This is a genomic window from Kistimonas ophiarachnellae, from assembly GCF_057552235.1.
Map to the genome: position 1 here is coordinate 1 of NZ_BAAJPA010000004.1, position 57671 is coordinate 57671.

Sequence of the window (57671 nt, forward strand, 5' to 3'; positions counted from 1 at the left end):
TGAGAACGTGATCGGCGGTGGTGGTGACGACATCCTGACCGGCGACAGCAGTAACAACCAGCTGACCGGCGGTGGCGGTGACGACACCCTGATGGGTGGCACCGGTGCGACCACCGGCGCAGACACGCTGGACGGCGGGGCCCATGGCGCCAACGGCGACACGGTGGACTACAGCCAGAACAGTGCATGGGTTTCGGTTGATCTTTCTGTCACGAGTGATCAGGTTCGTGAAGCGGGTGTTTTGACGGATACCCTGATTGATATTGAAAATGTCATTGGGTCAGTCGCCGACGATACGTTGACTGGCAATACCTCGGCTAATGTCCTGTCGGGTGGCGGTGGCGATGATGTTTTAAGTGGTAATCATGGAGCCGACACTCTCAACGGTGGCAATGACAACGATGTCCTCAGTGGGGGAGCCGGTTCAGACACGCTGAATGGCGGTACCGGCACCGATAGGGCGGATTACAGCGATAACACCGATGAGGTGGTGGTTGATCTGTCGGCGGACACGGTGCGGGCCATGGAAGGTGGTGTACTGACTGATACATTGACCAGTATTGAGAACGTCACCGGTGGCAGTGGAAACGACACGTTGACTGGCGATGATGCTGTTAACGTTCTTGATGGTGGTGCCGGTGATGACACCCTGAAAGGTGGCTTGGGGGCCGATGACCTGGATGGTGGCAGCAATACCGCTGTAGGTGACACTGTTGATTACACGGATGCGACAGGTGACGTCACCGTTGATCTGTCTGTCGCTTCGCCACAGGCACTTATCGTTGGTGAAGCTTCAGACACATTGTCCAACATAGAGAATATTGATGGCGCCAGCGGCCACGCTAACACGCTGACCGGTAACAATGTGGCGAACACCCTGCGTGGTGGCGGCCAGGATGACACCCTGATCGGTAATGCGGGTGAGGATACCCTGGAAGGCAGCGGCGGCGCCGATACCCTGGACGGTGGCGCGAATGCAGATACCCTCGACGGTGGGGATGGCAATGACATTCTTAAGGGTGGCACTGGTGCGGATATCCTGCGCGGTGGTGCGGATGAGGATACGGCGGATTACAGTGACGCCACCACTGTGGTAACGGCAAATCTGTCGGCGGCTTCCCCACAAGCCATCGTTGCAGGTGATGCCACCGATACATTGGACAGTATTGAGAATCTCATCGGCGGTAGTGCAGGCGACACCCTGACCGGTAGCAGCGCGGTCAATACGTTACAGGGTGGTGATGGTAATGACACGCTGTCTGGTTTAGGCAATGCAGATACCCTGGAAGGTGGTGATGGTGATGACACCCTGCGTGGTGGTGAGGGCAGCGACACATTAACGGGCGGTAACAACGGCGAATCCAATGGGGATACTGCAGATTACAGTACTCACCTGAGAAAAATTACGGTTGATCTGGACACTGGAAGCGGAAGTGGTTCAGCAACAGACAGCACTTCAGACACAGATACGTTAACAGGAATAGAAAATGTTATTGGCACCAACTGGGACGATGACATTACTGGTGATAACAACGTCAATACCCTGAGCGGTGGCGGCGATGCCGATACTCTTCGGGGTGAAGGCGGCAATGATACCCTGCTGGGGGGGGCTGGTAATGACACGCTGATTGGTGGCAGTGGTAATGACACATTTAATGGCGGTGATGATGTCGATACGGCCAGTTATGCAGACAGTCTTGTTGATATCAGTGCCAACCTGAAGACAGGATCAGGCAGTGATGGGCTGGGTGGAGTTGATACGTATATAGCTGTCGAAAATGTGATTGGCGGTGCGGGTGACGATACCCTGATCGGGTCAGACAGTGGCACTGTAGGCAATCAACTGACCGGTGGAGATGGGGACGATACGCTCACCGGCGGTGGTGGTGACGACATACTGGATGGTGGTGAAACCGATGAAACCCTGGGTGATACGGTTGACTTCAGTGATACCGGCAGCGTAGGGGTAACCGCGAATCTTGCCGATGGCACCGCCACTGACAGCCTGGGTGGCAGTGATACCCTGCTTAACATTGAGAACCTCACCGGAACCAATGACGCTGACAGCCTGACGGGCGATGCAAGCGCCAACACCCTGAAAGGCATGGAGGGTGATGACACCCTGATCGGCGGAGATGGTAACGACACCCTGAATGGTGGTGAAGGCGCTGAAACCAATGGTGATACCGCGGATTACAGTGCAGCCACCGTCGGTCAGGATCTGACAATCAACCTGAGTAGCAGCACTGCTACCGACCAGTTTGGGGCTACGGATACGCTTGAGGATATCGAGAACGTCACCGCAGGTGCTGGTGATGACACCCTGACCGGTGACAACGGGAATAATGTGCTGACCGGTAACGCCGGTGATGATGTGCTGATCGGTGGTGTTGGCTCATCTACCGGCGCAGATACCCTCAATGGTGGCAGCCACGGTGCGGGTGGCGATACGGCGGATTACAGCCTTAATACCAGTGGTATCGAAGTGAATCTTTCCGCTGGCAGTAATCAGGTGAAAGAGGGCGGTCTTGCGACAGATACCCTGATTGATATTGAAAATGTAAACGGCACCGGAAGTGATGACCTGCTGACAGGTGATGATGAGGTTAATGTCCTTACCGGTAACGGTGGTGTAGATACCCTACGGGGAAATGATGGCGATGACACTCTCAATGGTGGTGCCGAAAACGATATTCTGGACGGCGGTGCTGGCAGCGATACCCTCAATGGCGGTGCCGGCAATGATACTGCGGATTACAGCAATAACACTGAGGTTGTGACGGTCAACCTTTCTCTCACTAATAACAAGGTGACGGAAAATGGTGTTGTAACTGATGTCCTCGACAGTATTGAAAATGTCACCGGTGGTACTGCCGGCGATACCCTGACGGGTGATGGCAATGCCAATGTCCTGAGAGGCGGGGACGGTGATGACATTCTGGCCGGCGGTCTTGGCGGTGACACACTGGAAGGGGGCGATAATAATGCCGGCGGTGATACCGCTGACTATACCTCTGCTGGCGGGGCCGTCACCATAGATCTGTCGGTTGGATCACCGACCGCCATTGTCACGGGGGATGCACCGGATTCACTGACCGGTATAGAAAATATCTGGGGCGGTGACCTGGGTAACAGCCTGACTGGTGACAATCAGAATAATCTCCTGCGCGGTGGAACACTGACCGATACCCTGATCGGTAATGGCGGTGCAGATACCCTGGAAGGACAGGCCGGCGCTGATAGCCTTGACGGTGGTGCCGGTGATGACACGCTGGATGGCGGGGATGGCGATGACACCCTCAAAGGGGGATTGGGTGCCGATACACTGCGTGGTGGTTTGGATAACGATACCGCTGATTACAGTGATGCGATTGGCGATGTGGATGCTGATCTGTCTGCTGTCAGCCCCCAGGCAATCGTGTCCGGTGATGCAACGGATACCCTGGAAAGCATCGAAAACCTGATTGGTGGTACCGGCGATGATTCTCTGATCGGCAACAGTATTGCCAATACCCTGCAAGGCGGCAGTGGTACTGACACATTATCTGGTAATGATGGTGATGATGTTCTCGAAGGTGGCGATGGGGACGATACGCTCAGGGGAGGAGAAGGCAGTGATACCCTGCGTGGAGGTGAGAACCTTGAAACCAATGGGGACACTGTCGATTACAGTGCCCACCTGCGTGCCATAACGGTTGACCTTGATGCTGGCAATGCAACCGATGCCACAACCGATGTTGATACGCTGGAAGATATCGAAAATGTCATCGGATCAACCCGTGGCGACACACTAATTGGTGATGCAGATAACAATACACTTAACGGCGGTGATGGCGGTGATACTTTCACCGGAGGTGCCGGTAATGATGTGATTATCGGTGGTGATGACGCCAGCACGGATGTGGTGGATTATTCCGCCCAAACCACTAATGTCACCATCGATCTGGAAAATCAGGGTATCAACAACGACGGCCAGGGCGGCATAGATACTTTAACCGGTATAGAAGAATTCATTGGCGGCTCTGGTAGTGACACCATCAGTGGTGACAGTAATGCTCAGACCATCAGAGGTGGGAGCGGAAACGATATCCTTACTGGGCGCGATGGCGATGACACCCTCATCGGTGGTAGCAATGATGACAGGCTCTCTGGCGGAGCCGGGCAGGATACATTAACTGGTGGTGGTGGTAATGACACGGTTGATTACAGCTATCAAACGATAGAAGTCGTCACTGTTGATCTTTCCGCCGACCAGGCAACGGAAGGAAGCATTACTGAAACCCTGAGCAGTATTGAAAATGCTATCGGTGGTGCGCTGAACGATACCCTGACCGGCAGTGATTCAGCCAACAACCTGAGTGGTGGCGGTGGTGATGATATTCTTCGGGGCGGTGATGGCGCTGATACCCTCGATGGCGGTACGACTGGCGAGACTAATGGTGATACCGCAGATTACAGTCTGGATAATGGTGCGGTCACGATTGACCTTGATGGCATTTCGACGGATGGCAATGGTGACCAGGACACACTGCTTAATATCGAAAATGTCATAGGCAGTGATCACGATGATTCCCTGACCGGTAACAACAGCGTCAACAATCTGCAGGGCGGATTAGGCGACGATTTCCTCTCCGGTGAAGATGGTGCGGACACGCTTGATGGTGGTGGTGAAAACGATACGCTGAGAGGCGGTGATGGTGCCGATACCCTGCAGGGTGGATCAGGCATTGATACCGCTGATTACAGCCAGGATGGCCTGGCGGGTGTCACCGTCGATCTTTCCGTTGAAGCGGGTATGACGCCCGCCACGGCCATTGATGGTTCCGGTACGACTGACTCACTGTTCAGTATTGAAAATGTTATCGGCAGTCAGGGTGCTGATACGATAACGGGTAATGATCAGGCGAACCTGCTTCAGGGCGGTGACGGTGCAGATACCCTGAGCGGTGGTGCCGAAGACGATACGCTGGAAGGCCAGGTTGGTGATGACATCCTTAAAGGCGGCGCAGGCGATGATACGCTGGATGGCGGCGCAGGTCTGGAAGATACCGCGGATTACAGTGATGAGACCGGTAATGTCACCGTCGACCTTTCGGCTTCCGCACCTCAGGCAACAGATGGCACCGGTGGTTCTGACACATTAATTGGTATTGAAAACGTCAACGGTGGTTCCGGGGCGGATCAGCTGACCGGGGATGCCAATGAAAACCGGCTGGATGGCGGCGCAGGAGATGACATCCTGGTGGGTGGCCAGGGCGCGGATGAGCTGATCGGCGGTGATGACATCGATACTGCGGATTACAGCTCCAGCAATCTCTTTGTGAACGTTAATCTGCAGACCGGTACAGCGTCAGCAGATGGTTTCGGTTTCTCGGATACGCTCAGTGGCATTGAGAATGTCATCGGCAGTAATGGCGACGATACGCTTACGGGTAACGCAGAAAATAATGAACTGTCCGGTGGGCTGGGAAGCGACACATTCTCCGGGGGACAGGGGGATGACACGTTCCGTGGTGGCAGTGATGGCAGTGATGAAAACACCGTAGATTATACCAATGCAGCAGGCGCGGTTACCGCGAACCTGACCGATGGCATGGCAACGGATGATGGCGACAGTGGTCAGGATACCTTCGTCGATATTGATAACCTTCGTGGCAGTGGCAACGATGACTTCCTGACCGGGGATGGAAATGCCAATGATCTCTATGGCGGTGCCGGTGATGACAACCTGAAGGGCCGTGCAGGGAATGACCGTCTGGAAGGTGGTGCGAATACCGCCGTGGGAGATACCGCTGATTACTCCCTGGCCGCCAATGCAGTCAACGCCAACCTTACCATTAATAAAGCTACGGATGACGGTGATTCCGGGCAGGATGATCTGATAGAGATTGAGAATATTACCGGCAGTAGCTCCCACGATGCGCTGACCGGTGATAATAACGCCAACACTCTGAAAGGCATGAATGGGAACGATACCCTTAACGGTGGTGGCGGAGCCGATACGCTCGAAGGGGGTGACGGTTCTGACACGATTGTGGGAGGAGAAGGGGCGGACACCATTGATGGTGGCAGCGGAACGGGAATCGACACCGTTGATTACTCCACTGATCAGGATGCCAACAGTGATGGAGTGGGCGTTATTCTGGATCTTTCCGCCGCGTCCGATCATGCGACTGACGGCAGTGGTGCCATTGACCAGGTTAACAACATTGAAAACGTCATCGGTAGTAACTTCAAGGATACCCTGACCGGTGATGCCGGTGTTAACAGCCTGTCCGGTGGTCTGGAGGATGACATCCTGGCCGGTGGGGCTGGCGCTGATACGCTGGATGGCGGCACCGAAGGCAGTGGTGGTGACACGGTAGACTATACCGAGGCGTCCGGTTTTGTAACGGCGGATCTTTCCGGCTCTACTGATACCGCGATTGTTGATGGCGATGCCACAGATACGCTGATTGACATTGAAAATATCACGGGTAGCGCGTTTGCCGATACCCTCACCGGTGATGGTGGTGCCAATACGTTATTGGGAAATGACGATGATGACATCCTCAGTGGCGGAGGTGGTGATGACACGCTGGAGGGCGGCTTGGGCGCCGATATCCTCAATGGTGGTCAGGCTGCGGATACGCTTCGGGGGGATGCTGGCGATGATATCCTGACCGGCGGCAGTGGCGATGACATCCTGGAAGGCGGGGATGATGCGGATAGCATTGACGGTGGCTCCGGTGCTGACCAGATCAAAGGTGGCGATGGAACGGATACCGCTGATTACAGCAATGATGCCAACAGCATAACCGTTGACCTCGCAGCAGTGACTCCCAATGCGACCGATGGCTCAGGTTCTACCGATACGCTGGAAAGCATCGAAAACATTATCGGCAGTGCCGGTGGCGATACGATTACCGGTGATGATGAGATTAACCTGCTGCAAGGAGGGGATGGCGACGACAGATTACGGGGTGGCGGCGCCGGCGATACCCTGGAAGGTGGCAATAACGCCGATACCCTCTATGGCGATGCCGGTGACGACACCCTGAACGGTGGTAATGGTAGCGATACCCTTGATGGTGGTATCGGCAGCGACACCCTGAATGGCGGTGATGGGAACGATACGGCGGACTACAGCCTGGCATCGGGCAGTGTGAATGCCGATATTTCCGGTGTAACCGATACTGTCATTGTGGGCAGTGACACCGATACCCTGACCAGTATTGAAAACATTACAGGCAGTACGCACGCTGATGTCATCACCGGTGATGACGATGTGAACGTGCTACGCGGTAATGCGAACAACGATACCCTGTATGGCAATGCCGAAGACGATGAACTGTATGGCGAAGATGGCGATGATACGCTGATTGGTGGCAGTGGCAGTGATGTGCTCAATGGTGGTGAGGGCAGTGAAACGAACGGTGATACGGTGGATTACACCAGCCATGGCCGTGCCGTCAACGTTGATCTCGGTGCCGGTACTGCCACGGATGGCACGGCGGATACTGATACCCTGACCGATATCGAAAACATCAAGGGCAGTGGATTGGGTGATACGCTGACCGGTGATCTTAATGCCAATGTCATCGAAGGCCAGAATGGCAATGACACCATCAACGGTAATGCCGGTGCTGACAATCTGCTGGGCGGCAGTGGTGATGACATCCTGATTGGCGGTCTTGGCGGTGATACGCTTAATGGTGGCACCACCGGTGAAACGGACGGTGATACCGCCGATTACAGCAGTGCATCCGATTCTGTCAATGCAGACCTTTCCCTTGGCACACCTCAGGCTTCCGTCAGTGGCGATGCCACCGATACGCTGATCAGCATTGAGAACCTCCGTGGCAGTGACCATGTCGATACATTAACCGGTGATAACAATGCCAATGACCTTTATGGTGGATCGTCCGGTGATACGCTGACCGGCAATGGCGGTGTCGATCTGCTTTATGGTGAAAGCGGCGATGATGTGCTGGTTGGCGGTGACGGGGCAGATACCCTCAATGGTGGTACGGGTGGCGAATCAGCAGGGGATACTGCCGATTACAGCGCCAGAACCACTGCTGTGACGATCAATCTGCAAAACCAGGCACTGAATAATGATGGTAACGGTGGTCAGGATACCCTGGTGAACGTGGAAAACATCACAGGGGGTACTGGTGCCGATACCCTGACCGGTGATGGTGGCCGTAATGTCCTCACAGGTAATGATGGGGATGACATACTGGCCGGTGGTGGCGGTAACGACCGTTTGGTAGGTGGCGGTGGCGCCGATGTCGACACGGCTGATTACAGTAATGCTGCCGGTGTGGTGGTGGCAAACCTGGGTGATTCTGAAGCAACTGTTGATGGCGATGGCGGTACGGATGAACTCATTGATATTGAGAACCTGATTGGTGGCGGCAGCGGCGACACTCTGACCGGAGATACTGAAGATAACCTGCTGCAGGGCGGTGGTGGCAATGACACCCTGAATGGCATGGCCGGTGGCGATACCCTGGAAGGCGGGGACAATGACGATACCCTGACCGGTGGTGCCGGCATTGATATCCTGCGTGGCGGAAATGGCACAGATACAGCCGACTATACCGATGCATTGAATGGTGTCACCGTAGATTTAACGGCTGTGGGAAACGAAGCGTCAGACGACGGTTATTTCTCCAGCGACACACTGGATAGCATTGAGAATGTCATCGGTAGCCAGAACGGTGACAGTCTGACTGGTGATGCGTTGAATAACACACTGACCGGTTTGGGCGGTGCAGATAACCTTTCCGGTGGTGGCGGTGTAGATACCCTGGAGGGTGGCACCGGCGATGACACACTCAATGGTGGCACCGGTGGTGACACTTTACTGGGAGGTGCCGGCAATGATGACCTCACCGGTGAAGCTGGCGCCGACACCCTTGAAGGGGGAGACAATGATGACACGTTACGTGGCGGCAGCGGAAATGACACGCTGAGAGGCGATGCGGGCAACGATACGGTCGATTACAGCGGTGTAACAGGTATTGTGACAGCCAGCCTGCTGGATAATGAAGCGACCAGTGATGGCGACAGCGGTCAGGATACCCTTGAGAATATTGAGAACCTGATTGGTGGTACCCAGGGTGATTCACTGACCGGTAATAATCTGGGCAACCGGCTGGAGGGACGTGAAGGCAATGATGTCCTCAAGGGCGGCCTGGGTAACGATGTACTCATCGGTGGTGATGACGGCGGCACAACCGATCGTGCGGATTATGATGATGCCACGGACAGTGTCACGGTCAACCTGACGACAGGAACCGCCTCCGGCGCCAATGGTAATGACACGTTGACCGGTATTGAGGACCTCAAGGGCAGTAACCATGATGACACCCTGACCGGAAGCAGTGTTGCCAATGTCATAGAAGGATTGGATGGTGCTGACACCATCCGGGGCGAAGGTGCAGCGGATACGCTCCACGGTGGTGATCAGAACGACACCCTGTTTGGTGGCACGGGTGATGACACCGTCAATGGTGATGCCAATGATGACACCATCAGCGGTGGTGCAGGAAACGATACCCTGAATGGCGGCGCTGATTTCGATACGCTGGATTACAGTGATTACAGCAATGGCCTGACCGTTAACCTCAATCTCACCCAGGTCAATGCGGGTGCTGATGATGTGGATACCATCAGCAACTTTGAAGCTGCCAGTACCGGCAGTGGTAATGACACACTGGTGGGTACAACGGTAGCCAATACGCTCACAGGGAATGCCGGTACCGATAACATCACGGGCGGTGATGGCGATGACACACTCAATGGCGGTGAGGGTGATGACACCTTCGTAGAAGGTTCCGGCAGCGACACCATTGATGGTGGCGATGATACGGATACCGTTGATTACAGTAACCTTGGCGCCGGGCAGTCTGTTCAGGCAACCCTGGTACTGGGGGGGGATGGTACCGCGATCTCCGGAGCAGATACTGATGTATTACGCAATATTGAAAATATCATTGGTACCAATTCCAACGATACCCTGACCGGTAATGCCGTGGTTAACGTACTGACCGGAGGCCTGGGTGACGACACCCTGACCGGTGGCGCGGGCAGCGACACACTGAATGGCGGCGACAACACTGACCGTGACACTGCCGACTACTCTTCGAACACCAGCACACAACACATAGTTATCAATCTCGGCAACCAGGCGCTGAATAACGATGGCCAGAGTGGTGTGGATACCCTGAACGGTATTGAAATTATTCGCGGTGGCGCCGGGGATGACCAGATAACGGGTGATGCCGAAGACAATGATTTTTATGGCAACAGTGGTACCGATACCCTGATCGGTGGCAATGGTAATGACAAACTCTACGGTGGTGATCAGAACGACAGCCTGCAGGGTGGTGAAGGCACGGATACGCTCGATGGCGGTTCAGGTACAGACACGGTGGATTACACCGATGCCACCGGCGATGTTGAAGTGAATCTCACGACTAACCGGGCCCGGGAAGGCGGAGTCCTGACCGATTCCCTGAATGAAGTTGAGAATATCCTGTCCGGCGATCATAACGATACGCTGATCGGCAGTGGTGGCTTGAACCGCATTGAAGGCGGCCAGGGAGATGACAACATCACCGGTGGCGCGAGTGATGACCAGCTGTTCGGTAACGAGGGTGCGGATACCTTCTTTGAAGGTTCCGGTAGTGACACCATTGACGGTGGCACAGACGTCGATACCGTTGATTACAGTTCCGTAGTGGGTAATGAACTCACGGTTGATCTGGATGATGGTTCGGGTGGCGATACCGGTTCAGTCACTTTCAGCGGTAATTCCGATATCGATACCCTGATTGATATTGAGAATGTCACAGGTACCGATGAAAACGACGACATTACCGGTAACAGCGAAGATAACGTGCTGGCCGGTGGTGCGGGTGATGACCGGCTGGTTGGCGATGCGGGTGACGATACCCTGGATGGTGGCGCCGAAGGTGCTGGCGGTGATACGGCGGACTATGGCTACCAGACGAACGATGTCCTGATCAATCTGGCGGATAACACCAATAACAATGATGGACATGGTGGTCAGGATACTCATATCGATATTGAGAATATTACAGCAGGTTCGGGTAATGACACCCTGACCGGTGATACGCAGGACAATATCCTCGACGGTGGTGCGGGCAATGATAAGCTTGCCGGCGGTGCCGGTGACGATACCCTCAATGGTAATGGCGATGTTGATACGGTTGACTACAGTAGTGCAGTTTCCGGGCTGACGGTTGATCTATCGAGTCCTGCACTGGTGAATGACACGCTGGGTGGACAGGATACCCTGCAATCTATTGAAAACATCATTGGCGGTGACCATGCCGATACCCTCACCGGCAGCAGTGACGCGAACCTTATCCAGGGTGGGCTGCAGAACGATACACTGAATGGTCTGGGTGGTACCGATACCCTGGAAGGGGGTGATGGCGACGACACCCTTAACGGTGGTAACGACATCGACACACTCCGTGGTGGCAACAATAACGACACCCTGACCGGTGGCGCTGGCAACGATAACCTGTTCGGTGATGCTGGCAGTGATACGGCAGATTACAGTGCAGAGTCGCAGGCCGTTACCATCAACCTGTCCAACCAGTCTGTGAATAATGATGGCCAGGGCGGCAGAGATACCCTGAACAGTGTCGAGAACCTTTCCGGTGGTTCCAATAATGATTCACTGACGGGGGATAACCTCGGCAACATTCTCCATGGTAATGCGGGTAATGACGTACTGAGTGGTGGTGGCGGTGTCGATCAGCTCTTTGGTGATGCCGATGATGACACCCTGATGGGCGGTGCCGGTAGTGATACGCTGGATGGTGGTGGTGGAACCGGCGATACGGCAGATTACACCGGGCATGGCAGTGCCGTAACCGTAACGCTTACTGATGGCGGCGCCGGCAGTGGTACGGCGACGGATGCGGGTACCAGCGATACCGATACGCTTGCAGGCATAGAAAACCTGACCGGTAGCAGTGGTGATGACACGTTAACCGGTAATGACCTGGCCAACGTGCTCCATGGCGGTGATGGTGCGGATACGCTTAAGGGCGGTGATGGCGCTGATATTCTGCGTGGTGGTAACGAAAGTACTGATACCAGTAATGCGGATGTGGCTGACTATAGCGGCGCCACAGGTGCTTTGACCATTGACCTGGCCAGTGAAGAAGCCACCAATGACGGCTTCGGGAACCGTGATGATGTCATTGGCATTGAGCGGGTCATAGGGACATCACATGATGATTCCATTCGTGGTGATGCGGTAAGCAATCATCTGACCGGCGGTAATGGTAACGATACCCTCTATGGTGCCGGTGGTGTTGATACGCTAACCGGCGGTGATGATGCGGGAACCGTTGATACGGCTGATTACAGCAGTGCCAATAGTGCCGTCAATGTGAATCTGCTGGGAGGTGTCGCTTCAAATGATGGTGACGGCTCCAATGACATTCTGGTCGGTATTGAGAATGTGATTGGTACCAGCAATGGTGACACCATCGCTGGTGATGACAATGCCAACAGGATTGAAGGTGGCAACAGCAGTGACACACTGACAGGGAATGGCGGTGATGATGAATTGTTTGGCGGTGAGGGCAATGACATTCTCGACGGTGGTCTGGGGGTCGATACGCTGAATGGCGGGCTTGGCAATGACCGGGTCGACTACAGTGCGTTCACCGGTTCACTGGTGATTGACCGGTCTGCCGGCGGCGATACCTTCCAGGTGGATCTGGGCGGCGGTAATGTCGATACCCTGATCAGCATTGAAGATCTGGTGCTGGGTGAAGGAAATGATCACATCATCGGCGACAACACCGATAACCGCTATGACGGCGGTATCGGGAATGACACCCTCGAAGGTCGAGGCGGCGATGATATCCTCAATGGTGATGAAGGCAATGACACCCTCCAGGGGGGCGATGGCAGCGATACCATGGATGGTGGTGAAAGCACCAACGACAACGATACCCTCGATTACTCTGATACCACTGCAGGTCTGACCATTGATCTGGGCGCCTCCAGCGTTGTGGATGTGGGTCGTGGCACGGATATTATTGCCAACTTTGAATCAGCCAACGGTGGCTCCGGCAACGATACCCTGATCGGTACCGCGGAAGTCAATATCCTCGATGGCCAGGGTGGTGATGACACACTTTATGGTGAAGCTGGTTCTGACACCCTGAAGGGCGGGACCCATGGCAGTGTCGGCGATACCGTGGATTACAGTACCCATGGCAGCAGTGTCACTGTCACACTGGGCGCCGGTGGTAATGGCACAGCGTTTGATGGCACCGATACGGATACACTGGAAGGCATTGAAAACATCAATGGTACGTCTGGCAGCGATACGCTGACCGGTAATGATGAGGTCAACACCATCAATGGTAATGGTGGTGTGGATACCATCAATGCCGGTGGTGAGGCAGATACCGTGAATGGTGGTGCCGGTGCCGACATTCTTAACGGTGATGCAGGTGCTGACACCATTCATGGCGACGGCGATGGCGATACCATCAATGGTGGTAATGATGACGATACGCTTTATGGTGATGCCGGCAATGACACACTGAACGGTGATGCCGGTGATGACACGCTTACGGTGGTACCGGTAACGATACGCTGGATGGTGGTACTGAATCGATCAACGGCGATACGGTTGATTACAGTGGCAAGGGCGCTATCACCGTTGATATGACGCTGGGTAGTAACCATGTCAGCAACGATGGTGAGGGCGGACAGGACACCCTTAATGAAATAGAAAACATTATTGGCACCAGCGGTAATGACAGTATTACCGGAAATACCGACAACAACCGGTTTGAGGGGGGCGACGGTGCTGACACCCTGAACGGTAATGCCGGTGATGACACCCTGATTGGCGGTGGTGGTGTGGATACCATCGACGGCGGTGCCGACAACGACACCATTGAGGGCAATGAAGCTGATGACTCCCTCTCAGGTGGCCAGGGAGAGGACTTCCTCAGAGGCGGCGATGGGAATGACACCCTCCTTGGGGGAGCCGACGATGATACGCTCTGGGGCGAGAACAATGACGACACCATTGATGGTGGCGCGGGTAATGATTCGATTAATGGCGGTGGCGGAACCGATACCCTGCTGCTGACCGGCGCAACGCAGGCAGTAGATATCGATCTCAGCAGCAATATGGCGGCCAACGATGGCTATGGCACCAGCGACAGCAGTATCACCTTTATCGAAAATGTCACCCTGGGCGGCAATGGTGGTGTTGTAACCGGCACAACCGGCGTGAATGTGCTGACTGGTAGCACGGGCGTGGATGAATTCCATGGTAACGGCGGCAACGACACCCTCCTCGGTAATGAAAACAATGACCGGCTGTATGGCGATGCCGGGCAGGATACCCTGGAGGGGGGAGCCGGAGATGACATCCTCGAAGGGGGATCGGAAAACGATATCCTGCGCGGTGAAGAAAACAACGATACGCTGCGTGGTGATGGAGGGCAGGATCAGTTATTCGGTGATGAAGGTGTTGATACCCTTGAAGGGGGTGATGAGGCGGATACGCTTGAGGGTGGTGATGATGGTGACTTCCTCCATGGAGGAAATGGCAACGACACCCTGAGAGGCGACGCCGGTGGGGATGAACTCAACGGCGATGCCGGTGATGACGATCTCGACGGTGGTGCGGGGGCGGACACACTGAATGGTGGTGATAATAATGACACCCTGACCGGTGGTACCGAAGACGATACCCTCAATGGGGATGCCGGTGATGACACGCTGATTGGCGGTGCCGGGGATGACATCCTGAACGGCGGCGCGGGTACAGAAGACTGGGCGGATTACAGCAGTGTCGCCGGTAATGTTGTAGCCGACCTCAGTGATACCGTTGGCACCAATGCCCAGGATGGTGAAGGCTCCAGTGATACCCTCAGCAATATCGAAAATATTCGTGGTGGTGCCCAGATTGATGATCTCACCGGTGATGCCAATGCCAACCACCTTATAGGTAATGGTGGTGATGATATCCTTTCCGGTGGTGGCGGTGCTGATCATCTGGAAGGGGGTAATGGTAATGATTATCTTACCGGTGGTGCGGGTGCGGATACCCTCGACGGGGGTGAGCAGGCCGGGGATAACGATACCGTTGACTATGCCAGTGAGACTGCCGCGGTCACCGTGGATCTCGCTTCTGCGTCACAGACTGCAACAGTCAGTGCAGTCACTGACAATCTCTCAGGTATCGAAAGTGCCGTGACCGGCAGTGGTGACGATGTACTGACCGGTAATGGTGACGCGAATACCCTGACGGGTAATGGCGGTGATGACACCATCAATGGCGGTGCCGGCAACGATACCCTGGACGGCGGCGATAATGACGACACGCTGAACGGCGGCCAGGGTGATGACAACATTGATGGCGGCAGTGGTGATAATGATCTGCTTGATCTGAGCACCGCCACCCATACCATCAACCTGGACCTGGGTGATGGCGAAGCGGTACAGGATGGCTATGGTTCATCCGACAGTACGATCATACGTATTGAACATGTCACCGGTGGTGCAAAGGCTGACAATATTACCGGTAATGCTGCGAACAATACGTTGCGTGGCGGTGGTGCTGCAGACCGTCTTTCAGGCGGGAATGGCAGTGATACCCTCTATGGTGATGGGGGGGCAGATATACTGGAAGGCAATGGTGGCGACGATACCCTCTATGGTGGTGAAGGTGATGATACAGTCACCTATGCAGATGCCAGTGCTGTTACCGTCAACCTGTCAACCAACAGTGCCACGGGGGAAGGTAATGACAGTATTTATGAAATTGAAAACGTTATCGGCAGTTTCTCGAACGATACGCTGATTGGTGACAGTGGCGCCAATAACCTGGATGGCAATAACGGTGACGATACCCTGAAAGGGGGAGCGGGTGATGATGTACTGAATGGTGGTGATCACAGCAGCCTGGGTGACACCGTGGATTACAGTGATGCCACAGGGGCTGTTACTGTCAATCTCGCAGGCCAGACGGGGAGCAGTACGGACCAGGGCAGCGATACCCTGAATAATATTGAAAATATTGTTGGCAGTAATCAAGGAGATACTCTGACGGGAAGCACGGCCAATAATACGATTGACGCGGGCACCGGCAGCGACACCCTTTATGCAACCGATGGCAGTGATACCCTGGATGGTGGCGGTGATAGCGATACGGTCGATTACAACTCGGCACATTTCAATGGCTCGGGTACTGGCATAACCGTCACGCTTAATGGTGCGTCCAACGGTTCAGCAACCCATGGCAGTGATACCGATACCCTTAAGAATATCGAGAATGTGATAGGCACCAGTAATGCCGATTCAATCACCGGTGATAGTGCCAATAACACCCTGACAGGCCTTGGTGGCAATGACACGTTGAAAGCCGGTCTTGGTACAGACACGCTGGATGGCGGCGCTGATACGGATACCGCCGATTACAGCGGGCATGCCAATTCAGGGATCACCGTAGTGCTTAATGGCAGCGGTATCGGAACGGTCAATGATGGCACCTTTACGGATACGCTCCGCAATATCGAAAACATCACAGCCACGGATGGCGTCGATACCATCACCGGTGATGATAAAGATAACGTCATTAATGCGGGTGCCCAGAACGATACCATCCACTCAAGCGCCGGAACCGATACCATTGATGGCGGCAGCGGCAGTGACACCCTCAATTACAGCACTAACTCCAGCGGCCTGACCGTCACCCTGAATGGTGCGTCTGACGGTTCGGTCTCCAAGGGGGGGAATACAGATACCGTCCGTAATATTGAAAATATCATCGGTACCAATGGTATCGATTCCATGACGGGTGATGGCAGCAATAACAGTTTTGAAGGGCATGGTAACAACGATACGTTCTTTGGTAGTGCCGGGAATGACACGCTGGATGGGGGGGCTGACACTGACACCGTCGATTACTCCACCATCAGCGGTGGTGTCACAGTGACGCTGGTGAATACCGGTGACGGCTCTGCGACCAAGACCAATGGTACGGATATCCTGAGAAACATGGAGAATGCCACAGGCACATCTGGCCAGGACACGTTAATCGGTAATGATGTCGCTAATATACTGCAGGGGGGAGCGGGTGATGATACGCTCCGCGGTGGTGCAGGCTGGGATATGCTCAATGGTGGTGCCGAAGGCTCCGCTGGTGATACGGTCGATTACAGTCAGGATAACGGTATTGTGATTGTCGATCTGTCATCCAACTTCGCCCAGGATGGCGGCGGATCCACGGATATGCTGACAGATATTGAAAACATCATCGGTTCTGATGTTGCTGCGGGTGATATTCTGCGTGGTGATGGTGAAGCCAACACCATCGATGGCGGTGGTGGAAATGACAACATCCAGGGCGGCGCAGGGGCTGACACCCTTAATGGTGGCACTGGCAATGACACCATCAACGGCAATCAGGACAACGATACGATCAACGGCGATGCCGGTGATGATTTGATCCATGGCGGGTTCGGCAGTGATACGCTCGATGGAGGGTCCAATACGGCTTTGGGTGACACGCTGGACATGGTGGGTAATGTTACAGGACCGGGCGATACACCGGACGATATCACGGTAGATCTCTCTTTAACTCCGGATGCACAGGGTTATATCACCGTTAACAAGAGTTACGGTGGTGGCACCAATACCGGTACTGACAGGGTCAAGGGTTTCGAAAATGTCAACACGGATCACGGAAATGACACCCTGATCGGCGATAATGCCAACAATGTGCTAACCAGTGGCCAGGGTGCCGATACGCTTCGTGGCCATAATGGCGATGACACGCTTAATGGCGGTACCGGCAACGATATTCTGGATGGCGGCCTCGGCGATGATACCCTCAATGGTGGTGATGATACGGATACTGCGGATTACAGTAATGATACCAACGGTGTCACCGTGAACCTGCAGACTGGCAGCGGGACGGATGGTGGTGGCAATACCGATACTCTCAACAGTATTGAGAATGTACTGGGCTCCAATTCCACCCTGATAGGCGATACCCTGACAGCCCACAGCACCATTGCCAACGTACTGGAAGGCAATGCCGGTAACGACACCCTGACGGGGTTTGCGGCCGACCAGCTAATCGGTGGTGCTGGCGACGATATTCTCAACACCAACCTGGCAGCCCTGCAGAATAGCTCCACCCGGATGGATGGTGGAGCGAATAATGACATCCTCAATCTGGATGAGGGGGAAACCTTCAATCTCAGTTCCTATACCAATCTCATCGACAACATGGAAAAAATTGATTTCACCGGTGGAAATGCCGATACCATCACTATCTCCATGAATGATGTCAGCGCCATTACGGGTAGCAACAGCCTGACCATTGATGTTGACAACGGTACCGACGGCATCACCGTGAATGATTACGACAACGTCGTGAACAACGTCAACCAGGATGTTTATACTGACAGCAGTGGCAACACAATAACCGTTAACTTCCTCTGATTTGTTCAGACAAGCCGGTTCAGAGGGCGCACAGACAATGGATTGCAGCGCCTGTTATGCTCAAATTCACACTGAAAGAGAGTTTCCTCGCTATCTGCCATTATCTCGGGGCGGATGTAGTCAATGAAGATATCGAAGCACTGATTCGGGATGGCCAGGATTTTGATCTGCGCTGTCTGGAGCGGGCGGCCAGCTATTGCGGCCTTAGCGCGATAAAAAGTCGAAGGAAACTCATTGACCTGTCAGAAGACGACTTTCCCTGTATTGTCCAGCTGAAGAAAAAGCACTTCATGATCATCACGGATTACCGTGAGGGTGAATGCTTTGTTGCCTCGGGCAAGCATAACAAGGGCATCTGGATGCCGCTGGAACGTCTGGAAGCGGTGTATTCCGGTGTGATTTACCGGTTTCAGGAAGGTGGCGCCGAGAAGCAGAAATACCGTTCCCTCATGCCGGCCTGGTTCCGGTCACAGATGGACGAACTCTGGCCACACTATGCACAGGTGTTGCTGGCAACGGTGATGGTCAACCTGCTGACACTGTCGCTGCCTCTGTTCACCAACATGGTCTTTGACAAACTGATTCCGACCTTTGCCACGGATACTCTGCTGACGCTCAGTATTGGCATGGCGGGCGTGGTGGTATTTGATTTCATCCTGCGCTGGCTGCGCAGCTATTTTGTCGATGATGCCTGCCGGATCATTGAAAAACGCAGTGAACAGTTCATCCTGGCGCGCCTGATTCAACTGAAACAAAGCGCATTGCCCGACTCGCCCGGCCGGATTACCCATGCGGTAGAAAACTTCGCCCGGGTGAAGGAGTTCCTGTCCGGAACGGTATTGCTGTCTTTGCTGGACGTTCCGTTTTTTATTCTGTTTACCCTTGTGATTGCCTTGATTGCCGGTGTAATGGCGCTGATTCCCCTGGGGATTGCACTGTGTCTGATACCCGTCACGATTTATAGCTATCGTCGGACACGCCGTTATGCCAGCCAGCTGACCCAGGCCAATAACGCCAGGACTGCCTATTTGTACGAAGTCAGCTCAGAACTGGAAGCCATCAAAACACTCGGGGCCCGCCGAAAAGCACTGGCGCGCTGGCGTTCCCTGGTGACCAACACGGCGGGTGCTTCTCTGGCGAGCAAACAATCCAATGTGCTGCTGAATACGTTGGTGATGAGCGCTACCCAGTGTGTGGTCATCGGTATGCTGGTGTTGGGTGTGTTCCAGATCTACAGCGGCAGTATTTCGCCGGGCACCCTGTTTGCCTGCATTATTCTCGGCAGCCGTGCCATTGCCCCGTTAATGAACCTGGCTATGGCGGTCAACCGGCTAAGTTTCTCCATCAAGGCGCTCAAGGAGATCAATGAACTGCTGGGGCTGACAGGTGAGGATGACAGTAATGACAAACTCAATGTGCCTACGCTGAAGGGGCATATTGAATTCGATAAGGTTTCCTATCGCTTTGAACCGTCAGAACCTGAGGTATTGAAGGATATCAGCTTCAGTATCAAACCGGGCGAGCGGGTCGCGATACTGGGCGCATCCGGTTCCGGCAAGAGCACGCTGATTCGATTGATTCAGGGACTGGTGGAACCCACAGAAGGCAATATCCTGATTGATGGCCACAATCTTAACCATCTGAATCTGGATCAGTATCGCAGTCATTGTGCAGTGGCCCCCCAGAAGCCTTCGTTGTTCAGGGGAACGCTCAAAAGTAACCTGATGCTCGGGAAAAGTTCGGCGACCACAGAGAAACTGGATGAAGCCTGTCATGCCGCCTGCTTTGATGGCTTTGTCCGACAGTGTTCCAAGGGCTACAGCCACCCGATTCAGGAGCGTGGGAGCAATCTGTCGGGTGGGCAGAAGCAAGCACTGTGTCTCTCCCGTGCGCTGCTACGGCACGGGCGCTTGTTGATGCTGGATGAACCAACCAGTGCTTATGATAATTACAGTGAAACCCTGTTCTGCCAGCGATTACCTAACATGCTGAAGGAGCACCAGACGCTGATCCTCATTACCCATCGGCATAACCTGCTACAGCTGGTGGATCGCATTATTGTGATGGCCGAGGGGCGTATTATTGCTGATGGTAGCCGTAACCGGGTGCTGGCTGAGCTGACTCAGCGACCCGTGGCTTCTACCATGTAGGAAAAGGTTTTTTCCATGATTGGTAAACCTGACCGCTGAAGCGTCAATTGTCCCTGCCAGTGACCCGGTTGACCAGCCGGGTTTTTCATGCCGATGTAATAGAACTGCTGTGCCTTGCTGCGAGTCATGGCGGGGAAGGTGTGTTTCTTGAGAAGTTGTCCATCTGGGGCAATCAGGCGCAGCGTGGCTTGATCTCCCGAGCTGAGGCCGATCAATCGTACCCAAAAGAACAGGTGTGGGCTGTCCTTTCCAGCGCCCTGGTTGAATGTGCCGGATTCTATCGCCTGATAGTCAGGTGGCCGCTGACCACTGAAGCCATGATCCAGCAAGGATCCTTGAAAGTAAGTGAGTTGTTCAAGAAGGGAGGGATGCCAGAGAGCGTTCCCGGTATTTCCACAATCCTCGTTCATAGTGGTACCGGTGAAGGGATCAATCGTCTGATCCTGATGTTTCACCTGAAAATGCACATGAGGAAATGCAGTCAGGCCTGATAGCCCTATATCCCCGAGAACCTGTCCCTGCTCAACCCAATCGCCCATCGATACTTTCAGACTGCCTTTTTTCATGTGTCCATACAGGGTTAACCAACCGTCCGGGTGCTTCAGAATTACTGCATTGCCCAGCCCGATGGCTTCAAGCTGAGCCCGTTTTTCGGGATTGAGATAGATATCCTCAACACCCTCCCGAATAGCGACGACTTCACCTTCCGCTGCAGCCAGAACGGCGACACCGGATGCCATTTGCGGGAGGTTTATCAGGCGGATATCCGTACCGGAATGACCATTGTAAGTTTGATGGTGACACTGGTAATCACGGTAAGCAGTCGAGGGATCGGTATCCACATAATTCTGGATAAAGCACTCAACGCCATAGTCACAGTCGACGGGAAAGATGAATGATGGCGTTTCCGCTACGCTGGGACCTGTTGCGAGACTGAATAACAAGAGGAATCGCCAACGTAATGGAGCCATCTTAGCGGTCTTTTAACTTGCTTTTCAGGTCGGTGACAGCTTTGGTTAATACTTTGAACATCTTTTCCAGCCGCGATTGACGAACCTGGTTTGACTGGCTTTCTGTCTCTACTTTCTCAGAAAGTGATTCTATCTGCTCTGAACAGTCTTCAACTTTCCCGGAATAGTCCTTGACCTGATCAGACACCACCTTGAGTTCTTTGGTTGAGGTAACCACTTTTTCTTTGAGCGTGTCTTTCAGACCGGTGACCTGTTCCGTAGTTTTCACCTGGCTTCTGTGCAGGGTTTTCTGCTCATTGAGCAGGGCAGTGACAATCTGTACCAACCGGTGCTTGCTCTCCTTGACTGCGCCCAGGGCTTCGACGCTGGCATTGGTCTGGGTGGTGAACAGCTGGCGCAGTTTTTCTGCTTCTTTCAGCTGCAGTTCTGCCTGATTCAGCTGGCTGGACTGAAGCTCTGTCATGGTTTCAATGTGGCTGCCGACCTGCTTCACGGTGTCTGACATCTGGGTGGTTTGTTCAGACAGCTCCTGATGGTTGTGACTGATCAGATCAGTCAGCTCCCGCCACTGACCATCACTGATAGAGCCTTTGTCAGAGATTTTCTGCAAGATGCCGGAGATGGTGTGGAGCTGCTCTGCGATCTGCCCCAGTTGGCCGTTGTCGGCAGCGGGGGCTGAACTGCCTGAACTCTCCCCGTTACCGGGAACGCCGCTGCCAATAATGTGCTCAACCGTATGCTGGGCCAGCCAGTTCTCCATGGATGAAGTGAAGTAGCTGCTCGCCTTGTTGAGGTGGAGCAGGAGGATGCCGAGCACCATGGATGTGCTCAAGCCCATCAGTGAGGAACCGAAGGCGGTGCTCATCCCGCCCAGTGGTCCTTCCAGACCTTTGATCAATTTTACCAAGGTGACCATGATATCGACATCGCCACCGAGGCCTTGGGCCAGATCGGCGAGAATACCGCCGATGGAGCCGATGGTGATGGTCAGACCCAGGAAGGTACCGAGTAGTCCGATAAAGACCAGCAGGTCGGTGAAGTAACGTACAAAGGCAATCTTTTCATCCAGGCTGTCCTGCAGGGAGTCGATCAACGCCTTGGTGGCGGGCGCCGAAAGCTTGATCCTTCCCAGGGATGCCACATTGTTCTTGAGAAGGGTCATCGTTGGCGGCATCAGGTGCATTTTCAGCTTGGGCGGAGGCGTCTCGTTTTCGTCATCGACAAAGAGGATCTCGTCCAGCTTGGAAACGACCAGCACGTCATCCCGAAGGTGAAAGACATACAGGAAACAAAGGAATGTACCCAGCAGGAAAACAAACAGAATGGTGCCGTTCAAGGCAACGTTGGACATGAACGCCGGGCCAAAGAAGTCCTTGGTGAAATAAACCAAAACGATGGTGGCTGCTACGACAAACGCCATCCGCTGAATAAACCCCACGATTTTCCTGGGGTTGGCAATATGCAGCTCAGACATGCCCCTATATACCCTTTTGCTTGCGTATTTCCCTGGCCGGAGTTGCCTCGGCGTTTTCTACTTTTGCTTTATTCATCACAGCACAATCAGCTGTCTTCCAGGTTCCTGATCGTGTTGATGACATCGTTCGTATAAAAACGGATGTCCAGAATGCTTTTATAAAAGTCGAACTGAAAAACAGCGCTTTGGACCCGGCTGTTATGGTAATCACCCTGTGCAGTAGTGATATCCAGCAGGGTTTTCTCGCCCAGCTCAAACTCCTTGTAATAGAGGTCGACAATTTCCTGGTTGGTCTTCAGGGCTTCGTCGTTCACCATTTTCTCGTCCAGCAGCTTCATCGTGGCGCTGTAGGCTTCCTGAACCTTCTTTTCGAGGGACAGCGTGGCTTCACGCATCCGATAATCGGCCTGCATGACTTTTGCATTGTTTTCGTCAACTTTCCGACGAGCCTTGTAGCCATCCCAGAGGTCATAGCTCATGGTGATGGTGCCAGCCTCGGTGGTTTTCCATTCTTCCGACGTGTCCAGGGAATTCTCCCGGTTAACTTCCAGCTTCATTTGGAAGGTGGGATACAGGTCTGCGCGGGCCTTGTCTCTCTCTTCCCTGGCCGATTCGATGGAGGAATGCAATGCCTGAACCTGGTAGCTCCGGGTGATGGCAAATTCCACCAATTCGTCCAGGGTGTGTTCAATGACCAGGTCATCCAGCAAGGGCATGATCAGGTTGTCTGGTTCAATGCCGGTGAGGCTCTTGAAGGTTTTACGGGCAAAGGTCAGGTCGGTTTTGTACTGGATCAGTTCCAGTTCGGCATTCTGCCCAAGGCTGGTCAGACGCTGGACATCGGATTTTCCTGAGGCGCCCGCAGCTTCCCGGGTTTCAAGAATGCCCAGAAAGCGCTTGTAGAAGGCAATGTTTTCTTTCACGTGCCCGATGACCTGTTCCAGTTTGAGGATTTCCAGAAACGTCTTGGTTGTCAGCAGAGCCAGCTTTTCCCTGCCATCGCTCAATGTCTGGCGTGTGGCATTGAGTTTATGTTTCCGGGCATCCACCTGGTTGGAGATACGGCCAAAATCGTAGACAACCTGGCTGAGGATCACCGATGACTTGATCTTGTCCCGCCAGTCGTTACCTGTATTACGGGTGAGCCCTCGTTCCAACTGGTAAGACAATTTGGGTTGATAATCCGCATAACTCTGGTCAAGCCGGGCCTCTCCCATATCGACCGAGGCCTCTAAGGATTTTACGGTAGGGTTAAATTCCAGTGCCTTGATGACCGCTTCTGTCAGCGTCAAGGCATTGCCCGGGGTCAGAAATAACAACGTACAGCCCCCAAGCAGACATTTCAGCTTCATACCATTCAGTTCCGCCTGAGTCTGATGTAGTTATGGGGAAGGCTTTCAAGCTGAATCGGCTTTTGGGAGAAGAACTGTAGAAAGGCAATGGATTTATCCTGCCTGCAGAAATATCAAGAAGCCACAGGGCCAGACGATAGATACTTAGACTTGTTGCTGTAATACGTCGTTGCTGAGAAATCGTGCCGGTTTCCCGGGTCGTAGCCGGTTTTCATTCTGTTGATCCGCCGGTGGAGCGCAATGGCGAAACAACCCGAAAGTAACCCTTGGCCCGGATTCGTAGACGCCCTGTCGACCACATTGCTGGTATTCGTATTCCTTGTTGTTGTCCTTATCCTGGTTGTCACCGCGCTCAGTGTGCAGGTGGGCTTTGATATCGCCAAGGCGGTCCTGGAGACACAAAAAGAGGCGGCAGGGAAACATAATGCGCTGGAATCCGGGCAACAAGCTACCGTGGATGCAGACATAGAACGGGAAATTGTCTCAGAGGCCACAGAAGTCATTCTTGAAAGCCAGGTCGAAGCAGAAGTCCAAGAGAAACTGATTCGTATCAAGTACCAGGATTTCAGTTCCCGCCTGACCGAAGATGCCAAGAAAGAACTTGAGTCATGGGTTGATGAAAAATACGATGAAATCAAGGAAAAACCAGTTTTCATCATCAGTCTCCTGACCCATAAGGGCGTAGCAAAGACGGTCGCCTATGAAGTGGCATTCAACAGGATTACCCAGATACGCAAGATACTGGTTGATAAAGGTTTCCCTACGGAGAATATCAAGGTTCGACTGGATGATTCTGGTCCAGATGATCAACGCAATGAAGTTGTCATAAAGGTTAAGAGTGAATAGTCATGAAACCTTTATTTAGCCGGATGAACCACCGTTTCCTGTCACGCTATTCCATCGTGCTCTGTATCACGGGCATTATTCTTTTTTTCCTGATCTGGGCGGCGATTGTCGAAATAGATGTGGTCGTCAAAAGTGATGGCCGCGTCACGACGTTCAGCAATAACAGCGTGGTGGAGCATCTGGAAGGTGGCATTCTGACCGGCCTGCATGTCACGGAAGGCCAGCGGGTTGTCAAGGATATGCAACTTTTTGCGGTGATGAACCCTACCCTGACTGAAAACATCAGTATCCGGAAACAACAGCTAAACGGGCTGGTGGCCAAGGCACAGCGGCTCTATGCCGAAATGAAAGGTGAAGCACTGTCTCCTTCCATTGAGCAGGTGGCAGAGCAGGATGAATATTATCTCAATGAACTTGAGCTCTATAAGAAACGAAAAAAGAAACTTCAGGAACAGATTTCCATCGTCCGCCAGCAGATCACCAAGGAAAACGCGCTGTTGTCTGAGCTGGATCAGGTTATCAAGGATATGAACAATGAGCGGGCCGTAGCGCAGAAGCAGCTGGATATCCTGTCGACCCTGCTGCGGCAGGGCGCCGGTTCCGTGCAGAACCAGCTGGAAAAGAAGATGGTACTGCTCAAGATCGAAACCCGCATCAACCAGTCACTCAAACAAATTCCGGTAATTGAAGCGAAACTGTCCGAGCTGCGATTGAAGAAAAGTAAGCTAATCACAGATTTTCGCGAAGAATCGCAGCATGATTACAACAAAACGCGGCTGGATATCGCCCAGATTCAGGAGCAGATCCGCTCTTCACGGGAAAGGGAAGTGCGGGAAAATGTGACTGCACCGGTTACCGGTACTCTCCATACCCTGCATGTGAATACGATTGGTGAGGTGGTGCCGCCGGGAACGGTTTTAGCGGAGATCGTACCGGATGGGGTGCCGTTGATGGTCGAGGCTATGGTGGCGCCCCATGACCGGGCCAAGGTCTGGCCGGGACAGGACGTTAATGTGCGCGTTTCGGCCTACGATTACACCACCTATGGCTCCCTGAAAGGCAAGGTGCTGGAAGTGAGTGCAGACACCTACAAACATGAAGTCACAGCCCAGCATTACTACAAGGCCATGATTGAAACCGAAAACTCGGGGTTCGATGAAAACAGCCAGTTGATCCCGGGGATGACCGTAGAGTTGAATATCCTGGCCGGTAAACGGACGCTGCTGGGTTACCTGCTCGGGCCTCTCTCTGAATCCATCCGCTTTACTGCAACGGATACCTGAATCTGTACCTCACAGTGGCAGTGCCGTGGTGTATTTGATCTGTTCCATGGCAAAGCTGGAGGTGACATTACTTAACCCGTCGACGGAATCGATCAGCTTCTTATAGAACACATCAAATGCCTGGATGTCGCTGACAACGACACGCAACAGGTAATCCCACTCCCCACTCATCCGATAGAGCTCTGCCACTTCCGGGAACGAGGCCGCTTTCCGGGCGAAATCACTCAGCCAGCTGCTGTTATGGCCGCTGGTCTTGATATGCACGAAGACCGAAACGCCCAGGTTCACTTTGTCCGGGTCAAGCAGGGCGACGCGACGGGTCAGGATGCCTTCGTTTTCCAGGCGCTTGATGCGCTTCCAGCAGGGGGTGGGGGAGAGGTTTACCTGCGCAGCAATCTCGGTCAGCGGCAGGGTGGCGTCTTCCTGTAGAAGGATAAGTATTTTCCGATCAATTTTGTCCATGAAAAATAATTCTAATAACTATGGATTATTTAAAATTGTTTTCCAAACAGGCTTAAATCACCAGCTGACTTTGCAATATTTTTTTACCTTTCGGGCGATAGTATGAATAGCAGAAAATGATGTTATCGCTATTCGTGGAGAGTAACTGTTTATGGTCAGTCAGAGAGAATGGGTCAACCAGGCTATCCGTGCCATCGAGGCCGACTTCCAGCGTTCGGCAGACACCCATCTGATTAAACTCAATATCCCGAGCCTGACCGGTATCGATATTTATCTTAAGGATGAGAGCACGCATCCCACGGGTAGCCTGAAGCATCGCCTGGCCCGTTCCCTGTTCCTCTATGGGCTCTGTAACGGGAGAATCCGGAAGGGTATGCCGATTATTGAAGCGTCATCCGGCAGTACGGCAATCTCCGAAGCGTACTTTGCCCGGCTGATTGGCCTGCCCTTCATTGCCGTGATTCCGAAATCCACCGCGAAAAAGAAAATTGAGCAGATCGAGTTTTATGGTGGTCAGTGTTACCTGGTGGATAAGCCTGCGGATATTTACCGTGAGTCTGAACAGCTAGCGTCTGAACTGAATGGTTATTACATGGATCAGTTCACGTTTGCTGAACGGGCCACAGATTGGCGTGGTAATAACAATATCGCCAATTCCATCTTCAGCCAGATGAAAAAAGAGCCGTACCCTGAGCCTTCCTGGGTGGTCATGAGCGCAGGCACTGGCGGAACCTCGGCAACGATCGGACGCTTTATCCGTTATCGGCAACTGGATACACGACTGTGTGTCGTAGATCCGGATTACTCGGTATTTCATGACTATTTCAAAACCGGTGATTGCACACTGACACTGGATAAATCATCCCGTATAGAAGGCATTGGTCGTCCAAGGGTGGAGCCGTCGTTTGTTCCGGAAGTTGTGGATACCATGCTCACCATTCCGGATGCAGCCGCTATTGCAACGATTTACTGGCTGGAAAAGAACATTGGCCGCAAGGCTGGTGCAAGTACAGGCACTAACCTGTTTGGCGCACTCAAAATTGCGAGCGGCATGCAGGAACGGGGTGAGCAGGGTTCCATTGTTACCCTGCTGTGCGATGCCGGTGAGCGTTACCTGGATACGTATTACAACCCTGACTGGGTTGCCGCCAATATTGGTGATATCAGCACCTGGAAGCAGGCGTTGGAAGCGCTGGATATTACGGGCAATTTGTCCGTTTGATACGACATCAGTTATGGGCGGGTGTTGCCTGAAACGCTTTTCGTTTCAGAAATGCTCGCCATTTTCGTAGTAATCCCGCTCAATCAGCTTGTGAAAAACAACGGCGATATCGGTGGTTTCACTGGTTACACGACGAATCATGTGGGTCAGGCTGGTGGCGACTTTGTCCTGTACCTCTGGCCCCCGGTCAAACCAGTGCATTTCAATGAAGGGATAACCGGCATCTTCTGCGCCATCAACAATGAACGTCGAGGTGATGTGCTCCAGCGTGAAATGATCACGGGGACAGCCGACCAGTGCTGACAGGGAATCGACCAGTTCCTTGCTGATCATCATAACCTGGTTTTTCTGGACGCCTCGGATTCGGATATGTGGCATGTTTACCTGATCTCAGTTCAAGCGGATAGGCGCGTGAAGATAGCATGTTTTCCTGCACTTGCCTGTTCGGAGGATTAACATGTTCGAAAATGCTGGGCAGATAAGCGTTCAAGGACACAGTGGTGTATTGATGAACGGTAGCATGTACCGGTAGCACAATACTGAGCGACTTATATACATTGGCTGGCGCTACTGATGTTGACTTGGAGGGCTTGGCTTCTGGCGGCTGAGGAAGACGGTCGTAGATGTATCATTTTCTTATCGATACTGAACACACGGTTGTGTGTCGGTAAATTCTGTACTTTGTGACTATTTATAGCAGCCCCCACAGGTTCAAAAGAGCCTGAGGGGCTGGTTTTTATAAATATCGAATGAACTGGGCTATGTTGTTACGTGAAGTGATTATACTGATGCCAAAGCAGCCTTCGCCATTATACTTGTATCTAGCGGGTGTGCGGCGGTAGAAGTAGATGCTCCATGCTCAGTCTCAGAAGATATAGCAGGTCCCTCTGCTTCCATTCCCAACACAGCAACTTCGGGTTCATCACGTGATCCCGGTGCGCGGGCGGCACTGGTAAGCTGCACCTGGCTACCACTTCGGCTTAATTGACCCTCTAGATCAAATGCATCGGTTGGCGCCTGCTCACGAGATTGCTGCCAGTAATGATAGCCTTTCTTCAATGCCCAGATACCGCCGGCAAGACCGACACCGGTGACTCCACTGACGATCCCTGCACCTACCATTAAGCCGAATAAGTTTGCGGGCTCGTTTTGTACTGGAGGTACAGTCGGAGCGGAGGGGGTTTTCAGGCAGTGCGAACGTATCGCGGACAGTTGGTAATCAAAAATGGGCTGGTCAGGTTTTATTTCATCGTTAAAGACATGGGCCAGTGTGCGTGGTTTCCCATCGAAGTCAAACCGATCCTTGGCATATTCAAGAATCGTGGTAAGAGGTGCACCTGTTATTTTGGACTTAACACCACCCTTTAACACGTTGGGATCAGTAAGCCATTGATGTCCAGCACTGGCCAGATCGCCATTTTTTAGCGAATTCAGTTTGGGAATGATCGAGGTGCTGGAGTTTTTACCATTGTAGATAGGTGTGTCCCAATTGACCCCAAAGGCAAGCATCTGGATGAAGTGTGCCTGGGTCAGGTCTTCGCAGGCAAGGGTTAAGGCATTGAGGGGCAGACACTCAGCTGAAAGCAGGCGTTTGAGGTAATCCGGAAGGGGTCCGGCCAGCTTTGCTTCATCCCCCAGGAAGTGTCCGAGGTCTCGCGGAATGGTGTCGTTGGTCAGTGCGCCGTTGACGGCCCGGTCGTAGGCATAATTGATAGCAGATAATATCTGTTGTCCTGTTATCACCTTCGACGTGATTTCCGGCCTGATGTTTTCTGATGACATCAGGTATTGGTAGAGGCCTCTCGTCAGTTCGGGTTCATCCCTGGCGATCTTGTCCAGTGCCGCAATGAAGTCAGTCCCGTTGCTGTTGATCAGCTCTGTTTCGCTGCCAAACAGGCTGATCAGTTTGTCGTGAAACTGGGTCCAGGTCGGGTTGCAGAGTGGCGCCATTAAATGTGACACAATGGGTGCCGCGACAACCATTGCACCTTTCATCAAAAAGCCAAGCATTATTTGCTCTGCAACTGCAACTTGAAAAGTTCGATTGAATTCAACGGCCTTTTTTACGCCTTTGGTGAGCAGTTTGGGCGTATTTGAGCCGATATGACTCAATGCTCCAGTTGCCTTTTCTTTTGCTTTTTTTACTGAATGCATTTTGAATCTGGTTGCTTTGGAAATGGCGGGTTGATAATGGTTTTTTAAACGACTTGCAGTGCAAGTGCTGCTTAATGAATTGACTTTTGGCATGGTGTCTCCCTGGCAGAAATTGTTCTGCATGTGATTGAAAGAAACTGTCTTTGTCAGGCGATAGGTTTGTAAACGCACAGACTTAGGTTTCGGCAAGCTGAAGGGGAATTGGTTTCATCAAAAGAGTGACAAAGGTTGTCAGGGAGGAATTTGTCAGGGCTGTCAATGGGTTGAAATGGACTTGTGATGATTAAAGAATCACCTGTTTTACAGGTGAGTCATGTGTGAATGCATGGATATGACAACAGCGCCAGTCATGCCATCCTTCCATGTACTGCCTGTCTTGCTTTTATGTTATGTATTCGCCGATGTTGACGTAGCCGTTTCAGGGCTGTTTGCAGGTAGGCGGTTCAATGCATTTTTCGTTCATGAAATATTCCTGACTGCTTTTGTCAAAAAAGATAATCGTGATATTGCCGGTAATACCTGTCTTTCGTCGTATGATGCTGGTGATGGTGTTGACGGTGCGTTGTTTGATGAAGCTGCCGAGATCCAGCCAGAAGACTTCGATAACCGGGGACGGGGCCGGATTCCCGGCACTGACAAAAAAGTGCGACAGCGGTTGCTCAAGGGTGATATGCGTTTCAGGATAACCCATTATTTCAGCGACACGTTCAATCAACTCCTTACTGAATCGACTGATGGTTTGCTGATCCAGACCTCGTATCTTGATATGCGGCATGTGGTTTTTCCTTATTCAACATGACGTTAAAAACTCAAAAACTATTGATCTAAAACAACTACGTGCAAAAGTCGTTCAACTATAGTTGAGTCACATTGTGTAGTTGATTATTTCAGTTTTAAGGTCAGGTACGACCAAACGTCTTCGGGAGAAGCTGTCACTGTGTTGGAAGACATTCAGACTCAACCTAGCAAGCTGCATTTGCCGGATGACGAGCCCGCGTGGCGCAGTGGTCCCTTCACGGAGGAAGACCGCCAGATTATCCGTTCCATGGAAACCGTGGTAGACGGTATTGCCGCTATTCTGGGTATGAGCTGTGAAGTCGCACTGCACTCCCTCGAAGACCTGAACCAGTCCATCGTCAAGATTGCCAACGGCATGACGACCGGTCGTAGCGTCCACAATCCCATTACCGCCGGCGCCCTGCGCCAGCTGCATGAAATCGCCAGCCAGCCGGGCAGCGATATCCGCACCACCTTCAAGCGCACGCCAGACGGCCGTCTGCTGAAATCCACAAGCAGCGTTATTCGTAACGGTCAGGATCGTCCCATTGGCATGCTCTGTATCAACATCAACATGAGCATTCCTGCCGCGGACTTCCTGCAGGCATTCGTGGGTGGTGTTGACAGTGAAATGGCGGTGACCGAGCACTTCCCCTCCAGCGTTGATGACCTGGTGGAGAGCACGGTCGACAACACCATTGCGGAAATCAACAGCGATCACCAGCTGTCCAACAAGGTGAAGAACAAGCACATCATCATGGCCCTGTACGACAAGGGTATTTTTGATATCAAGGAAAGTGTGCCGCTGGTTGCAGGTAAACTCGGCGTGTCCAAGCACACCGTCTACCTGTACATACGACAGCGTAAATCCGGAGAAGGTTAGTCCCTGACCGGGCATCAGCCTTCAAAATCGGTGTGGTCGTTGTTGCGTCAAAAACGACAATTAACGACTACAGTTGTTTCTCAGTTATCAGGTCTCTATTCAGTCAGTATGCACACGTTTTTTGTTGCACCCACGCATTATGGGGTTGGCCTCACGTCCGTCGCCCTGGGTATGGTTCGTGCCCTTGATAAGCTCGGATGCCGTGTCTGTTTCTTCAAGCCGGTAGCCCAGCCCCGTCCGGGTGAAAATGGTCCTGAGCGGTCCGTGGAAATGGCCCGTTCCGTACTCAGCCAGCAAACCGTTCAGCCAATCTCCATGAATCGTGTGGAAGACCTGCTGGGTGACAACAAGTCCGACGTCCTGATGGAAGAGATCGTCGCCAACTTCGACCGTGCCTGCGCCGGTGCGGATGTTGTTATCGTTGAAGGTCTGATCCCGACTCGCGACGCACCTTACGTGCCACGCCTGAACAGCGAAATCGCCAAGACCCTGAACAGCAAGGTGGTTCTGGTCGGCCAGCGTGACGAAGACGAAACCCTGGCAGACGTCGCTGACCAGCTGGAAATCGCGGCAGACAACTACGGTGGTCTGTGCAGCAAGAATGTCCTGGGCTATGTCCTGAACAAGATGGACGAAGCAAGCCTGGCTGAGCTGAACCCCGATGGTGAGTTCAAGCCGCTGCCGGACATCACCTGCGAACGTGCCATGCCCATGGGTTACATCCCCCTGCGTGAAGAGCTGTCCGCAGCCCGTACCCGCGATATCGCCAACAACCTGGGTGCTGAAATCCTGTTCGAAGGTGAAATCAACCAGCGTCGTGTGACTTCCCGTGTTCTGTGCGCGCGCACTGCCGCCAACATGGCACACCACCTGAAGCCCGGCACCCTGATTATTACTCCCGGCGACCGTGACGATGTCATCCTGGCAACCTCCATGGCTGCCCAGAATGGTGTTCCTCTGGCCGGTCTGCTGATCACCGGCGGCAACCAGCCGGCAGAATCCATCATCAACCTGGTCAAGCCGTCCCTGCTGAGCAGCGGCCTGCCTGTGCTGATGACTGAATCCAGCTCCTACGAAACCGCGACCCGCATGGACCGTATGCACAACAGCGTACCGGCCGATGACCTGGAGCGGATCGAGATGGTCATGGAGACCGTTGCTGATCACATCAACGTGGACTGGCTGCAAAGCGCCATTGCCACCACCGTTGAATCCCGTCTGTCTCCGCCGGCATTCCGTTACCAGCTGGTTCGCAAGGCGCAACAGGCTAACAAGCGTGTTGTTCTGCCGGAAGGTGATGAGCCGCGTACCATTCGTGCGGCAGTTATCTGTCAGGAGCGTGGCATTGCCAACTGTGTCCTGCTGGGTAAGCGTGACATCATTGAAGCCGTTGCTGAAAGCCAGGGCATCACCCTGCCGGAAGGTCTGGAAATTCTGGATCCTGAAACCACTCGTACTCAATACATTGAGCCGATGGTTGAGCTGCGTAAGAGCAAGGGTCTGACTGCACCGATGGCGGAAGCACAACTGGAAGACACCGTTGTTCTGGGTACCATGATGCTGGCCATGGACGACGTTGACGGTCTGGTTTCCGGTGCGGTCCACACCACGGCGAACACCATCCGTCCTGCGTTCCAGCTGATCAAGACCCGTCCGGATGCCGCCAACGTTTCTTCCGTCTTCTTCATGCTGATGCCGGAACAGGTGCTGGTTTACGGTGACTGTGCCGTTAACCCGGATCCGACCGCTGAACAGCTGGCTGACATCGCCATCCAGAGCGCTGATTCCGCCGCCGCCTTCGGTGTTGACCCCCGCGTCGCCATGATCAGCTACAGCACCGGCGATTCCGGCATCGGCAGCGATGTTGAGAAAGTCCGTGAAGCGACCCGCATCGCCCGTGAGCGCCGTCCTGACCTGATGATCGACGGTCCGCTGCAGTACGACGCCGCGTCTGTCGAAGACGTTGCCCGCAGCAAGGCGCCTAACAGCGATGTTGCCGGCCGCGCCACCGTATTTGTATTCCCCGACCTGAACACCGGTAACACCACTTACAAGGCGGTACAGCGTAGCGCCAACGTCGTAAGTGTCGGCCCGATGCTCCAGGGTCTCCGCAAGCCCGTTAACGACCTGTCCCGCGGCGCGCTGGTAGACGACATCGTCTACACCATCGCCCTGACTGCGATTCAGGCCGACGCCGGGCAACAGTAATAGCAGACAGGGCAACCGCCGGTTGCCCCGTCCGTGAGTTAACGAGAAGCACAGCAGGTTATAGCCATGACAACTGAAACCATGAGCGCCTGGGAAGGTTTCGTACAGGGTCAGTGGAACGAGTCCATTGACGTACGTGACTTCATCCAGAAGAACTACGCCCCCTATGAAGGCGACCACTCCTTCCTGGCCGGCCCGACTGAAGCCACCGACAAGCTGTGGGCTGACGTCATGGAAGGCATCAAGGTCGAGAACAAGACCCACGCGCCGCTGGATTTCGATACCAGCATGCCGTCTACCATCACCAGCCACGATGCCGGTTACATCATCAAGGACCTGGAAACCATCGTCGGCCTGCAGACTGAAGCGCCCCTGAAGCGTGCGATCATGCCGAACGGCGGTATCCGCATGGTTGAAGCGTCCTGCGAAGCGTACGACCGTCAGCTGGATCCTGAAACCCTGAAGATCTTCACCGAGTACCGCAAGACTCACAACCAGGGTGTTTTCGACGTTTACACCAAGTCCATCCGTGACTGCCGTAAGTCCGGTGTTCTGACCGGTCTGCCCGATGCCTACGGCCGTGGTCGTATCATTGGCGACTACCGTCGTGTTGCCCTGTACGGCATCGACGCCCTGATGAAAGACAAGGCCCGTTCACACGCTTCCCTGGAAGAGAAAATGAACGCCGGCGAAGACCTGGAAGCGACCATCCGTCTGCGCGAAGAGATCTTCGACCAGTACCGTGCCCTGCAGCAGATGAAAGAAATGGCGGCCAAGTACGGTTACGACATTTCCGGTCCTGCGACCAACGCCCGTGAAGCGGTTCAGTGGACCTACTTCGGCTACCTGGCGGCTGTTAAGTCCCAGAACGGTGCGGCCATGTCCCTGGGTCGTGTGTCCACCTTCCTGGACATCTACATCCAGCGTGACCTGGACAACGGCACCATCACTGAGCAGGAAGCACAGGAATACATCGACCACTTCGTTATGAAGCTGCGTATGGTTCGTTTCCTGCGTACCCCTGAGTACGATCAGCTGTTCTCCGGCGACCCCATCTGGGCGACTGAGTCCATCGGTGGTATGGGTCTGGACGGTCGTACCCTGGTCAGCAAGACCAGCTTCCGTTTCCTGAACACCCTGTACAACATGGGCCCGAGCCCTGAGCCGAACATCACTGTTCTGTGGTCCGAGCAGCTGCCCCAGGGCTTTAAAGAGTACTGTGCGAAGGTCTCCATCGACACCAGCTCCATCCAGTACGAAAACGATGACCTGATGCGTCCTGACATGGACAACGACGATTACGCCATCGCCTGCTGCGTATCTCCGATGATTGTCGGTAAGCAGATGCAGTTCTTCGGCGCCCGCGCCAACCTGGCCAAGACCCTGCTGTACGCAATCAACGGCGGTGTGGACGAGAAGTTGAAGGTTCAGATCGGTCCCAAGACTGACGCAATCACTGCTGAAGTACTGGAATACGACGACGTCTACAAGCGTCTGGACAACTTCATGGACTGGCTGGCAACTCAGTACGTGACTGCACTGAACTGTATCCACTACATGCACGACAAGTACAGCTACGAAGCCGCCCTGCTGGCGCTGCACGACCGTGACGTTTATCGCACCATGGCGTGTGGTATCGCGGGTCTGTCCATCGCTGCTGACTCCCTGTCTGCTATCAAGTACGCCAAGGTCAAGCCGGTACGTGACGAAAACGGTATCGCTGTCGATTTCGAAATCGAAGGTGACTATCCGAAGTTCGGCAACAACGATGACCGCGTTGACAGCATCGCCTGTGAACTGGTGGAAAGCTTCATGAAGAAGGTGGCTTCCCACAAGACTTACCGTAACGCGGTACCGACCCAGTCTATCCTGACCATCACTTCCAACGTCGTGTATGGCAAGAAGACCGGTAACACGCCGGACGGTCGTCGTGCAGGTCAGCCTTTCGGTCCCGGCGCCAACCCGATGCACGGTCGTGACACCAGCGGTGCGGTTGCATCCCTGAGCTCCGTGGCCAAGCTGCCTTTCGCTTACGCAAAAGACGGTATCTCCTACACCTTCTCCATCGTGCCTAAGGCACTGGGTAAGGACGACAGCAACCGTCAGCGTAACCTGGCCGGTCTGCTGGACGGTTACTTCCACCACGAAGAGAACCGTGAAGGTGGTCAGCACCTGAACGTGAACGTTCTGAACCGTGAAATGCTGGAAGACGCCGTGGAGAACCCTGAGAAGTACCCGAGCCTGACCATCCGTGTGTCCGGCTACGCCGTACGTTTCAACTCTCTGACCCCAGAGCAGCAGCGCGACGTTATTACCCGTACCTTTACTGCGACTATGTAAAGGCAACAGGACAAGCCCGGCAGTGTTTGTGACACTGTCGGCTACCGAACATGGAATGACTGTGAGAGGTAGTTAAGGCGGGAAACAGTGACCCCTGTTTCCAATGCCAGGGATTTTATACCGGCCCATGTGGCCGGTTTTTTTTCGGGCTCAATATCACCGACAACCTCTAGGTGGTGAAGCACTTTGCCGATGATGTGATGTGTAGCTGGAGTTAGCTGGTCGATATGGCACCGGCGGACAAGCTGTTCAGCCTCCCATTCTACCCTTATACAAGAAGACTGTTGTCAGCGAGTCCGGATCACTCCATGGAACGGAAATGGTTTGATGGGCTGGCCAGTTCACAGATCAATACTGAGTCGGGATGATGCTGTACCAAACGCTTCCGTCATGCGATCACTGGGTTTAGGTTCACTACCTTTATTTTAAGGAGACGGCTCAGGGACACTTTGACGTCTGTTACTGAATGACAGTGAGCTATTGCTCATCTCACATAAAGATCTGTAAAGGTCTCCATGGAGGTTAAGATTAGTGGGAGTTCTTTATATATTTTGAGCCGGGGTGATCAGCGATACACATCAAATTTGGAGACAATCAATAGTCTTTGCTGATCTCCGGATAGGACTGATCATCCACATCTGGCCTTCTGTGTCGCTTTAAAATCACCTGTGTTCAGTTATCTTCTCTTGGATCTCGGGATATTGCTGTGTTCGTCTTTTCTTTTTCTTACTGCCGGAGTAGAAGTACGCAGACCTCTCTCTGCCAATTGAATTGCTTCAACCTCTCTTTGATTCACCCTGCGCGCTGCTAATAAATCCCGGCTACCCTGACGAAGTATGATAAAAGCTAAGCCCATAGATGCAATGCACAGAATACCCGTGCCAAGCCAGGTTTTGATGTCTTCCTTTTTAATATCCCCCGTTACAACCGCTGTTACAGTCCAGCACAAAAAAACGCCTGTAGTTGCAGCCAGCCCGAGGGGAACTCCCAATCGTAGCACATGGGGTGCGCAAGTTTTCAGATTGTCGATCATAGAGAAAACGCCTGTTGTTCACCGATTGAATAATCAACCGGTAAATCTGAAATTAGTTCAAGACTTTCGCTCGTTGCCATACAGTGTTATTTCCCATTGCAGGTCCACATATGCGGGGTCAAATTATTTGTCTGTGTAAAACTGTAAACATCCCTGATTTGTGACACCCTAAATTCGAGTATTCAGACTGGTTGGTATGCTCACTCTTAAAGATGTTGGGTGAATCCGTATTATCCATCTTTAATGAGGTATCTGTATGCCTTATTAGTTTACGCTCCTATGTAGAGGTAACATCGGGCCTGATGTCTGCAATATTGGACAGAAGGTCAATATATAGACAAAATAGGGGGAGATAACCTCATTAGCCCTTATCTTGAAGTAGTTAAAGTTTCGGCCGCTTTTATCTTTGCAACGCCATAAAACTTCGTTGCTTTTTGTTTCAGGTCGAGATTGTTTATAACTTTATTTATTATTTTTTTGTGTGTCTTAAAATCTCTAGGGGTAAAATTAGTGTGTTCTAATATTGCTAAGGACTTTTCGAAGTCTGTGAGTTTGTTTAATATTTCTCTATTTTCTTGTGATGTGCTTGTTTTTGACGGTTCTTGTTTTTTCTTGGGTTTTTGTTTTTTTGATAGTTGTTCATTTATTAATTTATGTTTTAAGTTTGTCATTTGTTGTTCTGTTGTGCTGTTGAGGTTAGCTATCATTACTGGTGTTTTTGTTCTGGTGAATTCTTCCATTTTATCTTGTGTTTCAGAAAGGTGCTCATCTAACCATTCGTATAGTGATGTGAATAGCAGGAATGCTATGTCAACTGCCGATTGATTATTTTCAGATGCACATAAAAATATTTTGTCTTTTTCCCGCTTTGGGATGTTATCAAGGAGTTGTGTGTGTAATTTTTTGCCAGGTGCACAATCTAAAAGGATATCCGTGAAAAATTTTGACGTTATTTTCTTTATTTCCTGATTGTCTGACATGGTTTTTAATTCTTCTTTACAACGCTTTTCGTATTGGTAAAGTAAACTATAGTCGCAGAAGAAGGAATCATTCTTGTCTAACCCTTCTAAGAGTTCCTTATATACTTTAATGATAAAGTCATTTAAGTGTTCTTCGACTTTACGTTGTATTTCAGGGTATAAAATTTTGCGGGCATGTTTTGCTTTAATGTTAGTTGCAAAAGGCCGAAATGCATTGGAGACATTAAGCGCACGGTATAAATTATACCTTTCTGCGTATTCATATAACGAACCAGAGCAGTTCTCGAGTGTTGACGCCAGCCTGGTTGAAGCCACTCTTCCCGTCATCATCGAACCTGCAATGATGAGGTGCTGCAAATCACAATTAAGAAATCCAGCGAGCGGCTTTTCGTCAGGTATCGCCTTTAGCCATACTAATGTACGGATAGTAACATGGCCGAGTAGGCCGGATATGAGAATGCCAGCGAGACTGACAAATCTGCTGGTAAGGCCTGCTGACCATGCGACGAGTTTTGTACAAGGTATTACGACAGGCGCGAGGTTGAGTCCCATGGGTTTAATGTAACGATACTGTTTCCTGACGCCAGTCGCCGGTAGGTGCTGTTTCTGTCTGACTGACGGTTGTCTTGTTTGTCTGGATGAAGCTACTTGCTGCATGATATAAGCCTTTAAAAACGATCCATCATCACAAGAGAGCCATTCCTTCTCATTTAGTTCACTTGAAATTTACCGCATAACAGGCTTGTGATACTCACTGGCAGGCTTCAATGTTTAACGGCAAGTGATAGGAATGACTCATCATTTGTATTTCCGACCACAAAAAAGGCGATAGTATTTATAAGGTTGTACAACTTATAACTATTGTCGATGGTGTTTAGGTTCTAAAATATGGAATGACAGAGAGAGGTAGTTAAGGCGGGAAACAGTGACCCCTGTTTCCAATGCCAGGGATTTTATACCGGCCCATGTGGCTGGTTTTTTTATGGCTGTTAATAGTATGGAGACTTGTTTGAACTAATTCATTGGCTGTCTGTCAGATGCTTGTGAAACTCTAATAGTGAGATATTGAAATGGAACAGGCTCAAGGTCCAAGAACGCCACCAGTAACCCCTCCAAAAACACCATCGCCAGAGAGGCGACCAAGGTTATCAAAAACATCATCTGAATCAGCAATGCAGGGACGCATGCAAACGACCAGTGTTAGTGTACCACCTGAATTTGAACATCAAATTGAATCGTTACGTTTATCACCAGAATCAAGTGTAGGTCCTTCAGCGAGGGAAGTTTTACCGCAGAAGGAAAGAAAGGTTGCAGGTGTTTCGGAAGGTGAGCTTCCGAAGGCAAGCGTATCAATAGAGAGTGAATACAAGGTTTTTCATAATGACGCATTAATCGACGTGGAAGAATACATCACGCATAAATGTGAATGGCTGGATCAAGAGAAAGAACACGCTATTTTGGACATGGTTCAAGCCATTGATGAAAATAACTTAAATCCAGATAAAGTGCTTATTGTTGAAGAGCATGAAACACCGGGAGAACACCCTGAAAGTGATGTTGTAAGAAAAATATTTGATGTTGCACGTTTTGAAAATATTTATCATGGGGCTATTGATCGAATAAATAGACTGGAGGAAATAAGAGGTGATTTGCCTGGTGTCAACTTTATTGAGTTTAAACAGGTTTTTGCGAAAGTATGGTTTTATAAGGTAGTTTTATCTTTTCAGGATTTTATTGTTGATGGTGAGCCAGGTTGTTGTCCCGAGGAAGGGGTTAATAAACTGATGTCTATGATGTTGTATGGCTGTCATAATAATTTACATATTTTGCTTCCCGTAGTGCTTTTAAAAAAAGTATTGGAATATTTAAATATTGAAAGGCCCGAGGAGGAAACGCTTAAATTTAGCGGCTTAATCATTGAAAAGCTAAACGAATATATTGCGCAAGCTGAAAGCGCTATTGCATTTCAAGAGGTACCTCAGGGATGGGATTATGAAAGTACAAAGAGAAACGTCATCAATTTGCTGGGCGCCTCTGATCTGGAAGATATCATTGATATATCATTATTACCAAAGCTAGAGCGTTTTCTGGATAAAAAGGGTAATCTTTTTCCTGACGCAACCTATGTTTTACAATATACATGGTTAATAGGAAAAGAAATCACTGAACATGCTCACGTGATAAGAGCCCTGAAAAATATAAAGCGAATCTTCGATAAATTAGCACATGAGGATAGGGTACTGGCTCAAGCTTTCTGGTGTTACAGGGTTTTTGAATATCTGGGTTCTTTTACAGGTATTGCTATCGAGTCTGCGACTGTCAGAAAGTGTATCAATGAAACTATTGAAATCTTGCGTAAGGAAAAGAGACGTTGTAAGAATGAGTTCGCTTCACACTATCTCGGAATAAATATACTGGAGAAAACCGTCGAACATTTGGAGTTTTTAAAGGTTATGGGGCATAAGTGTGAAGACACGCGTTTGCTTTTACTTTCTGAGTTGGAAACAGAGAAAAAATTAGATTCCATCAGGTTACAGGTTGAGGATATTGTAAAGGACAAGACTGATAGCGAGAAGGCGAAAGAGCAAGCAGAGGCATACAGGCGCGATTATACGAAGGCGTTGATGATATCAGGAGCTGTTGCTAATCGACGTGAGCTTATCAGACATTATGAAATGATGGTGGTGTCATGGTGCGATCCTCCAGACATATTATCCAGAATTCAGCTTTTAGAGCTGGCGGAAGATAATTTATCGGACAATAAGATACCATTCGGAGATGTAGGCTTGTTAACACGGATATGGCTTTTTTCATTAATAAAACTGTTTGATGTTGTAACAGATAAACCAGAAATATATAAAAATATTAAACTGTTTGAGCGGGTATATAAGTTAATTGATATCGCGGTTTATAAAGGTGAACTTAGAAATTTATTATACGACGATCTTGATGTTTTAGATGCGGCACTGGATTTTGTTAGCCAATGGAAGCAAGAAGCTGGCGTATTATCCCGATTTGTTCGTGATGTGATGAAAAGTTTGTCAGACAATTCTCAATCCGTAATGCCACCTGAACCTGAGTCAGATACGCAAACTTCAGACGAAGAAGCGTCCGACGTTACAGGGAGTTATGATGTTACTGCAACGCAAACATTTGAGAGGACTGGCTCAGCATTACCTCAATCTCTGCAGGTAGGGCATTCACCTTTATCAGGGGAAACAATTAATGAACAAGAGAGCCAACAATTAAATCAAACAATCAGCTTTGTTCAGCAGTTATTGGATGGGTCGATTGAGGACGAGGAACTGTCTGGTCTAACGGAAGCAGCTGAAGTTGATTTTATATTACCTATACCAATATCAGGAGGCAGCCTCAGTGATGCTGAATTAAATGATCATTTTATTTATTTGTTATTTTGTTGGTATCGAAAAATTCCAAATGAAACCAGGCTGAGAATATGGAGAAATGTTTATTTTAATACTGTTTCCATAGCAGATAAAGACTCTGATAAGAGACTTTTGTTATTGGAACTTTTGGGACGGCGATTAGTACAAATTGCAGATTTCATGATACTACCAGAGTGTTCGGATGATTTTGATACACATTTTGATTTATTGCTTGAAGTACTAAAAATCGCTATCGGTAGTGATTTGCATAAGATATTGTCTGATGAAAAACTCGATGAGTTACATGAGGTGCTTGGATATATTGTTAATAGAAAAGAGAGTGAAGAAGCGAAATCACTTTTAGAATCTGTTGAAGCAAGGATGCGTCATATCCAAAGCTCGAAAGAGACAGCTTTTTTTGAGCAACAGTCTGGTGTACTTGAGCACAAAGAGGCTGCTGTTATGCCTGCTGGACCGGCGGTTCTGCAAGAAGGGAGAGATACCAGGCTTCCTACAATGCCAGAGCCATTCAGTGATGTTGCTGAGGCATCAGCTTTACCAGGTATAAGTGGTGAAAGCACTGTCATTGAGATAGCTGATATCGACAGCTATGTTGATAATATTCTTGAAAAAAGGGAATTCGAAAACCAAGTCCGGATAACGGATCTTGGCCATTCTTCCGATAAGTATAAATCGTGCTTTGTGGAAGGTGACCTTTCTCGTGACCATGCCGGTATAATGTTGAATTATATATTACGTATTGATTACGAAATGTGTGATAGTGATGCTTTGACGGATGCTTTGAGTCCTGTTCAGGACGCCATACCAAGAATTACAGATAAAGATCGCCATAGGCGTTGCGCCAGATTCTTTACGCATCAGATGATAGACAATATATCGCGTTTAGCAGGTGGTGAAGATTTGTATGAGGATGAAGTAGAGTGTTTTTGTGTTTTTATTAATGGATTGGAGTGGTGCTTAAAACAAGGTTTCCAAAAATGGTTTAGTTATGAGGTTATGTTAGATGTATTTGCTCAAATATATGAGACTTCCAGTCGTGGATCAATAGAATGTTCAGATTATTTGGAAACCCAATTTGATGAATATTTAAGTCCGCAATCAGAGCCACGCTATGAAGCAAAGACCCTTTTCGCTCTTGCGAAAACATGTTTTGTGCAGCAGTTTTCCAAAAGGCCAAAGGCCGAAATTATCTTTCCTGATTTTCATCAATGTACTGATTCGAAGATATTAGGTCAATGGGCAGTATTAATTGAGGAACTGTTATCGTCTGCTAATGATCCGTGCAGTGTTGATCCTGTTGAAGATATGGAATGTGCTAACTACCTGTTTGGACTTATGGGTGATTGTGAGAATAAAGCTGATATTTACAGAACATATTTTTGTCTTGCTGTCGAATCATCTCGAATGAACGATATCTCTTTGGTTGTAAATAATCTACCAGACAGGCATATGAATAATCAGATTGATGCAGTTAAGGAAGGATTTACATATATCAAAGAGCTTAGACGCGTCCAACAACGCAGGAGGCGAGTTGATCATGACAAAGGCTTGCAACATAAAGAGTATCAAGCCATTGTTAAGTCAGAAGAGGGAGAAAGGCTTCAATCTGCAATGCGTGTTATGGCATATGAAAATGCACTGTTGTCAGGAAAAGATAATTTATCAAGCATACTTGGAAAAGTGGAATATAAGGAAGAAAAGGCAGGGAAATATTCTACCTATACTTGCCCAAAATACCATCCACTTTGGAATAATCCTGTATGCTTTGAGCATATTTCTATATCGATACCATTTTTATGTGAAATCTGGAAATACTATGATGGGAAAATGTTTGCCTCAGAACGTCCTCAGGAACTCCATAAAATGGCTGCGCAGATGTTAAATCAATTGCACAGTGATAGCCCACATCAATTCTGGGCGAATAACGATTATTTCACTATGGATGATGTGATTTCAGTTATGCCTGCATTTAGCGTTGAAAATCGTCAACGTATTTTCGAATCTCGTCCAACCTCTTTAAAAGAATTAGTGGTTTCTCATTATCGAAATGCTTATTTTGCTGATGGTGCGAATCTCAAACAACTGAAGCAACAATGTGATGGCTTGCTGTCTGGAAGGAAAAAGGCAAAACAACGAAAAGCAGCGATTGGTTTAAATTCAGTGTTAAAATTGCATGTGAAACTATATTCTTGTGTAAGCAAACCCTATACAAAAAAAGTGAAAGCTATATTTGAAGATTTGAAAACATTGGCTTATGAAAAAGCCACTCTGACATTGGAGAGCGATATAGAGCGACCGCAGCGTTGGGATTCCTGGCTGCAAGCTGTGTTCTGGCAAGATATAAACAATGAATAGGCAAATCTGGATTTATTGAAAAATAATAAAATAATTATAAACCTGATATGCCTAAGAAAATATTACCATGCATGCCTTATTTCAATGGTTTGATGTCGCGTCGACATATTGATATAGCGCGCTTGCCCGGGGTATAGCGTTACAATTTCAGGTATAAAGTCACCGACATAAAAGGTGATTATGTGATCGCTGGTATTCACAAAATAGTGATAATCTGCCATCCGGTAGTTTTTCTCTGTTTTTCCTGAGTCAGTGCCGTCAAGCGGGAGAAGGGAAGATGATTGGTGATTATCTTCGGCTATCTCAATATCTGTAGCATCATCCGCCATGACAGTTGTGATACTGAGTGATATTAGCAGAATGCCCGCTGCCAGGCTTGAGTGAATCCGTGACCACATAATAATTCCTCCATGGTGAATGACTTACATTCTGTTTGTGCTGGACTTGCTGCTGGATTCTCACTTTTGGCTATCCTGCGCAAGTGTTTTCTATTTGATTGTGTACTGACAATAAAGTTCCCTATTCTGACTACCCACAACGCCGTTTATTGCATACAGAGATCAAACGTGGGGTGTTTTCAGATTATTTCTGATTCCGAATAGCCTGATCTGCCCATTGGCACCAGTCCGGAGAGCCAGGCTGGGGTTTGGCAGGTTCTAACCAGCGCAGTTTTCGGTGAATCACGTAATACCACTCAGAAGAGCCAATATCGGGCCCGTGGCCATGGCCATCACCAGTGCCGATCTTTTGTTCGACCATCCGGTTCCATTCCGGAGAGCAGGGTGGTGGCGTATTAGGCGGCAGGGTGTTGTCAGAGAAGGATTCACAGCCAATCAGGCCAATACAGAGCAATGGCAAACAACGGCGCAGCAATACCATGAAACAGCTCCAGAGTAGCATCAGTCTGAGGAAGGGCCATCATACAGGAATATGGGGAGCGCAAGATGATATTTCAGGGCCAGCATACGCAGGGTCACACCAGACACCATCACGATAGCGATGATCAGTACCGGGTGTAGTGCTGTATGGGTCAGGCCGACATAGAGGGCGGTCGCGAGAATTGAGACGGTCGCATAGAGCTCCTTTCTGAAGACCCAGGGGACATCACCGCACAGCACATCCCGGATAATCCCTCCGAAGACACCGGTCAGCAGAGCTGACAGGGTGGCGATTGTGTATCCATGCCCATGTTGCAGGGCAATATGAGCGCCGATTATGGAGAGCCCGGTAACCCCCACGGCATCAAAAAACAGGAAAACCCGCAGCAGGTGATTGAGGTAGCGCCGAATCAGGATGGTTGTCAGGGCCGCCGCCAGGCAGATCCAGATAACCTCAGGCCAGCGTATCCAGAGCAGTGGGAAATTATCCAGAAAGACATCCCTGAGGGTGCCGCCGCCCAGCGCCGTGGCAAAAGCAATGATCACCACGCCAAAGGGATCCATCCCCTTGCGGCCGGCCGACAGGGCGCCGGCAATGGACTCGGAAACGATGGAGAGGATCAGAATGCTGGTCAGAACCTGGTTTTCCATGGCAATTCCCTGAACGACCGTAAAAGGGTCATGTCACCGTTGGCTTTTGTTGGCATTGCCCGGGTTGCCACCGGGCACCTTTGACCAATAGTAGACAGTGATTGGGACTAAGGGGTTTCCGGTTCGTCGTTGCAGGCTTCGAAGACCCCTTCAAAGATGTCAGAGCACAGGGGGTAGTTGAGGTATTCCGGGTTTTCGCAGGATTCCACTACCCAGTATGCACGCTTGAGGATTTCTTCCTCACCAGGTGTCTGCTTACAGTACCAGTCGCGATTGGTGGCGACGCTCATGCAGGCCTGGGTGCGCAGCCGGGCCTCGACGCGGCAGGAAAGGGAAGACCATTCGCATTGCTGTGACCATTCCAGGTTTTTTGTGACGCAGTCTTCTGCCGAGCTGCCTGCGCTTTCTTCTACAACGGCTTCATAGAGGTTGGTGTAGTGTTCCAGGTTGCTGCTGACCCACCAGTAGCCCGCAGCGGCGACCAGGCAAATGGTGAGGAACAGCGCCATCAGCAGTAATCCCATCAGTTTTGCAGTCGACATAGCGGGTTCCATTGTCTGTAACGTAAAGGGCCTTAACGTATCATCGGGTCGTTCGCTACGATGCTTTAATAAGTTGGAACTATTAGCCCAGACTTGAGTCACAGGGTGGCTTGTCTAATACTGCGTTGGCGGCTTACAGGAGAGAGTTATGGCGGATAGCATTGAACTGATCAGCTTTAAGCTGTGTCCGTTTGTTCAGCGTTCAGTGATCACATTGCTGGAGAAAGGGGTGCCTTTTGATATCACCTACATCGACCTGGCCAACAAGCCTGACTGGTTCCTTAAAATCTCGCCAACGGGAAAGGTACCGGTGTTGCGGATTGGTGATACGGTGCTGTTTGAATCGGCCGTCATTAATGAATACCTGGATGAAGTGACGCCGCCTTCCCTGCATCCATCCGACCCGCTGGAAAAAGCCCATCACCGCGGCTGGGTTGAATATATCTCTACACTGTTTATGAGCCAGTATCGACTGATTATGGCGAAAGATCAGGCCGAATTTGAACGGGAACGGGATACCTTTGTGGGTGGACTTTCCCGGCTGGAAGAGCAGTTGGATGATGAAGGTCCATGGTTCGCCGGAGCACGCTTTTCCCTGGTCGATACATCAGGTGCCCCATTGATGATGCGAACCCGGACATTGGATCGTAACTTCTCGACGGAATTGCTGAAGGTTTATCCAAAGCTGCAGCGCTGGAGTGATGCGTTGCTCGCCCGGGAATCCGTGAGGCTGTCGGTTGTGGAAGATTTTGAGCCGTTATCGATTGAGCGCTATCGGGCGCAGGGCAGTTGGATCATGGCTTAGGTTATTGTTACGGGCTGGGTATTGTATTAACCCAGCTTGAGTTTTAATGACGGTCAATCAATGCCGGTCAATGCAATGATGGCTAAGTGTTTTCAGGATGTTGTTAATGGAGGAATTGGACATTCCATGACAACTGCCATAGCGCGTAGCGTTTGTGCTTCAGCCAGCTCAACCTGCCCATCATGTTCGATACACTGGCAGCAGGCCTGCAGCAGTTTTTCTTTGGCTTCCGGTTGTAATCGATTGGCCGCTTCCAGGGCATTGGAGAGATCCCGATAACTCATCTTGCCGGGCGGCTTTTGCAGTTCAAGCCCCAGTAATGTCATGGTTTTCTTATAACATGCCTGTTTCGCTGCTTTATCCATGCCAGACATGCTGATCAGTGCACTGACAATCTGTGCGGATTCTGCACCAATCTTTCGAACATCGCCGTAGCTGTCAAATGGCATCTGAGTCTTTTTGTGTCGGCTGCTGCCCAGATGATGCTGAACAATGGCCAATAAAGCCCATTCATGGGGACTGGTTTTTCCATCGGCCTTTGCCAGTTCCTGTAAGGTCTGTAACAGTTGTTTTTGTTGGGGCCGAGGGAGTGTTCTCAAGGTGGGCAATGTCAGTTCAACCAATACCAGTGGGTCTGACACGCTGTTGCTGTCGATGGTGTTGTAGAGCTCGATCGTCTGATTGAGAGTTTCTTCATCATAGTGTTTTCGAATAATCGTGGCCCGCTTCTCGACCATGTCAGGGTTATCATCCAGCATCAGGGCCATGAGCAGCATAACCGAGTCGTCTTTCTGATGAACGGCGCCAGCCAGTCGCATTGGCAGGGCACTGAGTAATGTTGTCGCATAGGCCATGTGCGACGCATTCGGTGCTCCCATGGCATTGAGAGAGGCGGTCAGCGCCTCTGCCTTGATTGAGCCGGTACCTGTGCTCGTTTCTGTGGCGGTTGCCGTGGGTGTATCGGTATCCGCTTCGATGAGAACGGGAGTGATATATTTACCGTCCCAGTCCGGCATCAGTTTACGAATGCGATCCTCCAGTGGAGGATGCGTGGAAAACAGCGCATTGAAAAAACCACCGACGGATTTGCCAAACATCATATGGCTGACGTCTGGAGCATGGGCGGACTGCAGTAAAGAGCTGTGCGCTGAACCGCCGATCTTGCTCAGCGCATTGGCAATGCCTTCGTTATTGCGCGTGTATTGGAGCGCAGAGGCATCCGCGAGGTATTCACGGGTCCGGCTGACGGAGGCTTTGATCAGGTTGCCGAAAAACGCCCCGCTGTAACCGATGATCATGAGACCCAGTCCGGCGATAGCTAGCGGAGTGCCATCCCGGGAGCGCGAGCTGCCGCCGGCACGCATCAGGATGTAACCGAATTCCGCCAGCATGGTAATGCCATAAACGATACCGATGAGGCGAATGTTCAGTCGCATATCGCCATGAATGATATGGCTGAATTCATGGGCAATGACGCCTTCCAGTTCATCACGTGTCAGTTGTTCCATGGTGCCTTTCGTTACACCGATCACGGCATCCTGCAGTGTGAAGCCTGCAGCAAAGGCATTAATACTTTTTTCGCCATGAAGCACATAAACGTCAGGCACAGGCGTACCGGAGGCAATGGCCATTTCTTCCACGATATTGAGCAGCCTTCTCTCGTGGAAATGCTCCGTTGCGGGATCAACCCGTTTGCCGCCAAGGGATTCAGCCACTGCCTTACCCCCCTTGCTGCGCAATGAAAGGGTACGGATCACACTGGCGGAGAGGACGACGGAGCCTATCAGGCAACTGAAGATGAAAAAGGTGTCGAGTGTGAACCAGGTGGTCCAGGGCTGTTCAGACTTGTAACCGCGGAACAAGGCGTACACCAGATTCGAGCCGGCAATAAGGCTGAATACGGCCAGGCCCATTAACACGACCAAACGCCCGGTTTTACGCCGGGCGTCTTTCTGCCACTGGAAGAATGTCATTGGCGGGTCTTAAAAGCTGACTTTAGGCGCTGCCTGCAGCTGCTCGCTGTCTTCAAATTCGAGCAGGCCTGCATCCTTGCCATGGCCGAATTTGGCCGCAAAGAGGATCTGGGGGAAGGACTGGCGGTAGGTGTTGTAATCCGTCACGGCATCGTTATAGAACTGACGCGCCCGGGCGACCTTGTTTTCCGTGCTGGTCAGCTCCTCGGAAAGCTGCATCATGTTCTCGTTGGCCTTGAGGTCCGGGTAGTTTTCCATGACCACGTTCAGACTGCCCATGGCGCCTGCCAACGCCTGCTCGGCGCCACTGAACTTTTTCACATTGTCAGCGGTAAGGTTGCCGGCCATGGATTTCAGGATCTCGGATGCCTGGTTTCGGGCCTTGATCACCTTCTCCATAGTTTCCTGCTCATGGCTCATGTAGGCCTTGGCGGTTTCCACCAGGTTGGGAATCAGGTCATAACGGCGCTTGAGCTGGACTTCAATCTGGGAAAAGCCGTTTTCATAGCCATTCTTTTTAGATACCAGACCGTTGTATATCGTGATGATATAAACAACGATAGCTACGATAATCAGTAGCGTGACAATACTCGAAATATCCATTTTGGCCAGCTTCCTTCGTTAGTCTGTTTATAAAATCAAAAGCTATTTTTGAGTGTATCAGAAACCCGTCTGGACGTGCGTGATTCGGAGTATTGCTGACAGTCGGCCTATTGGCCGACTGAGAGTGTGAAGCGGTAGGTCTATCGTCTACCCATCCGCCGCAAAGATGCCGGAGTAAAGTGCTTTTTCTTTGGCATGACTTCCGGGAAATCAATGGCGGTTTTGCCCTGGTTGACCAGGCCCTGCACATGGTAGCGACGTGACTGCAGGTCGTGGAAGACATCCCACGTCGTCCAGGTGGTGGGCACATCCTCGTAGTTGGCCAGGTAGGCGATGCTCACCTTCCAGAGCTGATCACGACCATCGTACTGATCCACGATGGCGGCACCCCAGCTGTCTTCGTCCAGATAGAGTGTCCGGCGTGAATAGATATGACGCTTGTCATCCTTCAGCTTGCCTTCGACGATCCAGACCCGGTGCAGTTCATAGCGGGTGAAATCCGGGTTGATATGACCGGCCATGAAAATGTCATCGTACTCTGGCGTTTCTTTCAGCAGCTGCTGGTTGTTGTAGGGAATGTAGATCTCCTTTTTGCCTTTCAACGTCCAGTCATACAGATCGGGCGCACCGTTATACAGATCGGTGTCATCGGCAGTGCGCAGACCACCGCCGCCTACCGGTGTGTCATAGGAGAGAATGGGTGCCCGACGTACACGACGGATACCTGGCAGATAGCCCCAGGCGAGTCGGGGCTCGGCGGCCTGATCCTGGGTCTCGTGAATCAGCTGGGCACTGCCATCGTCGTTTTTAGACAAGTAGTAGAACAAGATATTTTCGAGTTCCGCTTCACTACCGCCAGGCTGGTTGTAGTTGAAAAGAATCTCGTCCTCTGAACGGGAGTAGGTATAGCTGCCACTCTGTTCCACAGTCGCTTCAACCGTAGGGCGCTTTATGTACTCACCCCGGTAGCGAACGATATGGTTCCACAACGCTTCCAGGCCGTTTTCCGGTAATGGGAACGGGTAGGCGTCATAGGCGCCTTTGAATCCGTTACCACCATTAAGGAGTTCGGCAGTATTAGCGGCTTTTAGTGTGTTTTCGTAGATTCTTTGTGGATAAGTTGCGGTTCGCTGACTGGGATAGACCGGCATCCGGAAGGTTTCCGGGTAGCGTTCAAACAGGGCGATTTGCCCGGTGGTCAGGTTATCCCGGTATTGGTCAAGGTTGGCCGCGGTTATTTCAAACAGGGGCTTGTCAGCTGCAACGGATTCACTGCTGGTGGATTCTCCCCAGCCGGGAATTGTGCCGTCTGCATTGCCGAGTTTGTCAGCGCCCAGTGGCGTGAGCTCATTGCCCAGTTTGCTGATGTCCTGGGGGGTAATACTGGCCAAAACGGCGCCCGACGTCAGTGTCAGGGCCAGACTGCCGGCCAGGAGCAGGTGGTTTCTTATCATGGTATGCATCCTCTCAAAGTGCCTGCCGGTCAGAAAGAGTAACTCATGGACGCGGAGATATGCTCCTTGTCCCCGTCAAAATTGGTGAACCAGTTCAGGCCAACCCTGAAATCCTGGTAGCCTGCGCCCAGTGACAGGCTCAGCCCCTTGCTGTCTTCCTTGAAGTTACCGGTCAGGTGGGAGTTGCCGCTGACATCATGCTTGACGGTGGCACCGGGGTAGAGGTTCACACCCGGCAAAACATCGGACATGGTGCCGGAAACCCCCAGGGTGTAACCCCAGGCGAAGCGGTCGAGTCGGTCATCCGGATGACCGTAGGAGAATGTTTCGCCATCTTCACTCCAGGGGCCGGATGCTGTGGAGACATAGCGGTCGTAATCACCGCCGAGGCCGCTGACTTGTTCAAAAGCTGCTTCACCGATAGCGTTAAGGTCGCTCAGGAAACCCGTTGGACCAAAGCTGTGAATAAAGTTAAGAGAGCCGGTCCATAGCTCAACACGGGTGTAGTTGTTATATGCAGGACCACTGATACAGTATTCCCTGCCTGGATCGGCTTCCGAAATACCAAAGCAGTCTCCGCCGCCAAGAATGGTGCCGAAGGCCCTGCTAGTCCGGTCTATCAGGTTGTCAGGATCATCTATCCAGATGGGCATGTTGGGGCGATAAGTCAATTCGCCTGCAACTGATGTACCACCAATGACTGTACTGAAACTTACACCCAACATCCGGATATCTTCCGGATAGATCACACCGGCATAGGTGCCGCTGCCAAGAATGCCTGCGCCGGCGATACCGCCTGCCAATGCCTCGAAGGCGTCAGGGTCGCCCCCGACGGCTGCAAATAGAAAGTCACCCATACCGTTGGGGTTGCCATCTGAAAGATCTGCAGTCCATTGTGCGATCTGACCTTGAGCATTGGTAACAGCGTCTTGGGTTATTTGCGCATCAATATACGGTGCATGGGAGTTGTATTGGATATAGTAAAAACCAAATTCTGTATCGTTCAGCGACTCCGCCAGGTACTTCAAGCTCACACCAAACTGGCCGTTATTACTGGCGTTCTTTTTGCCTGATGTATCCGCAACGACAAGAAAATCCCCCGTATGGTTGAGACCGACAGCTTCATAGAAATTAGCGTCTCCTCCAGGCCACGCTGCGGCAACATCGGCAAAGTCGGCAGGAATATTGTCATAGGCAAAATCAGAGCCTTCGATAAACACATCCTGGCCGCTGTGGAAGGTGCCGCGTCCGGGCAGGACATGGCTTTCCCAGTCAAACTGGTAATAGGCGCTGAGCGACAGTTTGTCACTGAGGCCGATATCAAACAGCAGGGCTGTCTGGGGAATCAGCAGGTCCTTGATCTGGGAACCGGGCAGTGTGCCGGCTGCCAGGTCGAAGGCATTGCTGGTGTTGATACCATCCGCATAGAAAAGCCCTTCGCCCCAGTTCACCACCTGCTTGCCGAAGCGGATATCGACAGGCATATCGAAGATATCCCAGTAACCGAAAACGTAAGCGTCCTGGATTCTGGCATCTTTACCCTGGTTTTCCTTTACGCCGTCGGACCAGTCGTCACCGTAGGTGTAAGTGCCGGTCTGATCCGGGATGCCCTTGGCGGTCTGGCGGGCATTGGTATCCAGCCAGTCATTTTTGCCATCCATAATGACGCTGTCATAGAAAGCCGTGCCGCGGACAAACGCACCATAGTTTTCGTAGTTCAGCTCCAGATCAGCGGAGAAACGGAAAACGTTGGAAACAAGACCCGTGTCGTTGGCACGTTTTCCATCATTCTCGTTCACATCGCCGTTATCATCGGACAAATCCGGGCTTTCGAGTCGCCAGGTACCACCCCATGAAATACGGCTGTCCAGGTTGCCGGTTACTTGTCCATCGAGCAGCTCTATTTCAGCCGCAACCACAGGGCTGCTCAGTACTGCAGCCAGTACCGCGCTGGAACAGCGGGTTAGAGGCGTAAATCGTCGTCTGGTTTTCTTTATTATCATTATTATTGGCTCCTGCCTTTATCATTATTGTTAGTCAGGCTATGTGCTCTTTTACTTCAAGGCCGCACCTCCCATGACGGTCAGTGCGGCGGGTTTTCAGCAGTCCCCCTCCAGAGAGGCAATCCACTCGCTGACCAGTGCCACGCCTTCCGCGTGGGATGTTGAACGACCGAGTTCCGGCATCATCTCCCCGGGATCGTTGGACTGCATCCGGTACAGCAGGATGGAACCCTCAGGATCACCGGGCTGGATGGCAACCTTGCGGTCACCCGTGCCCTTGCCGGCGGCAACCGGAGGCTTGCAGAAGCCCAGGCGTACCGGCGTTGTGGTGTCCCATGTCAGCCACAGGCCGCTGTTCTTGGCAGCGCCTTTCGGGTTGTGGCAATGGGCGCAGTTGATATCCAGGTAGCTTCTGGCGCGATGTTCCAGCGTTTCACCGGGCCGGCCATTAGGCCAAAGGGCATTCTGGGTGGCGGTTGCACTATCGACACCGGTGAGCAGGCCGTGTGCAGTCCAATAATCCAGCTGGTTCTGCTTGCCATCGGCATAGACAAGATCGCGGTTCAGGTGACGGATACGAGGACCAATGGGCTTGACCAGCTTGCGGCTTTTGCCGTCCGCATGGCAGCCGGCACACTCGTTGGCATCGGGTACGATGTAGGTGAACTTTTCATCACTGTCGTTTTTCACCAGTGTCAGGTTTGTGCTGTCACCTGCGACATCGAGGAAAGCTTCTGTCTGCGTTTCGTTCCAGATATAGGGCAGCGCAACCCAGCTGTCTTTCAGCTTGACCAGTACCCGGGTTTCCATCAGCCGAACCTGATCCATCGGCAGACCGTCGTTGTTGTCATACAGCACGGCAGAACCGTCAGAGGCTTTTACACGACTACGATCATTTTTGTCGGTAATCGGGTAGTAAAAGGTCTTGCTGATAAGGGTGCCGTCAGGATAAACCAGTTCATCGTTTTCGCCGGGAACGGCTGCCTGTCCTTCTGGCATCCAGACGGTTCTCAGCTTGCTGGCGTAATCCGTGAACAGGGCTGTGTTCAGGTCATAGGGCACAACCCGATGGCCTGTTTTAAGATGGCCGTCGTCTATAGCCAGGATACGCCACTCGCTGAGGCGCTCTGGGTAATTGGAACCGGTCAGCATCAGCCGGGGCGGCTCCTTGCTGCAACCGGCCAGAAACAGGGAAGCCAGGAGTGACGCAATAACAGCTATGCGCGGCATGGTTCAGCCCTCTTTGCTGGTGTTTTCGGAAGTCTCCAGGGTCGACAGCGTGCTTTCCTGTTTGCTATCCAGGGAACCCAGATTAATGGCCGCCAACTTCTGCATTTGGCAGTTGTGGGGTGATTTGTCGGTGGATATGCCTTTGAAATCGTTGGAAGCGTCAACGTTGATGAAGCCTGCGGCCGCATCATCGATGCAGAGAATGGTTTCGACAGAAGTTTTACCCGCAGTGAGATGCTTGGGGTTGATCACGCCATCCCAGAGAATGTCAGGCAGACGACCAGTCAGGCCGAACTGAGCGACTTTCAATGCCTTGAGTTCAATACGACCGGGTGATGCGCCGCCGCCGCTGTAGGTATTGTCATAGATAAAAATACCTTCCGGGAACGGATCGAAGTTATCGGACGATGTGTACTCTTCCTGGTAATCCGCCGTCAGCAGGCTGCTGACGATAATGTTTGCGGTGTCGTTGTCTTTCAGGTTATTACCAAATATCTCAACATTATCGTTGGAATTGATCAGGATGCCGGAACCCGCCGGTACACTGGCGACAGCGGTTCCCTTGGGTGCAAAATTTTCCGTGTTATTGCTGTAAATTTCGTTGTTGTAGATACGGGTGCTATGACCGGGCTGGGTCAGGTAAGGCATATTGAAGATCAGGACGCCGCCGGTATTGTTGGTGGCGACATTGTTATAAACATCAGCACCGATGGTATTTTCGATTTCATAACCGGCCACATTGTATTCCGCCCGGTTGTTACGAATAACGACGTTGTAAGACTGACCGACATAGATACCGGCATCTGATGCGCCAATGACGACTGAATCCTCAATCAGCGTGTTTTCTGTCATGACCGGATAAAAGCCATAGGAACCATTTTCGGTGGATGGGCCATTGGTCCATTCCGAACGAACCCGCCGGATAACAATATTCTTTGCCTGGTTGATCTTGATGGAATCGCCCTTGGTGTCTTCAATGGCGAGATCTTCCAGGGTGAAATCGCTCGCGGTGACCATCATGCCTTCAGCACCGGCCACCTGGTTCTTGAAGGACAAAATGGTTTTGTCCATGCCGGCTCCGCGGATGGTGACGCCATCGACACTGAGTGTCAGGCTGCGATCCAGTTCATAAAACCCTTCCGGAATCTCAATAACATCACCGGGCTTGGCCATGACCAGCTGGGTTTGCAATTTTTTGCTAAAACTCTTCTCAGGTGTCGGAACCTGTGCGGATGATGAGGGATCCTCGCTGCAGCCGGCCAGTAACAAGGCCAGGGCGGGAATCATAAAACGTGAATAGGACACGGCGGCTCTCTCCATTACTTTTTATTGGTGTGCGCTCAACGAGAGACATTAGAAAGTTGAGGTCACAGTTTATTCAGTAGCCCGGGAAGCTCACTCTACGGATATCAGGCGTCATAAACTCGGCGAAAATTGGAAAAAAGCAGGCGTTTTTGAAATCGGTCAGGGAATTTCAGAATGAGTCAGTCGTGGCCACGAAGGCTGTGCCTCCCCCTCCCACCATGGTGCGAGGAGGATAAAGAAGGCATGTGAGATAGCTATTTCCCAAGGGCTTTGAATTTATTGGAGAACCAGACCAGTGTTTCCATGTTGGCTTCCATAATGATCAGGTATTTAAGCCCCCGCTTGATACGACTGCGTGATCCCTCGCCCGCCTTGGCGTAGTGGCGGAAAGACTTTGTTGTCACTTCAACCTGCGTTTTGTAATCCCAGATGCTGGTGGCGAGGGCTTTGTAGTTGTTACAGGCACTCGTATTCCACCCATCAGATTTCTGGATTTTCATGGCCAGGTAACAGTCGACAGCTGTTTCTTTGAAGGTTTCTGACTGCTCAAGAAGATCCTTGAGATCATCCACAACGTCAGCCGTTGCGGTGTTAATTGAGAAGCACAGAGCAAGAACCAGTAACAACGGATACTTCATGGTTTCTATCTCCGAATGGTCAAAGAGCAATTTGATCGGTTGTTAACTAATTCTAGGTCGGCAGGGTCCTTCCTCTATGACGGTGGTGCTTGGAGATTTAAGGCGCCAAATAAATGACGAAACGTTTAAAAAACGCGGAAATTTAAGAAATCAGTCAATGGTTCAGAAATGAGTCAGTGCTTGTGTCCGGAACTTGTCAGAGGGCTTTTCTGGCAGATTTTCGGGCAAACCGGATTTTGGGTCAGCCAGGGGAAAGCTGTGTTGGCACCCAGGGCTGGCTATAAGCACCAATTACATGAAACAACGACCCTGAATATGACTGATTGTGGTGAAGGCGACAGAAAGTCGTTATTTTTTGGAAATCAGTCAGTGGTTTCAGAATCGGTCAGGGGTGAGTTGGTGGGCTTTTCAGGCAGTCTCTGCCGCTCTTCGCGGTATTGGCTGGGTGTGATTCCCATTCGATTCTTGAACGCGCGGTTGAAGGCGCTCAGGGAGTGGAAGCCGGCTTCCAAAGCAATGGTCAGGATCGGGATATCCTTCTGACTCGAGTCTGAGAGCCGTTCCTTGATTTCCCGAATGCGGAAATGATTCAGGTAGTCGTTGAAGTTTCGGTATCCCAGTTGTCGGTTAATCAAAGACCGGAGGCGGTATTCCTGCATGTTCAGCCGGCTGGCCAGTTCACCAATCGTCAGGCTGTCTTCCCGGTATATCAGCTCGGTTTCCATTAACGACTGTAGTCGACTGAATGTAGTGTCTTCAATGTGATCAGTAGATGTGGCCTTTGTCGGTTCATCAGCGACACTTGTCGTTTTATTGTTATAGGTAAAGACAATATCCTGTTTCTGTCGGCGTGCAGGATAGAGAAGATCGGTTTTGAAACGAAGCAACAATGCGTTAAATATCAGAAGAAATGCAGCCAGCATAATGCTGTTCATTACACGAATGTTGTCGCTTAATCCGACAAGCTGTTCCATTAATACGACAGAGGCTATGTAAAAACCAGTGCAGCCGAGAAGCCATCCTCGCAAACGACGACGGTTTTGTATTAAGTCTTCACGAAGGTAACGACCAATCGTTACCAGTGCGTGCCCTATCAGTAAAAACTCGATGGATTGCGGTATCCAGTGACTGAAGAAATTGATCCAGAGAGAAGGCTGATAACCGACGACATGG

32 protein-coding genes (1 of these 32 running past the window's edge) are annotated in these 57671 nt (G+C 51.4%); 11 read left to right on the forward strand and 21 right to left on the reverse strand.

Annotation, left to right across the window (positions count from 1 at the left end):
- Positions 1–7: 7 nt before the first annotated feature.
- From AC27K1_RS05740 to AC27K1_RS05750, 3 genes are read left to right on the forward strand one after another with little or no spacing between them, the layout of a single operon-like run.
- Positions 8–13720 (forward strand): hypothetical protein, encoded by a 13713-nt coding sequence (locus AC27K1_RS05740; protein ID WP_487148999.1) that lies wholly within the window; start codon positions 8–10, stop codon positions 13718–13720.
- Positions 13717–18519 (forward strand): beta strand repeat-containing protein, encoded by a 4803-nt coding sequence (locus AC27K1_RS05745; RefSeq protein ID WP_487149001.1) that lies wholly within the window; start codon positions 13717–13719, stop codon positions 18517–18519. Before AC27K1_RS05740 ends, AC27K1_RS05745 begins: the two co-directional genes overlap by 4 nt.
- Before the next feature lie 56 nt (positions 18520–18575).
- Complete coding sequence (locus AC27K1_RS05750; protein ID WP_487149002.1) at positions 18576–20669, forward strand: peptidase domain-containing ABC transporter; 2094 nt, start codon at positions 18576–18578, stop codon at positions 20667–20669.
- On the opposite strand, the gene AC27K1_RS05755 is transcribed toward AC27K1_RS05750, so the two are convergent.
- From AC27K1_RS05755 to AC27K1_RS05765, 3 genes are all read right to left on the reverse strand, one after another.
- Complete coding sequence (locus AC27K1_RS05755) at positions 20642–21640, reverse strand: M23 family metallopeptidase (RefSeq protein ID WP_487149004.1); 999 nt, start codon at positions 21638–21640, stop codon at positions 20642–20644. The two genes, AC27K1_RS05750 and AC27K1_RS05755, sit on opposite strands and share 28 nt — an antisense overlap.
- A gap of 1 nt (position 21641) precedes the next feature.
- Entirely contained in the window at positions 21642–23114 is a 1473-nt protein-coding gene (locus tag AC27K1_RS05760) for a hypothetical protein (protein WP_487149005.1), read from the reverse strand.
- Between the two features lie 86 nt (positions 23115–23200).
- Positions 23201–24466 (reverse strand): TolC family protein, encoded by a 1266-nt coding sequence (locus AC27K1_RS05765; protein WP_487149006.1) that lies wholly within the window; start codon positions 24464–24466, stop codon positions 23201–23203.
- 240 nt (positions 24467–24706) lie between these two features.
- Between AC27K1_RS05765 and AC27K1_RS05770 the strand changes: the two genes are divergently transcribed.
- Positions 24707–25312: a hypothetical protein gene (locus tag AC27K1_RS05770; RefSeq protein WP_487149008.1), complete on the forward strand. Its 606-nt coding sequence runs from the start codon at positions 24707–24709 to the stop codon at positions 25310–25312.
- 2 nt (positions 25313–25314) lie between these two features.
- Entirely contained in the window at positions 25315–26595 is a 1281-nt protein-coding gene (locus tag AC27K1_RS05775) for an HlyD family type I secretion periplasmic adaptor subunit (RefSeq protein ID WP_487149009.1), read from the forward strand.
- Positions 26596–26604: 9 nt separating this feature from the next.
- Here AC27K1_RS05775 and AC27K1_RS05780 read toward each other — a convergent pair whose 3' ends face one another.
- A complete protein-coding gene (locus tag AC27K1_RS05780) occupies positions 26605–27057 on the reverse strand; it encodes an Lrp/AsnC family transcriptional regulator (RefSeq protein ID WP_487149010.1) in 453 nt (150 codons plus the stop codon).
- A 151-nt stretch (positions 27058–27208) separates the two neighbouring features.
- Between AC27K1_RS05780 and AC27K1_RS05785 the strand changes: the two genes are divergently transcribed.
- On the forward strand, positions 27209–28279 hold the full coding sequence (locus tag AC27K1_RS05785; RefSeq protein WP_487149012.1) for a PLP-dependent cysteine synthase family protein: 1071 nt from the start codon (positions 27209–27211) through the stop codon (positions 28277–28279).
- 45 nt (positions 28280–28324) lie between these two features.
- On the opposite strand, the gene AC27K1_RS05790 is transcribed toward AC27K1_RS05785, so the two are convergent.
- The 3 genes from AC27K1_RS05790 to AC27K1_RS05800 form a co-directional block, all read right to left on the reverse strand.
- Positions 28325–28657, reverse strand: coding sequence for a DUF1904 domain-containing protein (locus tag AC27K1_RS05790; RefSeq protein ID WP_487149013.1), 333 nt, complete (start codon positions 28655–28657; stop codon positions 28325–28327).
- Between the two features lie 402 nt (positions 28658–29059).
- On the reverse strand, positions 29060–30526 hold the full coding sequence (locus AC27K1_RS05795) for a hypothetical protein (RefSeq protein ID WP_487149014.1): 1467 nt from the start codon (positions 30524–30526) through the stop codon (positions 29060–29062).
- 325 nt (positions 30527–30851) lie between these two features.
- Entirely contained in the window at positions 30852–31208 is a 357-nt protein-coding gene (locus AC27K1_RS05800; protein WP_487149015.1) for a DUF1904 family protein, read from the reverse strand.
- 162 nt (positions 31209–31370) lie between these two features.
- Here AC27K1_RS05800 and AC27K1_RS05805 point away from each other — a divergent pair, with 162 nt between their 5' ends.
- The 3 genes from AC27K1_RS05805 to pflB all read left to right on the forward strand — a co-directional run bounded on the left by AC27K1_RS05805 (position 31371) and on the right by pflB (position 36641).
- Positions 31371–32093 (forward strand): helix-turn-helix transcriptional regulator, encoded by a 723-nt coding sequence (locus AC27K1_RS05805; RefSeq protein WP_395180297.1) that lies wholly within the window; start codon positions 31371–31373, stop codon positions 32091–32093.
- Between the two features lie 108 nt (positions 32094–32201).
- Entirely contained in the window at positions 32202–34301 is a 2100-nt protein-coding gene (gene pta, locus AC27K1_RS05810; protein WP_487149017.1) for a phosphate acetyltransferase, read from the forward strand.
- A gap of 66 nt (positions 34302–34367) precedes the next feature.
- Entirely contained in the window at positions 34368–36641 is a 2274-nt protein-coding gene (gene pflB, locus AC27K1_RS05815; protein ID WP_487149018.1) for a formate C-acetyltransferase, read from the forward strand.
- 676 nt (positions 36642–37317) lie between these two features.
- On the opposite strand, the gene AC27K1_RS05820 is transcribed toward pflB, so the two are convergent.
- Together AC27K1_RS05820 and AC27K1_RS05825 are read right to left on the reverse strand one after the other, a co-directional pair.
- Positions 37318–37674 (reverse strand): hypothetical protein, encoded by a 357-nt coding sequence (locus tag AC27K1_RS05820; protein ID WP_487149020.1) that lies wholly within the window; start codon positions 37672–37674, stop codon positions 37318–37320.
- A 368-nt stretch (positions 37675–38042) separates the two neighbouring features.
- Entirely contained in the window at positions 38043–39311 is a 1269-nt protein-coding gene (locus AC27K1_RS05825) for a hypothetical protein (protein WP_487149022.1), read from the reverse strand.
- A 413-nt stretch (positions 39312–39724) separates the two neighbouring features.
- Here AC27K1_RS05825 and AC27K1_RS05830 point away from each other — a divergent pair, with 413 nt between their 5' ends.
- Positions 39725–44416, forward strand: a complete 4692-nt coding sequence (locus AC27K1_RS05830; RefSeq protein ID WP_487149023.1) for a hypothetical protein — start codon at positions 39725–39727, stop codon at positions 44414–44416.
- A 62-nt stretch (positions 44417–44478) separates the two neighbouring features.
- Here the strand turns inward: AC27K1_RS05830 and AC27K1_RS05835 are convergent, their stop codons facing one another.
- The 4 genes from AC27K1_RS05835 to AC27K1_RS05850 all read right to left on the reverse strand — a co-directional run bounded on the left by AC27K1_RS05835 (position 44479) and on the right by AC27K1_RS05850 (position 46487).
- Entirely contained in the window at positions 44479–44814 is a 336-nt protein-coding gene (locus tag AC27K1_RS05835; RefSeq protein ID WP_487149024.1) for a hypothetical protein, read from the reverse strand.
- Positions 44815–44998: 184 nt separating this feature from the next.
- A complete protein-coding gene (locus AC27K1_RS05840) occupies positions 44999–45295 on the reverse strand; it encodes a hypothetical protein (protein WP_487149025.1) in 297 nt (98 codons plus the stop codon).
- A 20-nt stretch (positions 45296–45315) separates the two neighbouring features.
- A complete protein-coding gene (locus tag AC27K1_RS05845; RefSeq protein ID WP_487149027.1) occupies positions 45316–45945 on the reverse strand; it encodes a trimeric intracellular cation channel family protein in 630 nt (209 codons plus the stop codon).
- Between the two features lie 107 nt (positions 45946–46052).
- A complete protein-coding gene (locus tag AC27K1_RS05850; RefSeq protein ID WP_487149029.1) occupies positions 46053–46487 on the reverse strand; it encodes a hypothetical protein in 435 nt (144 codons plus the stop codon).
- A 148-nt stretch (positions 46488–46635) separates the two neighbouring features.
- On the opposite strand from AC27K1_RS05850, the gene AC27K1_RS05855 reads away from it, so the two are divergent.
- The gene (locus AC27K1_RS05855) at positions 46636–47292 is read left to right on the forward strand and encodes a glutathione S-transferase family protein (RefSeq protein WP_487149030.1); all 657 of its coding nucleotides are present in this window, start codon (positions 46636–46638) and stop codon (positions 47290–47292) included.
- 92 nt (positions 47293–47384) lie between these two features.
- Here AC27K1_RS05855 and AC27K1_RS05860 read toward each other — a convergent pair whose 3' ends face one another.
- The 8 genes from AC27K1_RS05860 to AC27K1_RS05895 form a co-directional block, all read right to left on the reverse strand.
- Positions 47385–49265, reverse strand: a complete 1881-nt coding sequence (locus AC27K1_RS05860; protein ID WP_487149032.1) for a M48 family metallopeptidase — start codon at positions 49263–49265, stop codon at positions 47385–47387.
- Between the two features lie 9 nt (positions 49266–49274).
- The gene (locus AC27K1_RS05865) at positions 49275–49868 is read right to left on the reverse strand and encodes a LemA family protein (RefSeq protein WP_487149034.1); all 594 of its coding nucleotides are present in this window, start codon (positions 49866–49868) and stop codon (positions 49275–49277) included.
- 140 nt (positions 49869–50008) lie between these two features.
- Complete coding sequence (locus AC27K1_RS05870) at positions 50009–51322, reverse strand: DUF1329 domain-containing protein (protein ID WP_487149035.1); 1314 nt, start codon at positions 51320–51322, stop codon at positions 50009–50011.
- 29 nt (positions 51323–51351) lie between these two features.
- Positions 51352–53325 carry a DUF1302 domain-containing protein gene (locus AC27K1_RS05875; protein WP_487149037.1) on the reverse strand — a complete coding sequence of 658 codons (1974 nt, stop codon included), beginning with the start codon at positions 53323–53325 and terminating at the stop codon, positions 51352–51354.
- A gap of 96 nt (positions 53326–53421) precedes the next feature.
- On the reverse strand, positions 53422–54555 hold the full coding sequence (locus AC27K1_RS05880; protein WP_487149038.1) for an SO2930 family diheme c-type cytochrome: 1134 nt from the start codon (positions 54553–54555) through the stop codon (positions 53422–53424).
- A gap of 3 nt (positions 54556–54558) precedes the next feature.
- Positions 54559–55860, reverse strand: a complete 1302-nt coding sequence (locus AC27K1_RS05885) for a parallel beta-helix domain-containing protein (protein WP_487149040.1) — start codon at positions 55858–55860, stop codon at positions 54559–54561.
- A 254-nt stretch (positions 55861–56114) separates the two neighbouring features.
- The gene (locus AC27K1_RS05890) at positions 56115–56498 is read right to left on the reverse strand and encodes a hypothetical protein (protein WP_487149041.1); all 384 of its coding nucleotides are present in this window, start codon (positions 56496–56498) and stop codon (positions 56115–56117) included.
- A gap of 362 nt (positions 56499–56860) precedes the next feature.
- Positions 56861–57671, reverse strand: the 3' portion of a protein-coding gene (locus tag AC27K1_RS05895; protein ID WP_487149043.1) for a helix-turn-helix transcriptional regulator. It continues 335 nt past the right edge of the window; only the last 811 of its 1146 coding nucleotides appear in the window; the start codon falls outside the window, past its right edge; it ends in the stop codon at positions 56861–56863.

Excerpts from the sequence above, each read along its gene's own strand:
- AC27K1_RS05745 (WP_487149001.1), top strand. The coding sequence starts at position 13,717 with ATGACGCTGGGTAGTAACCATGTCAGCAACGATGGTGAGGGCGGACAG.
- AC27K1_RS05750 (WP_487149002.1), top strand. The coding sequence starts at position 18,576 with ATGCTCAAATTCACACTGAAAGAGAGTTTCCTCGCTATCTGCCATTAT.
- AC27K1_RS05755 (WP_487149004.1), bottom strand. The coding sequence starts at position 21,640 with ATGGCTCCATTACGTTGGCGATTCCTCTTGTTATTCAGTCTCGCAACA.
- AC27K1_RS05760 (WP_487149005.1), bottom strand. The coding sequence starts at position 23,114 with ATGTCTGAGCTGCATATTGCCAACCCCAGGAAAATCGTGGGGTTTATT.
- AC27K1_RS05765 (WP_487149006.1), bottom strand. The coding sequence starts at position 24,466 with ATGAAGCTGAAATGTCTGCTTGGGGGCTGTACGTTGTTATTTCTGACC.
- AC27K1_RS05770 (WP_487149008.1), top strand. The coding sequence starts at position 24,707 with ATGGCGAAACAACCCGAAAGTAACCCTTGGCCCGGATTCGTAGACGCC.
- AC27K1_RS05775 (WP_487149009.1), top strand. The coding sequence starts at position 25,315 with ATGAAACCTTTATTTAGCCGGATGAACCACCGTTTCCTGTCACGCTAT.
- AC27K1_RS05780 (WP_487149010.1), bottom strand. The coding sequence starts at position 27,057 with ATGGACAAAATTGATCGGAAAATACTTATCCTTCTACAGGAAGACGCC.
- AC27K1_RS05785 (WP_487149012.1), top strand. The coding sequence starts at position 27,209 with ATGGTCAGTCAGAGAGAATGGGTCAACCAGGCTATCCGTGCCATCGAG.
- AC27K1_RS05790 (WP_487149013.1), bottom strand. The coding sequence starts at position 28,657 with ATGCCACATATCCGAATCCGAGGCGTCCAGAAAAACCAGGTTATGATG.
- AC27K1_RS05795 (WP_487149014.1), bottom strand. The coding sequence starts at position 30,526 with ATGCCAAAAGTCAATTCATTAAGCAGCACTTGCACTGCAAGTCGTTTA.
- AC27K1_RS05800 (WP_487149015.1), bottom strand. The coding sequence starts at position 31,208 with ATGCCGCATATCAAGATACGAGGTCTGGATCAGCAAACCATCAGTCGA.
- pta (WP_487149017.1), top strand. The coding sequence starts at position 32,202 with ATGCACACGTTTTTTGTTGCACCCACGCATTATGGGGTTGGCCTCACG.
- pflB (WP_487149018.1), top strand. The coding sequence starts at position 34,368 with ATGACAACTGAAACCATGAGCGCCTGGGAAGGTTTCGTACAGGGTCAG.
- AC27K1_RS05820 (WP_487149020.1), bottom strand. The coding sequence starts at position 37,674 with ATGATCGACAATCTGAAAACTTGCGCACCCCATGTGCTACGATTGGGA.
- AC27K1_RS05825 (WP_487149022.1), bottom strand. The coding sequence starts at position 39,311 with ATGCAGCAAGTAGCTTCATCCAGACAAACAAGACAACCGTCAGTCAGA.
- AC27K1_RS05830 (WP_487149023.1), top strand. The coding sequence starts at position 39,725 with ATGGAACAGGCTCAAGGTCCAAGAACGCCACCAGTAACCCCTCCAAAA.
- AC27K1_RS05835 (WP_487149024.1), bottom strand. The coding sequence starts at position 44,814 with ATGTGGTCACGGATTCACTCAAGCCTGGCAGCGGGCATTCTGCTAATA.
- AC27K1_RS05840 (WP_487149025.1), bottom strand. The coding sequence starts at position 45,295 with ATGGTATTGCTGCGCCGTTGTTTGCCATTGCTCTGTATTGGCCTGATT.
- AC27K1_RS05845 (WP_487149027.1), bottom strand. The coding sequence starts at position 45,945 with ATGGAAAACCAGGTTCTGACCAGCATTCTGATCCTCTCCATCGTTTCC.
- AC27K1_RS05850 (WP_487149029.1), bottom strand. The coding sequence starts at position 46,487 with ATGTCGACTGCAAAACTGATGGGATTACTGCTGATGGCGCTGTTCCTC.
- AC27K1_RS05855 (WP_487149030.1), top strand. The coding sequence starts at position 46,636 with ATGGCGGATAGCATTGAACTGATCAGCTTTAAGCTGTGTCCGTTTGTT.
- AC27K1_RS05860 (WP_487149032.1), bottom strand. The coding sequence starts at position 49,265 with ATGACATTCTTCCAGTGGCAGAAAGACGCCCGGCGTAAAACCGGGCGT.
- AC27K1_RS05865 (WP_487149034.1), bottom strand. The coding sequence starts at position 49,868 with ATGGATATTTCGAGTATTGTCACGCTACTGATTATCGTAGCTATCGTT.
- AC27K1_RS05870 (WP_487149035.1), bottom strand. The coding sequence starts at position 51,322 with ATGATAAGAAACCACCTGCTCCTGGCCGGCAGTCTGGCCCTGACACTG.
- AC27K1_RS05875 (WP_487149037.1), bottom strand. The coding sequence starts at position 53,325 with ATGATAATAAAGAAAACCAGACGACGATTTACGCCTCTAACCCGCTGT.
- AC27K1_RS05880 (WP_487149038.1), bottom strand. The coding sequence starts at position 54,555 with ATGCCGCGCATAGCTGTTATTGCGTCACTCCTGGCTTCCCTGTTTCTG.
- AC27K1_RS05890 (WP_487149041.1), bottom strand. The coding sequence starts at position 56,498 with ATGAAGTATCCGTTGTTACTGGTTCTTGCTCTGTGCTTCTCAATTAAC.